Below are 54,579 nucleotides of genomic sequence, written 5' to 3' on the forward strand. Positions count from 1 at the left end.
CGCGCGAAAGGGTCATCAGAAGGGGCTCACCACCGAGAAGAAGCGGCTCAGCCAGCCCTGGCGGCTTGCGCGCGCCACGTCGCCCTTGCCGGTATAGGCGATCTGCGCGTCGGCGACGCGCGTCGAGGGGATGCGGTTGTTCGCGTCGATATCGGCCGAGCGGACCAGACCCTTGATCTGGACGAACTCGTCGCCGCGGTTGAGCGTGACCCGCTTCTGTCCCTGGACGAGCATCGTGCCGTTCGCCAGCACCTTGCTGACGGTGACGCTGACTTCGCCCGACAGGCTGTTCGACTGGTCGGCGGCGCCGCTGCCATTGAAATTGCGCGATCCGCTCATCGACACGTCGGTGCCCTGGAACAGCGCGAGCCGGCCGGTGGTCGGCGGAATGAGGCTGAACCCGCCGTTCGAGCCGAGCTTCGACGTGGCCGACTTCGACGCGGCGGTCGCCTCGACCAGCACGATCGTCAGCGGGTCGCCGACGCGGCGCGCACGGCTGCCTTCGTAGAGCGCGGCATAGCCGGTGCTCGCCTGGAAGATCGAGCCGTTCGCGACCAGGGGCGCCTCGGGCTCGGCCGACGGGAGCACGGCGGTAAAATCGACCGGTGGCTTCTTCTTGCCGCCGAACAGATTTGCCTGCGCGCTGGCGGGCGCAAGGACGAGCGTGAGGACGCAGGCGATTCGGAAGGGAGCGGATTTCATGACGTTAACCATCACAGATTTTGGTTAACATATTTCAGCATCTCGTCGGTCGCGGTGATCATTTTCGAATTCACCTCGTACGCGCGCTGCGTTTCGATCATATCGACGAGCTCCTCGACGACATTGACGTTCGATCCTTCGAGCTGCCCCTGGCGGATGTTGCCGCGGCCTTCCTGGCCCGCGATGCCGAGATTGGCCGCGCCCGACGCCGAAGTCTCGGCGAGGTAATTGTCGCCCTTCGACAGCAGGCCCGCCGCGTTGGGGAAGCTCGCCACCTGGATCTGGCCGAGCTGGGTCGAGGCCGACTGGCCGGGAACGGTCGCCGACACGGTGCCGTCGGTGCCGACGGTGATCGCGGTCGCGCCCTCGGGGATCGTGATGCCGGGCTGGACCTGATAGCCCTCGCTCGTCACCAGCAGCCCTTCGGGGCTGCGCGAGAAATTGCCCGCGCGGGTATAGCCGAGCGTGCCGCCGGGGAGCTGCACCTGGAAATAGCCGTCGCCGTCGAGCGCCATGTCGAGGCTGTTGTTGGTCTGCTGGAACGACCCTTGCGTGTCGATCCGGGCGGTGCCCTGGATCTTGACGCCGGTGCCGAGGTTGAGCCCGGTCGCGTATTTCGATTCCGAAGAGCTCGGCGCGCCCGGCGCGGTCACCGTCTGGTAGGCGAGCGTCTCGAACGCCGCGCGGTCCTTCTTGTACGCCGTGGTGTTCACGTTCGCGAGGTTGTTCGAGATGACGCGCATCCGCATGTCCTGGGCATCGATCCCAGTCCGCGCGATCTGCATGGCTGCACTACCCATGGTCTATTCCTTCTTCAGCTTGGCAGCCGCATCAGCGATGCGCTGGATTCATCCATGTCCTTGGCCGACTTCATCAGATTGGCCTGGACCTCGTAGCTGCGCTGGTTCTCGATCATGTCGACCAGTGCCTGGGTCATGTTGACGTTCGAGCCCTCGAGCGCGCCGCTCTCGATCTTCGCGTCGACGTCGGCGGGCAGCACGCCGCCGCCGCGCACGTAGAGCAGATTGTCGGTACCCTTGACGGTGTCCGACCCCTTGGCGCTGGCGATCTTGAGCGTGTCGATCACCTGCGGGTTCTTGATGTCGCCGCCGATCGGGATGATCGAGATCTCGCCGGTCTGCGAGATGCTGACGCTTTGCGCGGGCGGGATGGTGATCGGGCCCCCCGACCCGATCACCGGGAAGCCGTCGCCGGTCTGGAGCACCCCCGAGGGGGCGATCTCCAGGTCCCCGCGGCGGGTATAGGCTTCGGTCCCATCGGTCGCCTGGACGGTCAGCCAGCTGTCGCTCGCTACCGCGACGTCGAGCGGACGCCCGGTCTGCTGGATCGTCCCGGCCTTGCGATCGGCATCTATCACCTCGGCCGATGCCGGGGTGCGTGTTTCGAAATCGGAGCCTTGCAAGGACAGCCGGTCGAACACCACGCGGTCGGCGCGAAAGCCGATCGTCGAGGCGTTCGCCATATTGTTGGCGATCGCGGCCTGCGACGCGAGATGCGCCTTGAGCCCCGAGGCCGCGGTATAGACCAGCTTGTCCATGCGTTACTCCGATCGCTTCCGGCTCAGCCCTGCATCTGGATGATCGTCTGCGAGATCTGGCTGGCGGTATCGAGCGCCTTGGCATTGGCCTGGAAGTTGCGCTGCGCCGCGATCAGCGAGACCAGTTCCTCGGTGATATCGACGTTCGACCCCTCGAGCGTTCCTGACAGCAGCGAGCCGAAGCCGTTCTCGTTGGCGGCGCCGAGCGTCGCCTGGCCCGATACGCCGCTCGCCGACCAATAGCTGTCGCCTATCTGGCGCAGCCCGGTCGGGTTGGCGAAATTGGCGAGCGCGAACTTGCCGAGCGACACCGTGTCGCCGTTCGAATAGCTCGCCGAAACGATGCCCTCGTTATCGACCGACACGCCGGAGAGTTCGCCGACCGATGCGCCGTCGACGTTGCGCGACGTGACGGCGAAGGCGCTCGATGCCTGGGTCGAACCGGTCAGGTCGAGGCTGAGCGTCTGCGCGAGCCCGCCGGTGCTCGGCGAGAAGCTGTCATACTGGACCGGGCTGGCCGGCGCGGTGAGTTTGCCGGCCGCATCGAAGGTCACCGCGGTCCCGGCGGTCGATCCGCCGACCGACAGCTCCTTGTCGCCGGCGAAGCTGTGGACCGTCCAGGCATTGTCGCCGGTCTTCACATAGTAATTGGTGAGCGTGCTGGCCTTGCCCGACGAATCGTAAATCGCAGACGTCGTCGTGCTGTTGTAGCTCGACGCGTCGGCCGGGTTGAACGCCTTGGTCGGCGTCGCGGCCGCGGCGTAGAGATTGACGCCGAGCGCGATCTTGCCGGTCGCCTGGGGCGTGCCGCTGGTCTGCGGCAGATTGAGCGCGATCAGGCCATCGGCGCCGGTCGCGGTGGCGTTGCCCTTGCTATCGACCGGATAGCCCATCAGCGACGACCCCTGCGCATCGACGATGTTGTGCGTCGTCGGATCGACTTGGAAGGCGCCGTTGCGCGTGTAGGCGGTCGAGGGGTTGAGACCCGAGGTCTTGACCGTGAAGAAGCCGTCGCCCTTGATCGTAAGATCGAGCGCGCCGCCGGTGGTCTTGAGATTGCCCTCGGTGAACTGCTGCTGGTTCGCCTTGACGACCACGCCCGAACCGACGGTCTTGGTCGGGTCGCTGGTGAAGCTCGAGGCGATCACGTCGGAGAAATTGGTGCGGCTCTTCTTGAAGCCGTCGGTCGAGACGTTGGCGAGATTGTGGCTGACGGTCGAGAGTTCGGTCTGCGCGGCCTGCAGGCCGCTGAGCGAGGTGTAGAAGGACATAGCGGTGCTCCTTGGAATGAAGAGAGAGGGACGTTGAGTTCAGCCGACCTGGCGGACGGCGGTGAGGGCGACTTGGCCGACGCCGGGAACGGTGAGTGTCGGGCTGCCGGTGGCGGGGACCGCGACGGCGGAAACGGGCGCCCACACCAGATTGCGGCTGGCCACGCTGCCGCTCGTGCCGGTCGCGCTGACCGAGACGGTGAAGGGACCGGTGCCGGCGTCGGTGCCGCTCGCGGTCTTGCCGTTCCAGTCGTAGCTGATATCGCCTGCCTTCTGCGCGCCGAGGTCGATCGTGTTGAGCAGCTGGCCGTTGGCGTCCTTGATCGACACGCTGACGTCGCTCGCATCGCCGTCGATCTCGGCCGCGCCGGCGATCCCGCCGCTGGTCCGGCCGTAGGCGGTGCTGCCTTCGGTCAGGATGGTCTTGCCGACATAGGACAGCGCATCGGCGGTGCTGGGGCCGTTGAGCTTGGTCTGGATCGCCTTCAAGGTCGTGCTCATGTCGGCAATGCCCGAAGTGCTGGTGATCTGCGCGAGCTGCGCGACCATCTGGCTGTTGTCGGTCGGTGAAAAGGGATCCTGGTTCTGCAGCTGCGCGGTGAGCAGCTTGAGGAAGTCCGAGGTGCCGAGCGTCGTCGACGAACTGTTCACCGCGGCATTCGCTGTGGTCGATGCCGTCGAACTGATGCCCAGGCTGGAGAGCGTGGAATCGAAGGTGCTGGCCATTTTTTAGCGTCCCATCTTGAGGGTATCGAGGATCAGGGATTTCGCGGTCTGCATGACCTCGACATTGTTCTGGTAGGTGCGCGAGGTCTCCATCATGTCGACCAGCTCGCGCGTCTCATCGACCGCCGATTCCCAGACGTTGCCGTCCTTGTCGGCGAGCGGGTGCGACGGGTCGTAATGCTTCGACGGCGTCTCGCCCGCGGTGACGATGCTCTCGACGTTGACCGTCGCGAGGCCAGAGGCCTTGTCGTACTGCGTGCGGAAGATCGGCTTGATCGTGCGGTAGGCGGTGTCGGCGCTGCCGGTGACCGAACCGGCATTGGCGAGGTTCGACGCGGTGGTGTTCATCCGCACCAGCTGGGCGGACATCGCGCGCCCGGCGACCTGGAAGATCGTGAGGGGATCGGCCATGCTATTCGCCCTTCAATGCGCGGGTGATCTGGCTGATCCGCCCGTTGAGGAAGGAAAGCGTCGTCTGATAGGCGACGGCGTTCTCGGCAAAGGCGGTCTGCTCGGTCGCGAGCTCGACGGTGTTACCGTCGAGCGAGGGCTGCGAGGGGACGCGATATTGCAGCGCGCCGGTGATGCTGGCGCCGCCGCCAGTGCTTTCGACCGCGGCGAGCGCTTTGTGGAAATCGACGTCCTGCGCCTTGAACCCCGGGGTCGAGGCGTTGGCGATGTTCGATGCGAGCACGCCCATGCGCTGCGAACGCACTTCGAGGGCGGCACCATGTACTCCGAACAGACTGTCGTTGGGCATCGCCCGTCTCCAGCGCCTTATTGCGCGATGGGGTACCAGCAAAGGGCGTGCCAAATGCGCGGAGGGGGCGAAAAGCGGTGTGGGGCGGGAGCGGGCGGCAAAGGCTTGCCGGACGGCGGCAAAGCGGTTGCCGTTCGTCGCCCCGGCGCAGGCCGGGGCCGCTCCGATGCTGGCGAGCGGGCGCCGCGCATGCGCGACGTCGTGCGCGACACCATAGCGGCCCCGGCCTTCGCCGGGGCGACGCGGGGGTGAAACTGGCCCGCGGCTTGCAGTGCATACCGCGATGACAGCGCTCCTTGCCCCCTTTCTCGATCCGCTCGCCTTTGCCATCGTCGGCGGGGGGACGCTCGCCGCGATGGTGCTGCGCACGCCGGCGCGTGACCTGGCAGGCGGGTTCGCCGCGCTCGGGTCGCTGATTCGGGCGCGCTTCGCCGCCGATCCGTTGCTCGACCAGATCGCCGCCTTCGGCCGAATCGCCAAGCGCCACGGCGTGATGGCGCTCGACCGTTCGGTGATCGCCGATCCCGACATAGCGGCCGCGATCGCCGCGATCGTCGACGGCGCGACGCCCGAAGACGTTGCCGAACTGCTTCATCAGCGCCGCCGTGCGCGCACCGAACGCGCTGTTGCCGCCGCCGAACTGTGGAGCGGCGCCGCCGAGACGGCACCCGCGATGGGGATGGTCGGCACGCTGATCGGCTTGGTCGGCATGTTCGTGAAGATGCAGGACCCTTCGGCGATCGGCGCCGCCATGGCGGTCGCGTTGCTCGCCACGCTCTACGGCGCGCTGCTCGCCAATCTCGTGTTCGCGCCGATCGCCGCGCGGCTGCGCCGCCAGGCGCGCGACGAGGCGGTGGAGCGGTTGCGGCTCGATCCGCCGCTGATCGCGCTCGCCGCGCGCGAGCGACCGCGCGGCGCCGCGCTCAAGGAAGTCGCATGACCGCCGCGCTGATCGAGGACGATCTGCCCGAGCTCGCCTCGGGCCGGCCGGTGTGGCTGATGACGCTCGCCGATCTTGCGCTGCTGCTCGTCGGTTTCTTCGTGTTTCTCCAGGCGAGCCAACATCTCGACCGCCATGCGCTGGCGCGCGGCCTACGCGAGGGCTTCGGCGTTCGCGAGAAACTTCGCGCCGATCCGGCCGAGCCGATCGCGGTGTCGGTCGCCGCGCTGCACGGGTTCGCGCCAGGGTCCGCGGTGCCGACGGCATCGACCGACGCTTTGGTCACATGGGCGCGTGAAGCGACGCGCGACCGGCGCGTGGCGTTGCGGATCGCAGGTGCCGTCGACGGCTCGCCCGGCGATGTCGATCCCGTCACCGGCAGCGGCGCGATGCTCGCCGCCGACCGCGCGCGCGCGGTCGCGACGCTCCTGCTCGTCGCGCACGCCGTTCCGGCCGATCGCCTCGTCATTGTTTCCGCCGTGCGACCGAATGGCCGCTCGGTCACCGTTTCCACCGGTTTTGCCGGCCCCGGCACGGCATTGCCGCCCGGCAACCCCATCTTGCCGCTTCAAAGGACTTCGCGATGATCCGTCATCTTCCCTTGCTCTTGCTCGTCGTCGCCACGCCGCTCGCCGCGACCGCGCCGCGAAGCTTTCAGGACACCACCGCGCTCGACCGCGCGGTGAGCGCCTTTGCCGGGCACGGCGTCGGCGACGAGGGCGGCGCGCGCACGCCGATCGACAGTCGGTTGAAGCTTGCCGCCTGCCCGATGGTGTCGATGGCGTGGCGGTCCGAGGCGCATGACGCCGTCGTCGTCACCTGCACCGGGCCCGAATGGCGGATGTATGTGCCGATAAAGTTGCCTGCGACTGCGCCCAAGGGGGCTGCGCCGCTGGTGTTGACGCAAAGCGACGTTGCCGTGGCGCGCCCGGTCTATGTGATCAAGCGCGGCGATCCCGTGACGATCAGTGCGGGCTCGCCGGGCTTCTCGATCACGCGCGACGGGATCGCGGCCGGCGACGCAGTTGCGGGTGGGCGTTTCCTCGTCAAGATCGACGCCGCCAAGGCGCCGATCCAGGCGATCGCGATCGACAGCGGCCGTGCGACGCTGCCGGGCTGGACCGAATGACCGGCATTTCCGAAAAGCGCGAAATCCTTTCTTAAGCTCCGCGCGCGCCGGTCGTTCTATTCTATGTCAGCGGAAACCGCGAAGGTGCAGACATGGTAGAAGCGATCGGATCAAAGGCAGGCACGTCGCACGATCGATTGGTCGTGCCGGTTGCCGCAGCAGCGAAACCGGCAACGGTGGCCGATCGGCCGAGCGATGCGGTGGTGCAACAACGCGACCTGTCCGCCATCGCGTTCGACTTTGGCGCGCCTACCCCGGCACAGCAAGCCAGGGTCGAGGAAGTGCGTCGCGCCGTGCGCAACGGGACCTACCCGATCACGCCCGAAACGATCGCCGACCGGATGCTCGCCCTGAAATTGTACTGGAACCCGAAAAGATGAGCTTCGCCACGCGGCGCGACGCGCTGATCGGCGTGATCGAAACGCTTCACGCCGAGATCGCTGCATTGAAGGTCAACGATGTCGCGGCGCTCGAGCACGCGACCGCCGACAAGCTCGCCGCGATCGAAGCGGTCGCGGCATTCGGGCAGGCGCCCGCTGGCGACGAGCTGCGCGCGCTCGCCGAGGAAGCGCATCGCCTCAACGAGACCTGCCGCATCTACGTCAATCTGATGGCGGCAAATGTTCGCCGTCGCCTGCAAACCCTGACCGGCTCTGCCGGTGTCGCGGTCGGATCGGCGCCGGGGACGGTGTATCGCCCCGGCATGGGAATCGCGGCTTACGCATAATTAAGCATCTTGGCACGACCCTTGCTGAGCTTGACGTAAGTCCGCGCAAGCACCTGGGGTCCGATGCCTTTCAATCCACTTTCCATTCTGAACGGGGCGGTCGATGCGACTGGCGCTGGCGGTGCGATCCGCAACGCCATCGCCAATGCCAGTCAGAAGACCGGCATCGATTTCAACTATCTGCTGGGGCAGGCCAAGCTCGAGAGCGGGCTCAACGCCAACGCCAAGGCGGGCACGTCGAGTGCGGCCGGGCTGTATCAGTTCGTCGACCAGAGCTGGTTGCGTGTCGTCAAGGCGCATGGCGCGGAGAATGGCCTCGCCTGGGCGGCGAATGCCATTTCGACCGGCGCGAATGGCCGCGCGACCGTCGCCGACCCGATCATGAAGCGTGCGATCCTCGCGCTGCGCAACGATCCGTCGGCCGCGTCGCTGATGGCCGCCGAGCATGCCAGCGACAATAAGGACGCGCTCGAAAGCGCGACCGGCCGCACCGCGACCGGCACCGACCTCTATATCGCGCATTTCCTTGGGCTGGGCGGCGCAAGGTCGTTCCTGACCGCGATGCAGGCCAATCCCGATAAGAGCGGCGCGGCGATGTTCCCCGCTGCCGCACGCGCCAATCGCGGCGTGTTCTTCAACGGCGACGGCAGCGCGCGCTCGCTGTCGGCGATTTACAGCCGCTTCGCCGCCAAGCTCGATCAGAGCGCGGAAGGGGCGAGCGCGCCGGCGACTTCGGGGCTGGCCGCGACGCGGCTCGGGCAATGGGGCGCCGACGTCATTCCCGGCAATGCCGAGGACTCGACGTCGGATGCCGCGATGTGGGCGCAATCGACGCTCCAGCGGCTGAACGGCACGAGCGCCACGCAAATGGCGTCGAACAGCCTGTTGCGACCGACCCCGGCGAACGCGCGGCTGGCCTATATGATGCTCGCGCAGATGGGGGCGTAAGACGTGGCGCTTGCTCTAACAGCCCCCGCCGGCAAGCCGGGCGGGATCCTGCCGCTGCTGCGCTCGGCAGCGCTTCCGGTCGCGATCCTGTTGCTGGTCGTGCTGATGGTCGTGCCGATCCCGGCGGCGATGCTCGACGTGTTCTTCATCATGAACATCACGATCAGCCTCGCCGTGCTGATGGTCAGCCTCAACGCGCAGAAGCCGCTCGATTTCTCGGCCTTTCCGACGGTGCTGCTATTCGCGACGCTGTTCCGCCTCAGCCTCAACGTCGCATCGACCCGCGTCGTGCTGGTCCACGGCCATGAGGGCGAGAGCGCCGCCGGCCATGTGATCGAGGCGTTCGGCACCTTCCTGATCGGCGGCGACTATGTCGTCGGCCTGTTCGTCTTCGCGATCCTCGTGATCATCAACATGATCGTCGTCACCAAGGGCGCGGGCCGCGTGTCCGAAGTGTCGGCGCGTTTCACGCTCGATGCGTTGCCCGGCAAGCAGATGGCGATCGACGCCGATCTCAACGCCGGCCTGATCACCCCCGACGAAGCCAAGCTGCGCCGCGTCGAAGTCGCGACCGAGGCCGATTTCTACGGCTCGATGGACGGTTCGTCGAAGTTCGTGAAGGGCGACGCGGTCGCCGGCCTGCTCATCCTCGCCGCCAATATCGTCGGTGGGTTGATCCTGGGGCCGGTCAGCCACGGCATGACGATCGCGGCGGCGGCGCACAATTACGTGCTGCTCGCGATCGGCGATGCGCTCGTCGCGCAGATCCCGTCGCTGATGCTGTCGATCGCCGCAGCCGCGATCGTCACCCGCGTCCAGTCGACGATGGATCTTGCCGGCCAGATCGGCAGCCAGTTCGGCTCGGCGCGGACCTGGACCCCGGTCGCGATCATTCTCGGCCTGCTCGGCGTGATGCCGGGGATGCCGCACCTCATCATCCTGCCCGCAGCGGGCCTCGCCGGCTTCGCCGCATGGAAGATGCGTCAGGCCGCGCGCCGCCCCGCGCCGGTCGAGACCGCGCCGGCCGAGCCGATCGACTATTCGAAGATCGGCTGGGACGAAGTCGCCGATACGATGCAGGTCAATCTCGACATCGGCTATGGGCTGGTGCCGCTGGTCGACGAGCGTCGCGGTGCGCCGTTGATGGGGCGGATCACCGGCGTGCGGCGCCAGCTGTCGAAGGACATGGGCTTCGTCATCCCGCAGGTGCGCGTGCGCGACGACATCAACCTCGCGCCGTTCGCCTATCGCATCATCGTCGGCGGCGTCGTCGTCGGCGAGGACAGCGTGTCGCCCGACGAGATGCTCGCGCTCGATACCGGACAGGCGGTCGGCGGGCTGATGGGCAAGCGCGCCAAGGACCCGACCTTCGGGCTCGACGCGGTGTGGATCGCGCCGAGCGACGCCGATGCGGCGACGGGCGCGGGCTATCTCGTGGTCGATCCCGGCACGGTGATGGCGACGCACCTCAACCACCAGCTCGGCACGCATGCCTCCGAACTGCTCGGCCCCGACGAAGTCCAGGCGTTGCTCGACGGGCTCAAGGAACGCGCGGCGAACCTCGTCGCGTCGCTCTCGCCCAACCCGCTGCCGCTCACCACGCTGACCCAGGTGCTGCGCGGGTTGCTGGCGGAGAACGTGCCGCTCAAGGAATTCCGCCGGATTGCGGCCGCGATCGCGGTGGCTGCGCAGAAGACGCTCGACGCCGACGAGATCATCGAGCTGATCCGCCCGGCGCTCGGCGGGCTGATCATCGGCAAGCTGTGCGGCGTGCGCGAGCCGCTGCGCGTGATGACGCTCGAGGGGCAGCTCGAGGGGCTGCTCGGCCAGGCGATGCGCAGCGATCCGTCGAAGCGCCACACGATCGAGCCCGATCTCGGCCGCCGCATCGTCGACGCGCTGCAGAACGCCGCGCAGCCGCTGATCAACGAGGCCAAGCCGTTCGCGCTCGTCGTCCAGCCCGCGATCCGCGTCGCGATCCGCAAACTCGTCAGGACTTGCCTGCCCGATATCCCGGTGATGAGCTTCTTCGAAGTGCCCGAGGACAAATCGGTCGAAGTCGTCGCCGTGATCGGCGCAGCCGGAGCGCTCCCAGCATGACCGCACAGCCCAACCCCGCGCTTTTTGCCGACGCGCAGCCGCTGGTCTATGGCCGCACCGCCGCGCCTGATCTCAACGTGCTGGCGCGCAAGCATCTGCCGCTCGTGCGGCGTATCGCGCGGCATATCCATGGCAGCATGTCGTCGGTGGTCGAGGTCGAGGATCTTGTCCAGATTGGCATGGTCGCCTTGGTCGAGGCCGCGGCCGCGTTCGAGGAACGCGGGCAAGTGACCTTCGAACAATATCTCGCGACGCGCGTGCGTGGTTCGATGATCGACGCGCTGCGGCGGAGCGCGACGATCACACGCGGCGCGATGCAAAGGAAACGCCTTTATGCCGAGACCGTCGCTGTGTTGACGACAGAACTCGGCCATGCGCCCGATGCGGCTTTGGTCGCCGCCAGGATTGGGGTTACGCCCGAAAAGCTCCGGCTCGACTACGCCAATGCCCAGCCGGTCCGGATGGAGCCGATCGATGATGTCTATTCGGACGAAGGCCCGTGGTTTGCGAGCGAGGAGCCAGACGCGTTCGAACACCTCTCCGACGAGCAGGAGCGCGACACGCTGATCGCGGCGATCGCGAGCCTGCCCGAACGCGAGGCGCTGGTTATCCAGCTCTATTATGTCGAGGAGTTCAACCTCGAGGAGATCGGCTCGGTGATCGGCGTCGGCGCGGCGCGGGTGTGCCAGATCAAGGCGTCTGCCCACGCCCGGCTCAAGAAGGCGATGCTGCGCCGCTAGGCGGGATCGCGCAGCAGCGCATCGGCAGAACTTTCGGGCGCGGCATCGCTGCGCGCCGCGACGATGAGCGTCACCGCCAGATCGAAGATCACGTTGCCGAGCGTGCGGAACATGTCGGGGATCGTCTCGACCGCAACGAGCAGCCCGAGCGGCGCGACCGGCACGCCGAGCGTCACCGCGATCGGCGCGATCGCGCCGATGAAGCTGACTTGCCCAGGCAGGCTCACCGACCCGAGCGAGGTCAGCATCGCGATCGCGGTCGCCGCGACCAGCGTCGCGAAGCTGATCGGGATGCCGAACCAGCTCGCGACATAGATCGCCACCGCCAGGTTCATCGCCGGGCCGGTCGCGCGCAGCATCGCGACGCACAGCGGCAGGACGACGCCCGAGGTTGCGACGGGAACGCCGAACTCCTCGCTGCTGCGCAGCATCGCGGGCAGGCTGGCGAGCGAGGATTGCGTGCTGAGCGCGACCGCAAGCACCGGCGCGGCGCCGCGCAGGAAGCGCCCCAGCGCGATCCGCCCGCCGAGCACCGCGAGCGGCAGCGCGAACAGGCTGACCACCACGCCGACCGACGAGACGGTGACGATGTAATGGACCAGCGCGCCGACCGCTGCCGTGCCGGTCTTCGCGGCGACGGTCAGCGCGAGCGCGAACACGCCGATCGGTGCGATCCAGATGATCCAGCCGATCATGACGAGCATCGTGTCGCGGATCGCGGAGAAGAAGCCGATGAGCTGATCGCGGCCGCGCGGATCGATCCGGGTGAGCGCGAAGGCGAAGAGCAAGGCGAACAGGATCAGCGAGAGGAAGGCGCCGTTGGTCGCCGCGGCGACGATATTGTTGGGCACGATCCCGGCGAGAAAAGCGCCGAGCGGCGGGACGTCTCCGGCGGGCGCGGCCCCTGCCAGCGCGTGCCGCAGCGCGACGGCCGAGGCGGCCGGCATCGGCACGAGGCGGAGGAACAGCGGAGTGAGCACGGCCGCAGCGACCGCGCTCGCCGTCATCACCGCGAGGATCAGCACGATCGAGCGCGCCGCGATCCGGCCGCTGCGCGCCGCCTCGGCGGTGCTGGCGATGCCGGTGACGAGCAGTGAAAAGACCAAGGGAATCACGGTCATCTGCAGCCCGTTGATCCAGGCGGTGCCGATCGGTTGCGTCACGGCGACGGTACCCGGCACCGCCGCGGGCAGCCAGTGCGCCAGCACCACGCCGAGCAGCAGCCCTGCGACGAGCGACAGCAAAATCCGGGTCGATGGGGTATTCAGCTTGGCCGACATGCTCGCCCTTATGATTGCGGAACGCTATTGAACGCACCAGAAGAAGATCCGGCATAACCGAATGGATGCGCGCGTATGGCAAGAAAATATTTCGGCACCGATGGGATCCGCGGGCTGACCAACAAAAACCCGATGACCGCGGCGATGGCGATGAAGGTCGGCATGGCGGCGGGCGCGCACTTCCGGCGCGGCGATCACCGCCACCGCGTCGTGATCGGCAAGGATACGCGGCTGTCGGGCTATATGCTCGAATCGGCGATGGTCGCTGGGTTCACTTCGGTCGGGATGGACGTGGTGCTGCTCGGGCCGATGCCGACCCCGGCCGTCGCGATGCTGACGCAGTCGATGCGCGCCGATCTCGGCGTGATGATCTCGGCGAGCCACAACCCCTATTTCGACAATGGCATCAAGCTGTTCGGGCCCGACGGCTACAAATTGTCCGACGCCGACGAGCTGGCGATCGAGGCGCTGATCGAGGGCGACATCGAGCTCTCGCCCGCGCCCGAGATCGGGCGCGCTCGCCGTGTCGACGATGCGCAGGGGCGCTATATCCATTTCGCCAAGTCGACCTTTCCCGAGAATATGCGGCTCGACGGGATGAAGATCGTCGTCGATTGCGCCAATGGCGCGGCGTACCGTGTCGCGCCGACCGCGCTGTGGGAGCTGGGTGCCGAAGTCGTCGCTATCGGCGTCACCCCCAATGGCAAGAACATCAATGACGGGGTCGGCTCGACCGCGCCGACGCTGCTGTGCGAAACCGTCGTCGCTTCGGGCGCGCATCTGGGTATCGCGCTCGACGGCGACGCCGACCGGCTGATCGTGGTCGACGAGAAGGGCCATGTCGTCGATGGCGACCAGTTGATGGCGACGATCGCGAGCGGTTGGGCGCGCAGCGGGCGGTTGAAGAATGGCGGGCTGGTCGCGACGGTGATGTCGAACCTCGGGCTCGAGCGGCATCTCGCGGCGCAGGGGATCGGGCTGGTGCGGACCAGCGTCGGCGATCGCCACGTGCTCGAGGCGATGCGCGCGCAGGGGTATAATGTCGGCGGCGAGCAGTCGGGGCACATCATCCTGTCGGATTATGCGACGACGGGCGACGGCTTGGTGGCGGCGCTGCAGATCCTGGCCGAGCTTGCCTGGGCGGGTGCGCCAGCGAGCGAATTGCTCCATCGCTTCGAGCCGCTGCCGCAATTGCTCAAGAACGTGCGCTTCGCCGGCGGCAAGCCGCTCGAGGATGAGGCGGTGAAGGCGGTGATCGCCGGGGCCGAGGTCGAATTGAAGGGCAGGGGGCGGCTGGTGATCCGGCCGTCTGGCACCGAGCCGGTGATCCGCGTGATGGCCGAGGGCGACGACCCCGCGCAGGTCGAGGCGGTGGTGGATCGCATCTGCGACGCGGTGCGGGTGGCGGCGGGGTGATTCTTGCCGCTGCTTCTTCTTGCTCCCCTCCCGCTTGCGGGAGGGGCCGGGGGGAGGGCAGTGCGACAAGCGATGCTGCCTCGATTACAGGACAGCCCCTCCCCTAGCCCCTCCCGCAAGCGGGAGGGGGATAAGGCAGAAGATGCGGAGGGGAATAAGGAAACGCCCATGCTCGAAATGCGCCCCGATTGCGAACGCTGCGGCACCGATCTCCCCGCCGACGAGGCCGGCGCCTTCATCTGCTCGTTCGAATGCACCTTCTGCGCGGAATGCGCCGACCGGCTCGATGATCGTTGCCCCAATTGCGGCGGCGAGCTGATGGACCGCCCGGCGCGGGTCGACGATCTGCTGGCGCGGCATCCTGCCTCGACCGTGCGGCGCTTCAAGCGGCCACAGTGAGCATCACATCGCGCATCCTGATCATCGCCGGCTCGGATTCGGGCGGCGGCGCGGGGATCCAGGCCGACATCAAGACGGTTACGATGCTCGGCGGCCACGCGATGACCGCGATCACTGCGATTACTGCGCAGAATACGCTCGGCGTGCAGGCGGTGATGCCGGTTCCGGTGGAGATGGTGCTCTCGCAGATCGATGCGTGCCTGTCGGACATCGGCGTCGATGCGGTGAAGATCGGGATGCTGGGATCGGCGGCGACCGCGCACGGCGTGGCGGATGTGCTCGAGACGCTCGCGGTGCCGATCGTGTTCGATCCGGTAATGGTCGCGACGAGCGGCGCGGTGCTGGCGGATGCCGATACGGTCGCGGCGTTCGCGCGGCTGATGCGGATCGCCACCGTGACGACGCCGAACCTGCCCGAACTCCGGGCGCTCGAACACTCTCTCGCCCGGCGGGAGAGGGGGGCAGCCGCGCAGCCGCGGAAGGGTAAGGGCGACGCGGACGCCCGGCCTGTGGACGACCCCGACCCTTTCGGCACTTTCCCTCTGCCGTTGGGAGAGGGACATTTGCTGATCAAAGGCGGGCACGGCGAGGGCGATGCGATTATCGATCGCTTGATCGGACCGGCGGGCGAAATTGCCTCCTGGTCCGCCGCGCGGATCGAGACGACCAGCACGCACGGGACGGGCTGCACGCTCGCCTCGGCGATCGCGACCTTCCTAGCGCAGGGGCGCTCGCTCGAAGCTTCGGTCGCGGGGGCTCGCCAGTTCGTACGGGCAGCGCTGCGGGCGGCGCCGGGGCTGGGCGGGGGGCATGGGCCGATGGGGCAGCAACACGTGCGGGCTGGCGACATCTCCTAAATCGCGTTCGCGCGGGCGCTTGGGGCACGGAGGGAGAAGAAGGTTTTGTTCGCGCGGAGGCGCGGAGGACGCGGAGGGGGCGCGCTCGCTGCAGCGTATCCCGACCTGCGAAGCGGGCTGCAAAAGGCGCTTGCGCGGTCCTTGTGAACTCTCTCTCTCTCTCTGTCTCCGCGTCCTCTGCGCCTCTGCGCGAACCAAATCTTCTTCTCCTCCGCGTCTCCGCGTCTCCGCGCGAAATCATCCTCTTGAACGACGCCGCCCCGCCCGATCGCCGCTGCAGTCCGTCGCGACCCATCTGGCAAGTCGGCGCGCGATCCGGCATGGCTCGACCCGATGCCTAGCCTCAAACACGAAAAGCTCTGCCTGGCGCCCGTAGCAGGCGTGGATGAAGCGGGCCGCGGTCCGCTCGCCGGCCCAGTCGTCGCCGCCGCCGTGATCCTGCCCGCGAAGGGCGTTCCGCGCGGTATCAAGGATTCGAAGACGCTCCCGCCGCTTGAGCGAGAGCGGCTGCACGACCGGTTGCGGGCGTGTGCGATCGTCGGGATCGGGATCGTCGAGGCGGACGAGATCGACACGCTCAACATCTATTGGGCAACGATGAAGGCGATGACGCTCGCGGTCGAAGCGCTCGGCTGCGCGCCGGGGCATGTCCTGGTCGACGGCAACCGGCTCCCCAAATGGGGCTTCGCCGCGACGCCGATCGTCAAGGGCGATGCGATCAGCCTGTCGATCGCCGCTGCTTCGATCATCGCCAAGCATACCCGCGACACGATCATGCTCGCGCATGCCGAGGCGCATCCGCATTACGGATGGCATAGCAATCAGGGCTATGGCGCGCCCGATCACCTCCGCGCGTTGCGCGAACATGGGCCGTGCGCGCTCCATCGGCGCAGTTTTCGCCCCGTTGCCGAAGCTTATTTGGTGAACGAGTCTTCGCAGCCACACACCAGCGCTTGAGCCTGTGGATAAGTCGGGACTCAATATCTGGGTCGTTTCCCGAAATGTTCCGCAAAATTGACGGAATCTCAAGGTTTTTCGTTAACCAATGTTCGCTTGACGCGAATCCCTTTGCTGGCAGGGATGCGCTCCACACACGAAGGGGCGATTGACGATGGGGGTTTTGGAAAAGATCAGGACGGTGGCGCCGCGCGCGGTCGAGACGCCGGTGCAGCTGCCGCTCGACCAGATCCTGCGCGGCGATTGCATCGCGGCGATGCGCGCGCTGCCCGCCAAGTCGGTCGATCTGATCTTCGCCGACCCGCCCTACAACCTCCAGCTCGGCGGCGACCTGTCGCGCCCGGACGGCAGCCATGTCGATGCGGTGACCGACGAATGGGACAAGTTCGATTCGCTCAGCGCCTATGACAAGTTCACGCGCGAATGGCTCGCCGAGGCCAAGCGCATCCTCAAGGACAATGGCGCGATCTGGGTGATCGGATCGTACCACAATATCTACAAGGTCGGCGCGGCGATCCAGGATCTGGGCTATTGGATCCTCAATGACATCGTCTGGCGCAAGACCAACCCGATGCCCAATTTCAAGGGCACGCGCTTCACCAACGCGCACGAGACGCTGATCTGGGCGTCGATGAGCGAGAAGTCGCGCTACACCTTCAACTATCGCAGCATGAAGACGCTCAATGACGAGCTGCAGATGCGCTCGGACTGGGAATTCCCGACCTGTGGCGGGCAGGAGCGGCTGAAGCGCGACGGCGTCAAGGTGCATCCGACGCAGAAGCCCGAGGCTTTGATCTATCGCATCCTGCTCGCCTGCACCAAGCCTGGCGACGTGGTGCTCGATCCGTTCTTCGGCACCGGCACGACGGGCGCGGTTGCCAAGCGACTGGGACGGCACTGGATCGGGATCGAGCGCGAGAGCGACTATATCGCGGCGGCGGAAGAGCGGATCGCCGCTGCGCTGCCGCTCGATGAATCGGCATTGAAGACGATGCAGAGCCCCAAGGCCGCGCCGCGCGTCGCGTTCGGGACGATCGTCGAGAATGGCATGCTGGTCGCCGGCGCGGTACTGACCGATGCCAAGCGGCGCTACAGCGTGACGGTGCGGGCGGATGGCTCGGTGATCAGCGGCGACCAGACCGGGTCGATCCACAAGCTCGGCTCGGTGCTGCAGGGCGCGCCCGCGTGCAATGGCTGGACCTTCTGGCATTATGAGACGCCCGAGGGTCTCAAGCCGATCGACACGCTGCGGCAGACCTATCTGCTCGCGACGCAGATCTAGGCGTCACCCCGGCGGAGGCCGGGGCCGCCAGCCAGTTGTGCGCGACAGAGGTTTCGCGTCAAACGCAGCGGCCCCGGCCTCCGCCGGGGCGACGGGATGATCCATGAGCAGCCTTCACCTCCGCCCGATCCAGTTCGTCGATACGCCGATCGACCGCGACGGCGAGGTCGCGCGGTTGGCGGGCGGGATGCTGTGGTTCTCGGCCTATGAGGTGATCGAAGACGGGCGGCGCCGCACCGTGCCGATCACCGCGCTCGATGCGCTGCTGAGCGATGAACGCGCCGCGCGACTCCATGCGGCGATCACGGCGCCCCGTGCGCCTTTGACGCTCGGCGAACGCACACTGCGCTTCGATCAACCGTCGGTGTGCGGCATCCTCAACGTCACGCCCGACAGCTTCTCCGATGGCGGCGCGCAGCATGACGATCCCGCAGCGGCGGCGAGCGCGGGTGTCGCGATGGCGGCGGCGGGGGCGGCGCTGATCGATATCGGCGGTGAATCGACGCGACCGGGGGCGGCGACGGTGTGGGAAGGCGACGAGATCGCGCGCGTCGTTCCAGTCGTCGAACGGCTCGCGCGGGCGGGAACGCTGGTTTCGATCGACACGCGCAAGGCAGCGGTAATGGAGGCTGCGCTCGCGGCGGGCGCGGCGATCGTCAACGACGTCGCCGCGCTGCTATGGGACGATCGCGCGCTCGACGTGGTCGCCAAGGCCGGGTGTCCGGTCGTCCTGATGCATTCGCCGGACCCCATGAAAGGACCGCACGGCGGTACTGGCTATGGCGACGTCGTGCTCGATGTGTTCGATTGGCTGGAGACGCGGATCGCGGCGGTTGTCGCGGGCGGGGTCGCGCGCGCGCGGATCATCGTCGATCCGGGGATCGGCTTCGGCAAATCGCTCGCCGACAATCTGGCGCTGATGAACGGGTTGGCCATCTTTCACGGCCTGGGATGCCCGATCCTGCTGGGCGCGAGCCGCAAACGCATGATCGGTGCGCTGTCGAACGAGGCACCCGCGAGCGAGCGGCTCGGCGGGTCGATCGGGCTGGCGCTGACGGGGATCATGGCCGGCGCACAACTGCTGCGTGTTCATGACGTGCCTGAAACGGCTCAGGCGGTACGGGTATGGCGCGGTCTACGCGACCGCGCCTTGGTCGGGCGGTAGCCTACGCTACCGCCCGATTTCGATCAGCACCCGTTCTTGCGGTTCTGCGCAGCGTCATGGCGTTTGTCGAGCGTCTTGCCGAGCAGTGCCCCACCGACACCACCGGCGACCGTGCCGAGCAGGCCGCCGCCGAGGACGTTGCCCGCAACCGCGCCACCGACACCACCCGCGACCGCGCCGGTCGTGCCGCTGCTGCGCTTGCACGGATAATAGCGGCCGTCTTGGCCGCGATAGGTGCGCTCGTCACGACGGTCGTCCCGACGATCATCGCGCCGATCATCGTCACGACGATCGTAGCGGCGATCGTCATAGCTCTGCGCCGACACGGCGGTCGGCGCTACGGTTGGGACGAGGGTGAAGGCGGTCAGCGCCGCGAGGATCATCTTGTTACGCATGGGAATACATACTCCTTTCCCGACACAACCCCTGGCGGCGCGGGTGTGTCCGTAGCGGGACGAAATTTGCGACGAACCGTTGTGCCGCAGTGGCGCCGATCAGGCGGCGGCGTTGTCGATGCCAAGCTCGCCGAGCTTGCGGTAGAGCGTCGAACGCCCGATCCCGAGCCGCCGCGCGACTTCGGTCATCCGGCCGCGATAATGGCCGATCGCGAGCCGGATGACGTCGGCCTCGATCTCCTCGAGTGCGCGCAGATTGCCGTCGGCGTGGAACAGCGTCACACCGCCGCTCGTCGCCAGCGGGATCGGCGTCGGGGTCGTGTGCCGCTGCCCGCCGAGCGCCGCAATCTGCGGGAAGTCGCCGCGCGTCAGCGCCGCGCCGTCGCAGAGCACCGCCGCGCGGAACAGGGCGTTTTGCAGCTGACGGACATTCCCCGGCCAGTCGTAGCGGCCGAGCAAGGCGAGCGCATCGTCGGTGATGCCGAGCGGGCGCAACCCCGGCTGTTCGGCAATTCGCGCGAGCAGATGGCGCGCCAAGGCCGGGATGTCGCCGGCGCGTTCGCGAAGCGGCGGGATCGTCACCTGGACGACGTTGAGGCGGTAATAGAGATCCTCGCGAAAGCGGCCGGCCTCGACCTCCTCGATCAACCGCTTGTTGGTTGCGGCGATGACGCGGACGTCGACCTCGCGCGTATGGCGCGCGCCGATCGGCTGGATCTCGCCCGATTGCAGCACGCGGAGCAGTTTGACCTGCGCCTCGAGCGGCATTTCGCCGATTTCGTCGAGGAACAGCGTGCCGCCATCAGCCTCCTGAAAGCGCCCGATCTTGCGTTCGAACGCGCCGGTGAACGCGCCTTTCTCGTGCCCAAACAGCTCGGACTCGATCAGGTTCGGTGGCAGCGCGCCGCAATTGACCGCGACCATCGCCTTTTTGCCGCGGGGGGAGGCGGCGTGGATCGCTTCGGCGACGACTTCCTTGCCGACGCCGCTTTCGCCCTCGACGAGCACGGGAACGCGCGCGCGGGCGGCCTTGGCGGCGATGGCGAGCGCTGCGCGGAAATCGGGGGCGGAGCCGACGATCTCGTCGAACGCGAGCAGCGCGGGGATCTTCTCGGTGAGCGGACGCAGTTCCCCCGCCGCCTTGCCCGCAACCGCCGCGTCGAGCGCGGCGAGCAGCCGCTCGGGCGCGAGCGGCTTGACGAGGAAATCGGTCGCGCCGCTGCGCATCGCGGCGACCGCATCGGCGACCGAGCCGTTGGCGGTGAGCAGCAGCAGTGGCAGCGCCGGGCGACGGCGGCGGATCTCGTCGATCAGCGCAGTCGGATCGGCCTCCGGCGCCCATTGGTCGAGCAGGATCGCGTCGAGCTGCATGCCGTCCTGCGTGCCGAGCATCGAGATCGCCATCTCGCCGTCGGCCGCGAATACCGCCCGCCAGCCGCGCCGCGCTGCGATCGCCGCGACAAGCCGGCGTTGCGCGGGCTCGTCGTCGATCAACATCAGCAGCCGCTGTCCGTTACGCGTCATGCGTTCATCCCATTCGTGTCGAATCCCAGCGCCACCATGTACCGACAAGGTGTGAAAACCGGCTTAAACGCCCCGCCATGGGACGCGCGGGACAGCGCATCGCCATTTCGCGCGGTAAAAGCGCGGGGGTTGAGGCCGAGGCGTGCGCGAGCTAAGCAGTTGGCTGAACCGGGGGACTACCCCGTCTTGCAGGGGATGGAACGATGGCTGCCGACAACGACATGCAGGTCCACCGCGCGACATACGACAAGGTCATGAACGTCATGAAATATGGCGCCGTCGCGGTCTTTATCATCGCCTTCGTGGTGGTGTGGCTGGTCTCGGGCAAGTAGGCGTGAAGATCGCCGTCCTCCGCGAAACCGTAGAGGGCGAGCGCCGCGTTGCCGCGACCCCGGAGACGGTCAAGAAGTTCATTGCGCTCGGTGCGAGCGTCGCGGTCGAGGCCGGGGCGGGCGAGACTGCGTCGATTGCCGACGCCGATTATGCCGCTGCGGGCGCGACCGTCGCCGATCGCGCGGCGACGTTCGCGGGGGCCGAGATCGTGCTGGGCGTGCAGGGCCCGTCGGCCGACGCGCTGGCGGGCGTCGCGCCCGGCGCCTGGCTGGTCGCGGGGCTAAACCCGTTTGCGGATCGCGCACGGATCGACGGCTATGCCGCTGCCGGACTCGAGGCCCTGGCGATGGAGTTCATGCCACGCATCACGCGTGCGCAGTCGATGGATATCCTGTCGTCGCAGTCGAACCTCGCCGGTTACAAGGCGGTGCTCGATGCCGCGGGCGTTTATGGCCGCGCTTTCCCGATGATGATGACCGCGGCGGGCACCGTTTCGGCGGCGCGCGTGTTCGTGATGGGCGTCGGCGTCGCGGGGCTGCAGGCGATCGCCACCGCGCGGCGCCTGGGCGCGCAGGTCTCGGCGACCGACGTGCGCTCGGCGACCAAGGAGCAGATCCAGTCGCTCGGCGCCAAACCAATCTTCGTCGAAAATGTCGCGGGGATCGAGGGCGAAGGCTCGGGCGGCTATGCCGGCGAGATGAGCCCCGAATATCAGGCGGCGCAGGCCGAGCTCGTCTCGGGGCATATCGCCAAGCAGGACATCGTCATCACGACCGCGCTGATCCCGGGGCGTCCGGCGCCGCGGCTGATATCGGCGGCGCAGGTCGCGAGCATGAAGCCGGGCTCGGTGATCGTCGATCTCGCGGTCGAGGCTGGCGGTAATGTCGAGGGTGCGGTCGCGGGTGAAGTCGTGGTCGTCAACGGCGTGTCGATCGTCGGCTATCGCAACGTGGCCTCGCGGCTTGCGGCCGATGCGTCGGCGCTGTTCTCGCGCAACCTGTACAATTTCCTCAACGCCTTCTGGGACAAAGAGGCCGGCAAGCCGGTGCTCGATGCCGAGATCGGCGATGCGATCCGGCTGACGCAGGGCGGCAAGGTCGTCAATGCGCGGTTGTTGGGGTGATTGAGCCGAGCCCTGGTCCTCCCCGGAACGGGGAGGGGGACCCTGAGCATTCAGCGAAGGGTGGAGGGGGCGGGCCGCGCGCGCTTCGCCCCGAGGTCGCAATCGCGCGCAGATTGCGGCGCGATCTGAGCTTGCCCGAGGCGCTGCTGTGGCAGCGACTGCGCGGCAAACACGCCGGTCTCAAATTCCGCCGCCAGCATCCCGTCGGTCCGTACGTCGTCGATTACTATTGTCCCGCGATGAAGACGGTGATCGAAATTGACGGCGAAGGCCATAATCGCGCTGATCGGCCGATGCGGGATGCTGTGCGAGACGCATTCATTTCGGAAAACGGGTTCCGCGTCGTTCACGTCTCGGCGCAGCGTATCTTGAATGATCTGGACGCTGCGGCGGACGCGATCGTTGCGTACGGTGCCCGCCCCCTCCACCATTCGCCGGAAGTGGCGAATGGTCCCCCTCCCCGTGCCGGGGAGGATTAAGGAAAGACCATGGACTTCATTTCGATTCTCTCGATCTTCGTCATGGCCTGCTTCGTCGGCTATTACGTCGTCTGGTCGGTCACGCCGGCGCTGCACACGCCGCTGATGGCGGTGACCAATGCGATTTCGAGCGTGATCATCGTCGGGGCGCTACGTCGAAATGGCTCGGGCTGCTCGCGGTGGTGCTGGCGAGCGTCAACATCTTCGGCGGCTTCGCGGTCACCGCGCGGATGCTGGCGATGTACAAGAAGAAGGCGCCGGCGGCGGCGAAGCACTGACCGTCACCCCAGCGAAAGCTGGGGTCTCGTGCGGCTCCGGGCGCACGCGAGCGACGGAGAGATGCCAGCTTTCGCTGGCATGACGGAAACGGAATGGGGACGGGTTGAGCGCTATGGAACATCTGACGGTCAATCCCTGGGCATCGCTCGCCTATCTCGTCGCGGGGGTGTGCTTCATCCTCGCGCTACGCGGCCTGTCGAGCCCGGCGACCTCGCAGCGCGGCAACCGCATGGGCATCATCGGCATGACCATCGCGGTGGTGACGACGCTCGTCACCCATGCGCCGACGATCCAGACGCTCGCGGTCGGGACGACCGACACCGGCTTCGATTATGTCGCGCTGCTGTCGCATATCGACGGCGTGACCATCGCCGAGATCCTCGTCGCGATCGGGATCGGTGCGGTGATCGGGGTTACTACGGCGCGGCGGATCGCGATGACCGACATGCCACAGCTCGTCGCGGCCTTTCACTCGCTGGTGGGGCTTGCCGCAGTGCTCGTCGCATGCGCCGCCTATCTCAATCCGGGCGCCTTCGGCATCGCGCAGATGCTTGTCTCCGACACCGGCACGCCGCTTGCCTATATCTTCCCCGTGAGCAGGATCGAGATGGGTCTCGGCGTCGCGATCGGCGCGATCACCTTCTCGGGCTCGGTCATCGCCTTCCTCAAGCTCAACGGCAATATGGGCGGCAAGCCGATCATGCTGCCGGGGCGCCACGTCATCAATCTCGGCGTGCTCGCCGCGATCCTCGGCCTGATCGCCTATTTCACGCAGGACCAGAGCCCGTGGATCTTCTGGACGATCACGGTGCTGAGCTTCGTGATCGGCTTCCTGCTGATCATTCCGATCGGCGGCGCCGACATGCCGGTCGTGGTGTCGATGCTCAATTCCTATTCGGGCTGGGCGGCGGCGGCGATGGGCTTCACGCTGCACAACACGGCGATGATCATCACCGGCGCTCTGGTGGGATCGTCGGGCGCGATCCTCAGCTACATCATGTGCAAGGCGATGAACCGCAGCTTCATCTCGGTGATCGCGGGCGGTTTCGGCGGCGACAGCGCGGGCGGCACGGCGGCGGCGGCGACCGACCGGCCGTGGAAGCGCGGGTCGGCCGAGGACGCCGCCTTCCTGCTCGGCCAGGCCGAACAGGTCATCATCGTCCCCGGCTACGGCATGGCGGTGAGCCAGGCGCAGCACGTGCTGCGCGAGATGGGCGACAAGTTGAAGGAACACGGCGTCCGCGTGAAATACGCGATCCACCCCGTCGCGGGGCGCATGCCGGGCCACATGAACGTGCTGCTCGCCGAGGCCAATGTGCCGTATGACGATGTGTTCGAGCTCGAAGACATCAATTCCGAATTCGCGCAGACCGACGTCGCCTTCGTGATCGGCGCCAACGACGTCACCAACCCGGCGGCCAAGACCGACAAGAGCTCGCCGATCTACGGCATGCCCGTGCTCGACGTCGAAAAGGCCAAGACCGTGCTGTTCATCAAGCGTTCGATGGGCGGGGTCGGCTATGCCGGGGTCGATAACGACGTCTTCTACATGGACAACACGATGATGCTGCTCGGCGACGCCAAGAAGATGGTCGAGGAGATCGTCAAGGCGATCGAATAGCCGGCGCGCGCGCTTCGAACCCGCCGCCACATCGGAGCGATGCGCCGCTCGCCGCTCGGTTCGATCGCGTCCATTTCGGCGACGATTGCGGAGTTCAAGCGGGACCGTTGCGAAAGTCACCCCGAATCGGCGGGACTTGCGCTACCCCATTTCGGAGGAATGCGTACTTTGCGGATTGCGTCACGGCATCCGCCGGACGGTCGGGGGGCAGGCGGAGATGACGGCAACGCAGCTAGCGGCGAAATGGAACGATCATGGCGCTGCCGCTGCCGGTGTCCTGGTCATCGCCGACGCGGCGACGGCGCCGACCGCCGCCGAAGCCGTTGCCGCAGCGCACGGACGGTTGCTCGCACGCGTCGGCTGGGATGAGGCGCGCGCGCGCTTCGACCAGCAAGGCACCGTCGCGATCGTCCTCGCCGAAGCCGCGGGGGTGGACGATGCCTTGCTCGATCCCGTGCTGCCGCTGCTCGATCGCCTCGCGCGAAACAATGACATCCGCATCGTCGCGGCGTTCGACCCGAACCAGATCGATGTGATCGCGGGGGTGCTGACCGCACCCGGCGTCGATCTGCTGTGCGCGCCGACGCAGGCCGACCGGGTCGTCGCCTTGTGCCTTGCCGGCTGCCGGCATGACGACAGCGTACAGGACGTGGTGCGCGAAAACGAGGCGACACGCCTGCGCCGTTTCCACGAAGAAGTCGCGCGCATCGCCGAGACGCTCGCCCGGCTGACTCGCGACGGCGCCGCACCGCAAATCGAGCAGGGCTTTGGTCCGGGCGTCGAAGAGCCGACGATGGCGTATCGCGCCACGCCGGCCGATCTCGGGCGAGTCGAGTTCGCCGCGCGCGATATCCGTCAGGCGATTCGCGCACGGCGCTTGCGCGACCAGCATTTCGGCGCCGGGCTGTTCGAGGATCCGGCGTGGGACATGTTGCTCGATCTGTTTGCCGCCGAACTGGAGCGAGCGCAGGTCTCGGTCTCGAGCCTGTGCATCGCCGCGGCGGTCGCACCGACAACCGCGCTGCGCTGGATCGCGCGGATGACCGAGGCGGGCTTGTTCGAGCGCCGCCCCGATCCGTTCGACCGCCGCCGCGCCTTCATGGGGCTGTCGCGCCGCGCGAGCACAGGCATGCGCGCCTATTTCGCGATGCTGCGCGCGGCGGGGATGGCGATCGCCTAGCGGGTTGGCTAACGTCACCGCTTGCCATCCGCCGCGATGAATGGCAGGCGCGCAGGACCGGCGCGAAAAATGCGGTCGGGGCGATTAGCTCAGTTGGTAGAGCGTCTCGTTTACACGGCGCGCCGTCGCGACCGGCCATCCTATTTAAATCATTACGCTTTTCGTGCGTGGATAGGCCGGGCTTCGGGGATAGTCCGGGACTCGCTGGCATCCAATGCTTGGCGGATGTCGTCGTCGCTGGCGTGGGCGTAGCGCAGCGTGGTTTTGATCGAGCGGTGCTTAAGCGCCTCCTTCGCGGCGACAAGATTACCGGTTGCGCGCAAGATCCTCGTGCCGCGCGTATGGCGGAGATCGTGAAAGCGGAAATTCTCGACGCCGGCGGCAAGCTTCGCCGCCTTCCACGGCTTGGCGAGCACGCCCTCGGTCATCGGGTAGCGGTGCCCTTTCAGGCGCACTGGATGAATGCGCCCGAGCTTGTCTGTTAGTCGCGGCTTCGTCCGGACGGCAACGTACGTGAAGACGTTCGGAATGAGGTCGACGCGCGGCTGGTTGGCAATGATGATCACCATTTCCTGCGTCAGTGGGCGCTTGACGAAATCGCCGCCCTTGATCCGCGTCACGGCCGATGCGTTTGCCATGTCGAGGTCGGTCCAGCGCAGCCCGATCACCTCGCTCAACCGCCATCCGGTTTTCAGCGCGAACTGACAGAAGTCGAACAGGTCCTTCCGGATCTCGCCGAACAGCGCGACTTCCTCGCTGGCGCTCAGCTCGCGCGGATCGGTGCGGTTGACCTTCAGCATCAGCGCACCCCAGTCCGGCATGTCGCCGACGTCGTACCGAGCCTTGCTTGCCCACCGCCACACAGCCCGCCACACCTCAATCTCGCGGTTGACCGAGGAATTAACGCGGCCGGCGCGGCGCTTCGCGACCAAGGCAAGCAGGTCGCGCTGCGTAATTTCCGACAGCAGATGCATTCCGCCGAGGCCTGCGATCAGCGCTTTCATCATGCGCTCGGTATCAACCCAGCTGGGCTGCTCTTCGACCTTGTCCTGATAGAGACCGCAGGCTTCATCAAGCGTGATCGGCGGATGAAGGTTTCCGCCGTTTCGAGCCTTCGCACGTTCGATCTCTTCGTGCGCTACCGCCGCGCGCTTGCTTTTGCAGCCTGTCGAGCCGTGAAAGCGACGACCTTTCCAGACGAAGTCGAAGTGGAAGTACGGCGAGTTTTTCGGCTTGTAGACGGACATTCTGGGGCCTTCCGAACCCGGCCTTCGATGAACTCGTCGCAGTCCTCAGGCCGGTACCGAATCACACGATCGGTGATGGCGACGTAGCGTATGTGACCTTCGCGCCGCAGCTGGCGCAAGGTCTTCGTGCAAACGTGGATGCGCTCGGCCGCTTCCTCAGGGGTGAGCAACGTCATAGCGGGTCGAACCCATGATCGTACCGCAGGATCATGAACGCCGCCCATTCCATGCGTTCGTCTTTCCGATCCTCGTCCCGGTAGCGCTGCACCAAGGCGTTGTATTGCGACGAAGCCCGCTTGCCGGCCGCGCGCGCTTCGGGCGTTCCGCGAGTGCCATTGCGCGTGATGCGGGCGACCATTGCCAGCGGCGTCAGCACACGGCCGCGTTTGGTGGCGCGGTTGTTCCAGTCTGCGTTGTGCGCCGGGCTGCAGAAGAGCTGGTTGGACACCTTGGGCTCAAAGAGCCGCATGCACTCTGGGCAGTGCCGAGGCGGCCAGTCGCCGGCCTGCTGACCCGGCATGCGGTTGTGGCCCTTCTCAGAGCAGCCTTGTAACAAGGCTGCTGCGGGCGTCGGATCAGGCTGCTTGCGCATGGACGCTCCAGCAAGCGCGCTCGGCGGCGAGGGCGGTCTCGGCGTGCCAAAGCAGTGCCGCGACCGCCGCGGCGCGATCGGCCTTTCGTGTATCGTCGGGCGCGTTCGCTGCAATCTGAGCGGTGCGCGAGCTCGCGGCGATCAGCGTATCCCGCTGTTCGCGATAGCTAGCGCCGCCGCAGCATGCGCAGCGGTCTGGCGCGGGCGTGCCGTCGACCATGGCACGCCACTGCTCGGCAACGGCGCGCATAGTGCGGGTGCCGGTGTCGGCGTCCGCTTGAGACATTTTCCCCGCCGCCACCATCGCGGGATATTTCGCTTCGCGCTCGCCAAGCAGATGAGCGGCAGCATCTGCGAGCAGCTGCAGCTCGTCCGCCAGGCGCGGTCTCATGCCGCAGCCGCCAAAACGGCCGAGCCGAGGCAGTTCGCGCGAGCAAGTGCTTCGCTCATCACGGGGCAGACGCTGTTGCCGATCTTCGCGATCTGATGCGACTTCGGCAGCGGTCCATACTTGCGCTGGCCGTTCGGGTATTTTTTGCTCGGATCGGTCTGGTACCAGCAGACCGGCGCGAGGATGTAATCGGCCGGGAAGCCCTGCGCGTTCGCCAGCTCGCGCGGCTCGAGCATGCGCATGCCGATGTCGACGAGCACGAAGGTGACCGCGTCGATCGTCACCGTCACGACGGCGAAGCGCGCCTTCACGGTGATCGTGTCCATCGGCCGATCGACCGACTGGACCTGCGCCGCTTCGTTCTCGCCGTCGGTGCCGTAGTATTTCACGAGGAATGCGGCGGTGCGCACGGCGCGCTCCATCATCTCGGCCGGGAGCGCGTCGGCTTCGATCAGCGTCGTCTCGATCAGGCGTTGCGTGCAGCCCTTGCCGACGATCGTCGAGAGCGGCTCGCGCATGTCATGACCGACCATGCCGGTGTTGGCCTGCTCGAGATGCGCGCTGGTGATGGCGAGTGGTGGCGCGCCACCCCCGCGCTTGACGAAGCTGTTCGCGGTGACGGTAGGCATCGGGTCATCGGCCGGTGCGCCGTCGCTGTTGGGGCGGTACTTGTGGAGGAACGCGGCGACGGATGCATGTCCGCCTCCCGCCGTGGTCACGGTGCGCAGCGGATCCTCAACGTCAAACGAGCGGCTGGCACGGGTCGATGTGTTGTCGACGCTGATCATGGTCGCCGCGGCGATGCCGTGGTGCAGCCCGCCAGACGTGACGGTGCCGAGCGGCGCGGCGGGATCTTCGCCGTCGCTGTGATTGCGCAGCTTGACCAAGCTCGCCGCGGCAATCGCGCCATCGGCTTTTGTCGTGATTGTGGGGTGTGGGACGTCGACGCCGATCGGCGCGCTCTGACCGCGCCGACCGCCAACGCCGACCAGCGTGGTCGCGACCAACGCCTTGCGGCAGCCCGTCGCCACCACTGTGTGCATGGGCTCGTCGGCGCCGGTGAAGGGCTTGTCCCGATTGGCGAGCGTGGCGATGTGCGGCACCGCGACCGCCAGCTCGCCGCGCTTCGCCGTCGTGATCGTGCGTAGCGGGTCGTCGACCGAGTGCACCCGAACGCCGCCGGTGTGCGTGATCGGCACGATGAACGGCCGCGCGCTGTTGACGACGTAGCGCATCACGCCCGCCGCGATCCGGCGGCACGTCGCGGGTTTCAGGTCGCGCTTGCGGTCGAAGATCGAGGGGCAGGGAATCGACCAGTCGATGCACTCCGCGGCGGTGCGCCATGGCAGGCGCGTGCCAGCGAGGACCTCGGGCGAGCCCGGCTTGCCGTGCGTCGGCTCGGGCCAGACGATCGGCATGCCGTCGCGCCGCGCGTTCAGGAACAGGCGCTTGCGGCTGGTCGGCGCGCCATAGTCGCACGCGCGCAGCTCGCGCCACTCGACCTTGTAGCCCTGGCGCTTGATGCGCGCGACCCAGAGCTTGAACTCTTCACCGCGGCGTTCCTTGATCGGCATGCCGTCGGCGTCGAGCGGACCCCATTGGCGGAATTCCTCGACGTTCTCGAGCATGATGACGAGCGGCGCGCCGCGCCCGCCTGGCGTTGCCTTCTTGAGGCGCTCGAGCCAGTGCGGGACGATCGTCGCGAGGTCGCGGATGTTCTTGTCGCGCGGCTTGCCGCCCTTCGCCTTGCTGTGGTGCTTGCAGTCGGGTGAAAACCAGACGAGCAGCACGGGCTTACCCTCGGTCGCGTCGAGTGGGTCGATCGACATGATCGACTGGCACAGGTGCCGCGTCGTCGGATGGTTCGCGGCGTGCACCGCGATGGCTGCTTCGTCGTGGTTGATCGCCACGTCGACCGGGCGGCCGAATGCGGCCTCGAGGCCGGTCGATGCACCGCCGCCGCCCGCGAAATTGTCGATGATGAGGCCGTTCATCGGATCGCTCCGATGCCGATTTCGATCATCAGGCCGAGCCACTGGATGACCAGTGTCCGCCCTTCGACCTCGTCCTCTCTCGAGCAGTCGTCGCGGGTCAGCGCGGCGCCGATCCAGCCGCCGATAGCGATGTGGGGGATAAGATGACGGATCACAGCGCCCACTCCAGATCGCTGACCACCATGCTGCCCGTCAGGACCGAGAATCGGTGCAGCCATCGCTCGCTGCCCTCGATCGTCGACCAGTGGCGAAACTCGATGGTCGGAACAGGGATATTCGCGCGCATCGTCCACTCGCCGCCTGTAGCTGGCATCAAAGCCTTTTGCTCGGCGGCGAGCATCTGCATGTCGGCATGCTTCACGACCGGATCATCGCAGTCGCGGCCCAACTTGAAGCGCTCGGCAATCACGGCTTCGATGCGCTTCTCGATTACGCGATATTCGGGAAGGAGCTGCTTGAGCGGCCGGGTCACGTCACCGATGAACGCCTCGGCGGCATCATGCATGAGGGCAGCGAGCTGGAGCCGCTCGGGCACAAGGAAGCTGGCATGCCACGAATGCTCGGCGACAGAGTAGAAGCGCCGGCACTGCCCGGTAAACCGGCATGTGTTGGCGAGGCCCTGCGCGATATCGCCCAGCGTGAAGCGGCTCGAAGCCGGATCGAGCAAATCGAAATAGTGGCCGCTGTGAAGAAGGATCGTCGAACCCTTCGCAGTCTTGATGCGGGGATCGCTCACAGCCGACCGCCGATCCACGCGCCCGCGAACTGCAGCACCATCCACAGGACGAGCAGGACGATGACGCCAAGCGTCGCGCGATCCATCCAGTGAAAGATCGGGTCATGCTCGACCGTGACGAGCGGCGCGGTCGGCGCGGGAAGGTCGAACGGGGGGAGCGGCTTCGGTCCGACCGTCCGCATCAAGGTGCGGTCATTCGCCGCGGTCGCCCAGAGCGGTGGCGTGTAGTGGGCCGGTGTGGCCAATGGGGAACGCGCGTGATCGGTGGTTTGCATGATCGCCTCCGCCCCGTCTCGCACCACGCGAGCGACCAGGGAAAAGGCGATGTACGTTCACGACGTACGTTCATCAAATTATATCGTACGCTGTTGGCGTACTACCGCACGCCGTTGTGCTCACGCCGCGGTATGACGCGATGGATAGCCTTGATTCGTCGCAGTTCCAGCGTGAAGGTTAGACGGGGGTTGTATTGCTCCAATTCGACGAAGGTCGCGCTGCGCCGAACTAAGCGTTTCACCAGCACCGCTTCGGGTTCATGATCGTCGTCGAGGGTCCGCATCAGATAGACGACAACATCGTCGCCGATTTGGGGCGCTCGTTTGGGGTCCACATATAGAGGATCACCTTCGTCAAGCCTCGGCTCCATGGACGATCCGGTTACGTAGAGACCGTAGATGCCTTCGCGGTTCGCGTAAGCCGGCAGGCGGTTGAACCAGTCGATTGTCTCGCTGGGGTCCACAAAGGCCTGTTCTATCTCAGGATTGTTTTCATCGTCGCGGTAGGTGCCCATTGCGGTGCCATAGACAGGAACGTCGCGGGGCAGGTCAAGATAGCGAGGCGCTAACGCTGGGTTCGGCGCGACCTCGAACAGATTTGGAAGCCCAGCGAGTGCGGTGATTTCCGCTCTTTCGATCGGCGGCGTTCCTAAGCCTTCCAAGGCATCGGCCAGCCTGAAAGCATCCTCCGCGGAGAGCTTATCCAAATGTGGCACGAATAAGCGTTGCACGCTCGATCGGCCGCTCAGGCCCATAGCGATCGCGATCTTTTCCAGGCTGAGGCCCGAGCGAGCCTTAAAGGCAACCAGCTTGGTGCCGACCGTTTCATTTTCCATGTCCACAGTATCGCAGACAGGCCGTACGTTTTCACCGTTGACGGACGTACGTTGTGAACGTACGTCCGGGTTATGGAAACCCACGCGCAAATAATCCGACGCATCGGCGGCATTCGCCCGCTTGCCGCGGCGCTTAAGCATCCCAGCCATACCACCGTGCAGGGGTGGCATGATCGTGACCGCGTGCCGGTCTCCCATTGGGCTGGCGTAATTCAAGCTGCCTCCGATCTGGGCGTATCTCTAACCGCCGCTGACTTCGTCCCGATCGAGGTGCGCGAGCCGGGCATAGCAGCAGATAGTGCCGAGCTTGCTGACGCGTCATCCGGAAAGATCGGCGAAATTTCCGCCCCGGCGGTGACGCTGTGAAGCCCGAACGCATCGCCATCAAGATCGCAACGGCCGAGATGATCAAGGGCTGCGGCGGGCTGGAAACGTCGGCCATGTTCTGCCGGGTCAGCAAGACGGTGCTGAGCGAGAACCAGTCGCTGGGTTGCCCCTCCACGTTCGTTGCGATCGACGTCGTGCAGGATCTGGAACCCCTCGCGCGCGACCGCGATGGCTGGCCGCACGTCACCCGCGCGCTGGCGGCAGGCTTGGGCTTCGCCTTGGTACGTCTGCCCGAATCGCTGCCGAGCGATACCGACCTGCTGCTGTTGCTCGCCAAGCTGACCAAGGAAGGCGGCGACATCGCCAGCGCGATCTGCGCGGCGCTCGCCGACCACGTCGTGACGCCGACCGAGGCGCGCGAGACGCGCAAGCAGGTGCGCGAACAGATCGAAGTCGCGGTGCAGCTCGACGCCGTGCTCGCAGCAATCGAAGCGGAGGGTGGACGATGATGAAGATGCACCTCGTGGCGTGCGTTCCGAACGAAGGCGCGCGCCGGTTGGCCAATTGGGTCGGGCGCGAGTGTCGCGGCGATCTCCATGTTGCCGCTTGGCGGTTGCATGTGGAGGCAATCCAGCTTTCCCGGCTGCTCGACGGCTCGATGCTGCCCGGCGAAATCCTGTTGACCGATCTCGTGTGGCGGACCGAGCGCGCGATGACGCCGCTCGACTGGTATCGCAAGGCGGCGGGCGGGTGGTTCGATGCCATCGCCGAGCGCTCGGCCGGGATGGCCGATGCCGCATGATCTCCAAGGTTTCCCAGTCAGCAAGCGCGCGGGCCGTCACCCGGCAGTCCGCGCGTGCCGACGCGACGTGTTCCCCCCGCGCGTCGCGTCGGCCGCTGTGCATTGCGGCAGGCCGGTGATGGGGCAGGAGGCCTATCACCAGCATCGTCCGTTCGATGGCGCGCAGTGTCTGATATCGACGGCCGGGCCGTTCGCCGCATCGGCTGACGGCTTGAGCAGTTGGGTCGAGCAGGCGCTACCCGATCGCATGTGCGTCTATGCACGTGGTCAATCGGTCCCGCGCGGTGTCGGTGCGCGCGCGATGACGCTCATGGCGCAAGGGCTGATCCATCTGCGCCGCACGCGTCACGCGCCGGGCGATCCGTTATTCGATTACGCCGCGCGCCGGACGACGCTGCCGTTCGACAAGGCGCGGCTCGTGCCGATCAGCACGACCCTGCCGCCTGAAACGCGGCTGCTGTTCGAGGTGCTCGCCCGCATGGCCGACGATGGCGCGCGGTGCCCGAGCAACGAGCATCTCGCGGCGCTGATCGGGGTGCGGGGCGGCAAGGCAGCCTCGAAGCATATCGCGAAGCTCACCGAGGCCAACATGATCGCCGTCGCCTGGCACGAGGACTTCGCCCTTCGGCAGATCGAGATCCTCGAAAGCGGCGCCAAGACGGGAGTTGGGTTGTGAGCGATATCGATCCCCGGCCGACCGGCCCGATGCTGTATTCGGAGGTTCGCTCCTATTGCGTGCGGGTTGGGTGCAGCCAAGCACAATTCGCGCGCTCGAGCGGCATTACCGAGCAAACGCTGCTGTCGATCCAACATGCCGCCCACCCGCTGGAGCGCACCGTCAAGCGGGTGCGGGGTTTCATCGAAGCGAACCCCAGCCGGTGTCCCGGTGCAGCCAAGCCGGGCGGCGGCTGGCTTGCGCCGTCCGCGCCGAAAGAGGCCGCGGCGTTGATGGCCAGAGGATACGCCGGAGCCGCAGCGCTGCAGCAGGCGCGGGCAGCCAGCATTGCCCCCGCAAGGCCCTCGTCCGCGGCGATCGCTGCAGCCGAGGCAGAGGCGGCGGTGAAGCGTAGATCGACCGCGCGCATGGGGTCGCATCGCATGCCGGTTCCACATGCGCTTCCGGTCGACGCCGCACCGGCCGAGGTCCTCGCGACCGGATTGGTGGAGACGCCGGGTGACCTGATCGCGCGCGTTCGCTCGGCATGGCCGGAGCTGTGGGCGGCGGTGGTGAAGGCTTCGCGCGCCAGCGGTGAACCGGCTGGCGCAACGCTGATGCGCGCGATCTCGCGCGGGCTCGAGGAGATTTCGGCATGACGGATCGGCTGGGGGGGGGCGCTTCGGTGCGCGTTGCGAGCGCCATATCGGGCTCGCCTGGGCGCGCGAGTGGCGGGAGCGTCGCCGCGCTGAATTCGATGCGCTGTTCGGCGTCGAGCGCTGCTGCCCCGAATGCCATTCGCCGCGGCGGGCTTCGTAATGCCGGATGAACTCACCCCCGCCGAGGTCGAGCGCGCGACGGTCATCTTCGAAACCGAGCGCGAGACGATCGTCGCCGAGCGCGCGGGCGTGCTGGCGTTGGCACGCAGCTACGCCAGCGCGATCGACGCGTGGGTGTCGAAGGGCCGGATCGACGTGGGGGAAGCGACCGCCTTGAAGGGTTGGGCGAAGGCCTTTGCCGACATGATCGCGATCGGGCTGCACCGTGAGGACTCGGACCCGGTCGGCGTGCGCGCAGCCCTTCTGGAAATCATGAAGGGAGACGCCTGATGGCTCCGGCACGATTCGCTTGGCACGGCCAGCCCCTCACTGGCGCAACTCGCCATAGGGTTTCGCTTTTCGGAAAGCTGATCCTTCAGGTGGAGGAGCAACCGCGGGCATCTCCGGGTGTGTTCAAGCCCACCCGATGGCGCGACGCCGTCGAGCGCGACATGACCGATCTGCAGTCATTTGGCGCGCGCGACCGCGAGGGGCGTGCGTGATGAAGACCCCGCCCGAAGCCGCGCCGATGAGCGAGGATGTGATGCAGGTGCAGGACGCGCGGCGTGCTGCGTTGATCGAGCGCCTCGGCACCGTTGCCGATTTAGCGTGCGCTAACCCGTTGCCGACCGATCTGGGCGACGTGGTCTATGATCTGCTGCGGCAGTCGGCGGCGCAGATCGCAAGCGACCGGAAGCGCCTCGCTCACACCGCCCGCTTCGACGCCGCTGAGAGCTATACGACCGCGTTCTACGAGATCGCCGACCTTCTTGGCATCACCGCGCGCGCGGCATCGCCAGCCGTGGTGTGGCGCGACGAGTTGCGGCCGAAACTGGAGACGCTGATCGAGATCAAGAGATCGATGGCGTACCGCACCAGCCTGATCGGGCGTGAAACCGCGCTCGCGGACGCTGCGGAAGCCGCACTTGCCGCTATGTGCGAGGGGGCAGTCCAGGGGATGGTGGAGTCCCCCGATAATGCCGGTCTGGCGGATGCCGTTGCCAAGATCCTGCCAATTGGAAACGACCGGTTACCAGGTGATCGCGTTGTCCCAATTTATGTTCGCATGGAGGAACTGCGAGCGCTGCATGCCCTCACCGCCCTTTCGCGGAAGCATGTGGGTATGCCGACATGACTCGAGCATGGCCTTTCGGATCGCTGCCGATGTTCCGGCACAACGTGATCCTCGCCGATCCGCCATGGGGCTTTGAGAATTGGTCGGAAGCCGGGGAGGGGCGCAACCCGAACCAGCATTACGACACCATTACGGCCGACGAGATCATCGCCATGCCGGTCGGCGATCTCGCCGCGCCGGACTGCGCGATCTTCCTGTGGTGTGTCGATCCGCTGCTCGATCGTGGCTTCGAGGCGCTGCGGCGCTGGGGCTTCCGATATGTCACCGTCGCGTTCGAATGGGCGAAGCTCAACAAGAGCGGGCAGGGCTATTTCATGGGCACGGGCTACTGGACCCGCGCCAACCCAGAGATCTGCCTGCTCGGCATGATGGGCCGGATGGAACGCGCCAGCTGCGCGGTCCGCCAGCTTATCGTCGAACCGATCCGCGAGCACAGCCGCAAGCCCGATCGCGTCCGCACCGACATCGAGCAGCTGCTCGGCGGGCCCGAGCGCGGCGTGGCCGAGCGCTGCGAACTGTTTGCCCGCAGCTCGCGGCCGGGCTGGACCGCGTGGGGCAACGAATCGTCCAAGTTTGACGGGGAGGATGCGGCGTGACCGACGTGACCTATTACTATCTCGAAGACTATTCCGACGAGATCATACCCTGCGACCCCACGCTCGACAGCTGGGCCAAATGGCTGTCGAAGCCCGATCACGAATGGCACCGGCCGCAGTCAGCTGCGGACGGTGCGAGCTTCAAGGCATCGGTGCTGCGGATGTCCGCGACCGACCTCGTCGCCACTCGAACCGACGACGGCTGGGCGTTTGATCGCGATATCACGCCCGACTTCATCGCCGTGCGCTGGGGACGGGGAATGGGCTGGGATGCTGACAGCATCGTTGGGGACATGGACGAGCTGCGTACCTGGCTCGACGAAAATTCGGACGGCGACAACCGCGTCGAGAATATCGCGTTCGGCTGGAATGAACCGGACGTGCTGGTGATCTTCCACGCGGATGGCCCGCGCTGCACGGTCGAGTCGGTGCAGTGATGATGAAGAGTCGCACCTTTCCTTGCCCGGTGTCAGGCTGCGGGAACGCCCGAGACCGCTGGCACGCAGTGTGCCAGTCGTGCTGGGATCGCCTGCCCGGTGATCTGCGCAACCGCATCAACACAGCCCGCGCGCAGCGCTCGGTACGTCTCGAGGCAAACGCGTCGATCGATGCGTCGAACTGGCTGACCGAGCATCCGCCTGGCTGGAATGTCGTCCGCGTGACGGGCGAAGCGGGCGCCGCGCCGCCGTGAACCTTGGCAGGCGCGATTGATCTAAAGCAATTTTCGGGGGTGCTACGTTGTCTTCCAGTTCCAACCTGTCGAACGACGCTTTGCGGCGTCGCGTCGATGCCGTCCGCGATCAGATCGCCATGGCGGATGTCGTCGGACGCGTGGTGCCTTTGGGGCGGGGCGCGAACCCTCGCGGCAAATGTCCGTTCCACGGTTCGAAGTCGGATAGCTTCACGGTCTATCCGGCGCGCGCGCAATGTTGGGGCTGCAGTTGGGGCGGCGACGCACTCAAGTTCGTCCAGGACTTCTTCCAGCTTAGTTTCATGGAAGCGTTGCAGCGGCTCGAAAGCGAGCATGGTCTGGACGGGCTGTCCCCTAAGCCGGTGAAGCGCGAAAAGGTGGAACGTCGCCGTCCGGAACGGGCGATGGTCGACTCCGTCACGATGGGTCGGCACATATGGCGCAAGGCTCGCCCGGATCATGACGCGATCCGCGTGTATTTCCGATCCCGCGGCGTGCCGGAAGCGATGCTAACAGACGCGCGCTTTGCCGATATTCGGTTTTTGGGATCTGCACCGATCTCCGCATGGGAAGAGACCCGCAAGCCCGACAGCGTGCCGAACGCGCCCGCGATGGCCGCGCTGATCCGTCATGCCCCCGATTGGACGCCGATCGGGGTGCACGTCACGTTCCTCGCGCCCGACCTGAGCGGTAAGATGGTGCGAGCCCGCCAGGACGGCTCGGCGTATCCCGATCGTAAGATGCTCGGCACAGCGGCCGGCGGGTGCATCGTCCTCGGTCGCTACGATGTCGATGTGCCTTTGTTCGTCGGCGAAGGGCTGGAGACTGTGCTGTCCGGTATGTCGCTCGGCAGTGCCGAGGCTTTGGCGTGCGGCTTGGCGGTTTTGTCGCTCGACAATCTGCAGGGCCACGCACGCCTGATCAAAGGCGCCCTGCCGCTGTTCGATCCGCAGCCAGATCCCGACCGCGGCGCTGCGGTCGCGTTCCCGCATCGCGGCCCTGTCGTCGGCCTGATCGACGCCGATATGAAACCGCTTCGCGGGCCGCGCGACCGGCGCACTGGTGCTTGGCTCGGTGTGCCGGTGATCGAGCAGCGGCGCGGGCCTGTCGTGCGGCGATCAATCTCGACAGGCGAGCGCGCCGCCTTGTGCGCGGCGCTGCTCGTGCACGCATGGCGCGCTGCCGGTTGCCGCGTGCGGGCGGTGCGGCCGCCGATGGGGCGAGATTTCAACGATGCCGTCCGGGAGGGCGCGAAGTGATCGTGGTGAAAGTGGAGCTGTGGTCTGCGGTCGACGGTCGAAAGACAGAGCTGGCGCGCATGACGATCGACAACATTGGCGGCACCGCGAACCGCGGGGATTACCGCATCCGGACCTTGCGTGGCCGGTCAGCTCAAGCGCTCGATCGCGCGCTGAAGGCAAATACTGTCCAGCGTGAAGGGCGGGTAACGGGCCATGCGCGGCTCGCGCTGCATGTTTGGCATCTTGTCGCGAAGGGTTTGCTGGCAGCGGGTTACGGTGCCGAAAAATGAACGACGAAGGCCAATCCAAAACGCTGCTTAAGGCGTTCATCGACCGCGTGAAGGTGCTCGCCGACGAGATCGGGGAGTTGCAGTCCGATATCAGCGAGGTTTGCAAGGAAGCGAAGGCTGCGGGCTTCGAGCCGACGAAGATCCGTGAGGTCGTCGCCTGGCTGCGCAAGATCGACAAGCACGGCCGCGACAAGGTCGACGATGCCGAGACGATCTTCGATCTCTACCGCGGCGTCGTCGATGCCAAGGCGGCGTCATTCGACGAAATGATGGACAGTGCGCGCGATCGTGCGCTGCTCGCCGTCTTCGCACCGAACGATCAGCTCGAGGCCAACCTCTCCCGCAAGCGCAAGGGCGCGCGCACGGCAGTCGCGATGGCGAAAGCCGCGAAGGCGGCGCGCGAATCATGACGGCACAGATGATCCCGATGACCATTCCCGACCCGCTCAAGACAGCGTGGCTCGACACCTCCGATTTCGGCAATGGCAAACGCCTGGTCGAGATCGCCGGCGGCAAGCTGCTGTGGATCGAAGAGACGCAGGCATATGCGCATTACGATGGCCGGCGGTGGTCACTCGAGCGGGGCAATATCGAAGCGCAGCGGCTCGCGCATCGCGTGATTGAGCATATCGACGCCGAGGCGGAGGCGCTAGGCGAGATCGCCGAGGATACCGTTGCATTGCGCGAGCGCCTTGGCGCCTGGTGTTCGACCGAAATCGCGATGAAACGGGTCGAAACCCTCCGTGGACACGCCGTGCGATCGGGCAGCGCCGGCATGACGTCGGGCATGCTCAAGCAGGCGCGATCGTTCCTCTCGGCGACGATCGACGATTTCGACCGTGACCCGTTGGTGTTCAACACGCTCAACTGGACGCTCCGGTTCGTCCAGGGCGAAAAGGGCTGGGAGGTTCGCGCGACACCGCACGATCCGACCGACATGCTGATGCAGCTCGCCAACGTCGAATACGAGCCGGGAGCGAAAGCACCGTTCCACGAAGAACGACTGGCCATGCTGACGCCCGATCCCGAGCAGCTCGCCGCGTTCAAGCTGCTCTACGGCTATGGGCTGACCGGGCTCGTGTCCGATCAGGCGTTCTACGTCCATCAGGGCAAGGGCGGCGACGGTAAGTCGATGACGCATGAAGCCTTCGCGGATCTGTTCGGCGACTATTACAAGCATGCCGGCGTTAAGACGTTCCTGCAGGGCAAGGATGGCGGCGGTGCAGAGCATCGCTCCGATCTCGTGCGCTTGAAGGGCGATATCCGCTTCGTCACCTGCGACGAGCCCAAAGCCCGATCGGTGTGGGATGGCGAGATCATCAAGCAGGTGACGGGCAGCAAGATCACCGCGCGCGGCGCGAACGAACGCACCGAAGTGACCTTTGGCCCGCGCTTCAAGATGCATGTCGAATGCAACATCATCCCGCGCGCGCCGAGCGACGATCGCGGTTTCCGCCGAAGGTTCAAGCTGTATCAGTGGAAGGTCTCGCTCGGCGATACGCCAGCCGGCGAGCTGCCGCCCGACGTGGTGCTGTACCGCTTGGCGCAGGAAAAGCCGGGCATCCTCAATTGGCTGATCGAAGGAGCGTGCGAGTGGCTCGCCACGCGCAATATCCCGCAGCCGAGCGCCATGAACGACGTGCTCGCCGACTTCTGGGCGGACTCGAGCCCGTTGCTCGATTGGATGGGGGAGTGGTGTGACACGAGCGACCCGAACGCGAAGGAGTCGGCCAAGGCTCTGTACGACAACTTCAAGGCTTGGTGCGAGGCGCGCGGCGTCGATCCGATCATGACGCCGACCGCGTTCGGCCGAGCGCTGCGCGACAAGCAACACGCCGTCGTGAAGGACTCCCGCGGCACGCGCTGGCGCAAGGGCATCACCCTGCGTTCCAGAGGCCTGTTCGGCGCCGACGACGCGCCCGAGACGGCCTCTGCCGCTCATGTCGCAGCCGCTGGCTTTTCGCCGCCCGAAGGCGCGTCTTTAGAACAACCCGCCGTTCGTCCGATATTCGACTTGGACGATGATGATGGGATGCCAGCGTGATGCGCGTCGGCACGCGATCGAGCGGACACAACATGTCGTCAACGGCGGGTTACGGACAGTTGCTGCAAACCCGCCGTAAAGCACCAGCGAACGCGCCGTTGGCTCGACCGGTTGGCGCTCGGCGGTGTGGCTACGGCGGGTTTAGGCGATGGCGGCGGCGGGAATACGGCGGGTTGAGGCTGCGATAAAGTCTAGGTTTTCTGCGGTGTACGGCGGGTTACGGCGGGTTCGGCGGGTTGTTTGTGGTTCATTGGCTATGTGCGCTGGGCGCGGGCGCGCAAGACACCAACCTTATCCCTCCAACTATCCGTTAATTGAAAGATACAAGATGTTGATAGAAGAAAAGGGCGACCCCAGAATGCAGCGCCAGCGCGGCGAGCTGCTCTCATTCGGCGATGTCGAAGAGCGCTTGGTCGAGGCGATGCTTGTGTGCTGGCGCAACCCCGATCGCGAGCGCGGGTGGATGCGCATCCGGTCGGCATGGCCCGACGTGGTCGCGGAGCCGGGTGACTATGATGCGCGCGGCGGTGACCAGACCAGCTCGGACGTGGAGATCCGGCCCGCGTCGCTGACCCGTCTCGAAGTGGACGAGATGGAAGAGGCGTTCGGCTGGGTCGATTGCCTCAAGCCGATCGACCGCAAGCTGGTCGGTTTGGTGATCAGCCAGCTCGCGCGTGGTGCCAAGCAGGTGCCATGGATGAAGCTGCGCGGTCCTATGGGGCTGACGCGCGGCGCGGATGGCCTGCGGATGCGGTATGAGCGTGCGATAGGTGAGGTATGCCGACGCGTGAATGGCGGATTTCTGCCGTCCCCTCTCGTCAAGCCGGTAAATCAGCAATGACGCAAATATCGTTTGTTCACATCGCAGGCCTTTTACGCGTATTTCACGTCACACTGGGTCGGGCCTTCGGGTGCGGCGCAGCATCCTCTCCCAACCTCGGAACGACCGGCGTGCTTCGCGGCGCGATCCGGTCGTTCCACGTTTTGGGCGCGCCGCGGCATGCCGACTTGATCGCTGCCCGATCGGGGGCCACCCCCCAACGGGTCCTTTCCGGGGGGCCGGCGGCATTGCGGTGTGGCGAGGTGCATGGTTTCGGTGTTCAAGGGCAATTTGCCATTTTGAACTTGGTGAACTGAACTGGTTCATGGCGATGAACGGGGTGTTCAAATGACGCTGATGACGAAGGGTGATTTCGCCCGGCATCGCGGCGTCGGCAAATCGGCGGTGTCGAATTGGGCCAAGAAGGGCCTGCTCGTGATGGGCGAGTGCCCGACCAGCGGTGCGCTCAAGGTCGATGTCGAACGCACCGAGGCAAGGATCAACACGCGGATCGATCCGATGCGTGGCCGGCCGAGCGCCGGGGCACCATCGGCTCCCACCCCAGCATCGGAAGGAGGTGATTTTGTTTCCGGCGGGCGGACTGGCGCGCACGTTCGCGTCGAGTTGGCCGAAGAGCAACTGGTCAGCAAGCGCCTGGCCAACGCCGAACGCGCCGGCGAGTTAGGCGTGCAGATCGAACTGGAACGACGCGCGGGCGAGCTGGGCCGCATCATGCGCGAGCGGATACACTCTATGTTCCGCTCGATCGCCGAGCGCCTAGCTGCGGAGCGCGACGTCCGCACGATCATGTCGATCGGCGCGGCCGAGATCGACGGCGTGTTTGCTCAGATGGCGAACGATGCCGAGAATGGCGCCCTCGCGGACGCCGACGACGGCGTCGAAGACGCTGCCCTTGAGAACGATTTGGCGGAAGCGCTCGCGGAGGTGTGATGGCGTTCGACTATGACCGCTTCGGCGTTACCGCCGGCACGGTATTACGGTCGAACGCCGCCCGCCTCGACAAGGTCATTGCGAGCGGGCTTCGCCCGCCCCGCAAGATGAAGGTTTCCGCCTGGGCGGTTCGGTTCCGCAAGTTCGGCGACGACGATCCCATCCCCGGCTGGTGGGACAAGCGCACCGCTCCAGAACTCGACGAGATCATGGACGCGATGACGCCGGACGATCCTTGCGAGGAAGCCGACGTCATCAAGTGCGCCCAGTCGGGCGGATCGGCATCGGCTGAAAACTTCATCGGCTTCGTGTCGGATCAGGCACCGGGACCGGTGCTCTTCGTCCAGGCGACCTTGACCGCCGCGCTTGCATGGGCTTCGGAGAAGTTTTGGCCGATGGTCGAGAACTCGCCGCGGTTAAATCCGGAGCGGGGCGGGACGATCCGCGCCCTCGGGACGCCGGACGGGGACGGCTCGACCAAAGGCAAGATCCGGTTCAGCCGGTCCAACGGCTTCGTGCTGCTAGCGGGCGCTAGCTCCGCCGCGTCGCTTCGCCAACGCACCGTTCGCTACGCCGTCGAGGACGATCTCGATCAGTGGCCGGACGATCTGGATGGGCAGGGCTCGCCCGAGGCGATGGTCGACCAGCGTCTGAAGGTGTGGCGCAGCAAGGGGTTGTCGAAGCGGATCAAGATCTCGACGCCCACCATCAAGGGCACCAGCAAGATCGGCCGCGCCTATGCGACGTCCGATCGGCGCCGCTACTACCTGAAATGCCCGGAGTGCGGCAGCCGGTTCGTTCCCGAGTGGAACGACATCAAGTGGCCCGACGGCAAGCCGGCGGAAGCGCACCTGATCCCGCCATGCTGCGGGTTCGATCATATCGCGCATTGGCAAAAACGCGACATGAAGCTGTCCGACGGGTGGCTCTCGATGGAGCTGGAAGGCCAGCCCGTCGCCCGTGTCATGACCGAAGCGGAATTCCAGGCTGCCCGTGGGCGGATGCCGGCCAGTGTGAAGCGTGGCTTTCACCTGACCGGCATCATATCGACCTTTCAGAGCTGGGCGGACATGGCGGTCGCCTTCATCGGCGCGCAAGGCGATCTGAACCGGCTCAAGACGTGGACCAACCTAGTGCACGGTTTCGAGTTCGAGCTGAAGGGCGGCACGCCGGATTACGAGAAGCTGCGCGAGCTGCGCGAGCAGGGCTGGGGTCCGCGTCAGTTGGCGCAGATGCCGGTCGGGCCGATCGCGGTCACGATGGGTGTCGACGTTCAGGGCGACGGTCTCTACCTCGAGAAGGTCGCCTGGGCCGAGAACGCGGAGAGCTGGACGCTCGATGCGCGGTTCCTGCCGGGCTCGACCGACGTGAAGGGCGAGGGCGCTTGGGCCGATCTCGACGCCTATGCGCGCCGCAAGGTCCTGTATCCGGGCGGGCGCGAGTTCGCGGTCGACCAAATCTGTGTCGATGCCGGCTACAATACCGAGGCGGCAGAAGCCTTTTGTCGCGCGCATCCGAACCGGCTCGCGGTGTTCGGCCGCGCCGGTTGGACGCTCCCGATCCTCGGGCGCGGCGAGAACCTGCGCTACGAGCAGCAGGGCCGCAAGGCCGGGCAGGCGTCGAAGCGGGCGGAAGACAAAGCGTACATCGTCGGCACGTTCGGCGTGAAGCTCGCCTGGTACGGCTTCCTGCGGTCGACGATCGCTGCGGCAGCGGGCGAGCGGGAGGGCGTGGAATCTCTTTCGCGAGGCCGCGCACACTTCAACATGGATTTGCCCGACGACTATTTCGAGCAGATCACGGCCGAGACGATCGTCACCGAGACGGTCAACAATCTGCCGCGCCGGGTGTGGAAGCCGCTCGCCGGCCGGCCGAACCACTGGCTCGATTGCCGGGTCTACAACACCGCAGCGGCCGAAAAGCTGATGCTCGATACGCTTACCGTGCAGGACTGGGCGGCGCTTCGTGCCGAACGGTACGCGCCGCGCGACGATGCGCAGGGCGATCTGCTCGGCATGACCTTGGTTCCGACGGCGCCGAGTGCGCCGAAACCAGCCGCGGCGCCGACTAGCAGCGCCGCTGATACCTTCATTGACGCAGGGAGCGACTATCTGTGACCGACTTGCCCACCAAGATTGCGGCGCTGGAAGAGGCGGCAGCCTCGGGGGTGCTGACGATCGAGTCGGACGGCGATCGTCAGACCTTCCAGCGCATGCCCGATCTGCTATCGGCGCTCGCCTACTTCAAGGCGCAGCAGGCCGCAGCATTGCCCGCCAGCGTTGCGGCGCGGCCCGCTTCCACGGTCGTTGTGTTCGATCCGCGCTGACATGGCGATCTCGGACTTCATCGACAACGCAATCGCATCGGTTGCGCCGTCCTGGGCTGCAGGGCGCGTCGCGGCGCGCGCGCGTTTCGAGGTCGCAGTTTCAGCGCGCGACGGCATCCGCCAGTTCGACGCCGCAACGCGCGACCGCCGCACGCACGGTTGGAACCGCAACCCCAGTTCGGCCGATGGCGAGAATGCCAATGCGCGCCAAATGCTCGCCTGGGCGGGGCACGATCTGGTGCGCAACAACAAATATGCCGCGGCAGGGGTGCGCCAACAGGTCGCCACGATCTGGGGAGATGGCATATCGGTCCAGATCACGCACCCGGTGAAGCTGGTACGCAATCGGGCGCAGGCCGCGTGGGACCGCTGGGCGGAAAGCAAGGTCGACGGCTTCGGCGACTGGTACGGCCACGGCAAGCTGGCGGTGCGCGAGATGATCGTGGGCGGTGAGTCTATCACGACGTGGCTTCCCGACGCGTCGGGACCGAGCGGGCTGGTCGCGGGCCTCGAGGGCGCGCAGCTCGACATGTCGCGCAACTATCCGCTGAACGATGGTGGCAAGGTCGTGCAGGGCGTCCAGTTCGACAAGAGCGGGCTGCGCACTGGCTATTGGCTCTTCCCGGATCACCCGAACGATCCGATTCGCACCACGGCCAGTTCGCAGTCGAAGTTCGTCCCGATCGACCATGTCGACCACATGTTCGAGCGGCTGCGCTACCGCCAGACGCGCGGCGTCTCCTGGCTTGGCGCGGTCGCCATGACGCTGCGCGATATCGCTGATATCGAAGACGCCAAGCGGTTGCAGGAAAAGGTTCAGGCCTGTCTCGCGCTGATCGTCCAGCCCGGCGAAGGCCAGTCGGGCTCGCCGCTTGGTCAGCAGCAGCCTGGTCACGATGACCGCCCCGGCAAGCCCCTTGAGGAAACGTTGCGGCCTGGTATGATTGCGCGGCTGAAGTCGGGGGAGACCGCGTCCACCATCAACCCGTCGCCGTCGCAAAGCACGGTGGAGTTCATCCGGCAGCAGCTTGGGGCGGTATCGGCCAACATGGTGCCGTACCATTTGATGACCGGGGACGTCAGCCAGGCCAATTATTCCGGGCTGCGCGCGGCGATGAACGGCAGCTACGCGCTGGTCGACGACTGGCAGCAGAACGAAGTCATCCCGCTGTTATGCAAGCCGGCCGTCATGCGTCGCATGCAACGGCTGATGCTGGAGACCGGCGATCCGCGCTTCCTGCAGATCGGCATGACGTTCGCCTTGCCGATCCGACGGATGGTCGACCCGGTCAAGGATTTGATGGGCGAGGTTCTGGAGATTCGCGCTGGGCTCAAGCTGATCGAAACCGGTCTCGCCGAGCGCGGGATCAATCCCGACGAGCATATGCGCAAGATCCGGGCGATGAACGACACGATCGATAGTCTCGGCTTGGCGCTTGATACCGATCCGCGCCGGCTAACCGATGCCGGCGTGCTGCAGGTTGCGACCGGCTTCCTGGCACCCAAGGAGTAGCAAGATGACGAGGTTAAACGTTGCCGTCCCGCACGTGCTGCGGGCCGGGCACCTGCACGCTTGCGCCGATGGCGCGCGGTCGGCCGCGTTGGCCGTGGCGCCCGCCGCGCCGCACGATGGTCAACGCCTGGCGGTTGCCAGCAGCTACGACGTTTCGGCGCGCACAGTCGAGCTGATCACTGCGACCGAGACGGCCATTCTGATGCCGGCATGGCTCGTCGGCATCTATGATGTCGATTATTACTACGAGATCCTCGATTGTTCGCCCGAAGCGGTCGATCTCAGCCAAGTGAATGCCGGCAACGCGCCGTTGCTCGATACGCACGATCGCTTCGAACTGGCGAGCAGGCTGGGCGTCGTGCGGTCCGCGCAAATCGTCGATCAGCAGGTGTTGACGCTCTGCGCGTTCGGCCAGTCGCAGCAGGCGCGCGACGCCGAGGCCGAATTCGCAGCGGGCACGCCGCCCAAGGTCAGCGTCGGTTACCGGCGCAACCAGATGATCCTTGTCGGCATCCAAGACGACATCCCGATCTACCGCGTCACCAGCTGGACGCTCACCGAAACCTCGCTCGTCTCGATTGCGGCCGATCCCAATGCGGGGGTCCGATCGGCGCACCCTGTTCAGACCCCCTCCAACAGCACGGAGCATACCATGTCGCTTTTCTCGTCCCCTCGCCGCACCCTTCCTGCACCTCCGATCGGGGTACATGCCGACGCCGGTCGCAGCTTTCCCGAAGTAATCGGGACGCGCGGGCCGGCGCCCGCGCCGGCCCCGGCTCCCGCTCCGGCGCCCGCGCCCGCACCCGCTCCGGCGCCCGAGCCTGCGCCTGCACCGGCGCCTGCACCCGCAGCGGGGGGTGAAGGCGAGCGCACCGTTCAGCAGCCGAGCGTCACCCGCTTCACCGCTTCGACCGCGCTTTCGCTGGTCGATATGGCGCGCTCGTTTGGCGACACCGTCGTCACGCGCGCGCAGGAACTGATCGCGCAGAACGAAGCCGGGACGATCAGCACCGACGGCGCGCGCGCCGCGCTGATGACCGCGATGGGCGACGCGCAGCGTTCGTCGGTCGGAGGCGTGACCGTCGGCGGTCGCGCGATCGAGATCACAGCGGACGAACGCGACCGGTTCCGTCGCGGTGCCGAGAACTCGATCATCCAGCGTGTTGGCCTGACGCAGCTGCTGACCGATGGCGCTCGCATCCGCGGGGAGACGGTCGATCTCAGCCCCGGCGAGTTCCGCGGTATCCGCAACGCCGAGCTGGCGCGCATGTCGCTCGAGCGCGCGGGGCAGCGCGTCGATACCTATGATCGCGATGCGATCGTCGGCCAGGCTATGGCGCTCCGCATGGGGCCGATGGGCGCTACGACCGACTTCCCGGTCATCCTCGAGGGTGTGGTCAATCGTGTCCTACAGGCGGCGTACGCTACCCAGCCCGACACCTGGCGCCAGTTCTGCGGAATCGGTTCGGTCGGCGACTTCCGTCCGACCTACAACCTGCTGCGCGGTACCTTCGGAGCGCTCGACACGGTCAACGAGGACGGCGAGGTCAAGAACAAGCCGATCCCCGATGGCGCGAAGGAATCGATCCGTGCCGGCACCAAGGGCAACATCATCGGCCTGACCCGCCAGGCGATCGTCAACGACGATCTCGGCGCGTTCAACGACCTCGCGGTCGAGCTGGGCCGCGCCGGCAAGCTGTCGATCGAGGTCGACGTCTACAAGCTGCTCGCCCTCAACGCGGGGCTCGGGCCGCTCATGGCGGATGGCAAGACGCTGTTCCATACCGATCACGGCAACATCGTCACGCCGGGCGGGCCGCTCACGATCAACCAGTTCGAGCAGATGGACCTTCTGTTCGCCGCGCAAAAGGATTTGTCGGGCAACGACTTCCTCGATCTGATGCTCAGCGTTCTGCTAGTGCCGCGCGGCCAGCGCGGGGATGCCAACGTCATCAACGCGAGCGAGTTCGACACCGACACCGCGGGCAAGTTCCAGAAGCCGAACAAGGTCCGCGGGCTGTTCTCGACCATCGTCGGCTCGCCGCGTCTCGCAGGCACGCGTCGCTATGGCTTCGCCGACCCAAACGTCGCCCCGACGATCAAGGTCGTCTTCCTGAACGGCAATCAGGAACCGCGCGTCGAGAGCAAGGATGGCTGGCGCATCGACGGCACCGAATGGCGCGTGCTGTTCGATTACGGTGTCGGCGCCATCAACTGGCGCTCCGGCGTCACCGACGCGGGCGCGTAAGCCCGCATTTCCGTCAGCGCCGCGGCGGTCAACGCCGCGGCGAGCAGGAGTTTGACCGATGAATAATTTCGTACAGCCCGGTAAAATGCTCGATCTGATCGCTCCGGCCGGGGGCGTCGTCGGCGGCAAGACCGTCAAGATCAACAGCATCATCGCCATTCCCGCCAAGAACGCGCTCGAAACCTACCCTTTTTCGGGTGCCGTTGAAGGCGTTTTCGACCTCGACGCCAAGACCGCGCAGGCGTGGGCCGCGGGCGTCACCTTGTATTGGGACGATACCGCAAAGGTCTATACGACCACCGCTGGCGGCAATACCAAGGCCGGATACGCCGTCGCCGACAAGGACGCAGCCGCAGCGATCGGCCGCGTCAAGTTGATCCCGTCGATCTAAGATGACGGGCTTTGTCGAACGCAAGGCGGCGTTGATCGACGCCGCCTTTGTCGCGTTCGGCGAGGATGCGATGTGGACCGGCATTGAAGCGCCGGTCCGCATCCGCTTTGGTACCAGCGACGAAGAGGGCAAGTTTTCCGAAAGCGGCTTCATCTCGCGTGGTGACCGGATGCGGGTCCGCCAGAGCGAGGTTCCGGCACCGAACGAAGGCGACATAGTCAGCGTCGCGACCGGGTTGAATGCCGGCACCTATCGCTTGGTCGGCGAGCCCATCCTCGGTTCGAAGCGGGTCTGGGACTGCGATGTCACGGTGGTGCGCTGATGCGGATCACAGCGACGCTCGAAGGTCTCGACGTAACGCTTTCGGCAATCAGCGCAGAGATCGCCGGCGTCGTGACGGCGGCGATGCGTGAGGGTACGGCCGGTCTGAAGGATGAACTGCGCGAACAGGTGCGGGGCGCGGGCTTGGGCGCGCGGCTTGCCACGACATGGCAAGCCAATAATTATCCGGCGACAGGCGAAAGTATCGAGCCTGCTGGCTATGTATTTTCGCGAGCTCCGACCATCATCTCGGCCTATGCCGAGGGGGCGACGATCGTCCCACTAGCAGGGCATCGCTATCTGGCGATCCCGACGAAGAATGTCCCGCGCGGGAGAGGTCGTCGCAAGCCGCGTATGACCGTCTTTGAGGTTGAAACCAGCTTCAATCAGGATTTGATCCTGCGACCGGGCAAGCGCGGTACTCTGCTTGGGTTCATCGACGCAGTGCGCGCCAAATCGATCAAGCGGCCAGGGGTGCGCAACGCGACGAAGGGGCGGCTCGCGCAGGGGCGCAAGCGCGAGCTGATTCTGATGTTCGTATTCGTCAAGTCGATCCGCGTGGCCAAGGTTCTCGACGTAGAGGGCGCTGCCAACCGGTGGGCCGCGAATATCGCCGCATCGGTTTCCGCGCAGCTGGGGAAAGGTTGATATGTCCAAGCGGCGCGACGTGATCATGGCGGTAAAGGCGTTGGCTACAGCCGCGCTTCCCAACGCGAAGATCCGCGGCTTCGATGGCGACACCGCTCGCCCGACGAACGTCACGGGTGGCGGCGTCGTCATCGGTCACCCCGGCGATCCGGGAGAACCAGCGGTCGACCTGTCGCCGCTCACCTACAATTACGATCATCCAATCACGCTCGAGTTTGCGCCAGGCGGCAGTGACCAGGCGGGCGGACTCGACGCGATGATGGGGGTATTCGGCGCGGCCATCGAAGCCGACCGGACGCTCGGCGGCCTGTGCAGCTGGATCGAAGCACAAGCGCCGGATGAGGACGATACCCCGTCCGGCACCGGATCGCAGCGCTGGGCGATGCTCGACGTGATTGCGTCCTATTCTACCCCCAACCCGCTCACCTGAGAGGAAATCACTATGTCCCGTGCACGCGGCGCGAACGCGAAGGCGTTCGGCATCTTCGAAGCCACGCCCGGCGTTACCCCGGCTCCCGGCGCGAGCTGGTTCGGCATCCCGTTCGTCAGCCACACGCTCGGCGAGGAACGCCCGTTGATCCCGTCCGACTTGCTCGGGCAGGGACGGGAGATGCAAGACCCGACGCCGGATGTCGCCACCAACGATGGTGATATGATCGTGCCTGTCGACGTGCGGAATTTCGGCCACTGGCTGAAGCTGTTCTTCGGCAACCCCGTTTCCACGGCCGGTGCCGCGTCCGAAGAGACGCATGTCTTCACGTCGGGTGTGGCTACGTTGCCGAGCATGTCCTTGGAGATCGGCGCGCCCGAAATCCCGGCCTACAGCACGCACTACGGCCTGCGCGGCAACCAGTTGAAGATTTCGCAGGCACGCTCCGGCCTGCTCAACGCGACGTGCAGCTTGGTCGGTATCGGCGAGAGCCCGACAGCGGCGGTCACCGCGGCTGGCGCGGGCGCAACGGCCTCGCTCCCGATCACCCGCTTCCCGCAGGCATCGGGCTACGTGAAAAAGGATGGTCAGCAGCTCGGCAGCGTGGTCAGCGCCGACTTCACCTACAGCAACGCGCTCGAGAAGATCGAAACGATCAAGGCGGACGGTCGAATCGAGGACAGCGATCCCGGCATGGTGAGCATGTCAGGATCGGTTGGCGTCCGGTTTCGGGACACCACCCTTCTGCTCGCCGCGACCAACGGCACTCCAATCGAACTCGACTTCGGCTGGGCGAGCGGGGTTCACGGCTTGGTGTTTGCAGTGCCGCGCGTCTTCCTGCCGGCGGTCAAACGGCCGATCGCGGGACCGAACGGCATCCTGGCGACCTTCAACTGGCAGGCCAGTGGCGCGAACGCCCCGAGCGTCACCGTCACGCTGACCAACGATGTCCCCACCTATGCTTAAGCTGGGCGAGGTCGATCCGGTCTGGAAGGAACTGTTTCCCGCAAACGGCGATACGCCGGCGGTGCGGGTGCAGTTCAAGCCGATCGGCATCAAGGCACTCCGCGCTGCGCGCCGCGCCATCGCCGCGGCGCTCGGGGTCGATCCCGACGATATCGAGAATGCGGGTGATGAATTGTCGCGGGAGTTGATCCGCGCCGGTCTGATCGCCTGGGAAGGTATCGGCGATCTCGACGATAATGTGATCGAGGTGACGCCCGAGACCATTGAGATGTTCATCGCCGATCCGCGCACGTTCGAAGCGGCCGATCGCGTCTATGTCACGCCGTGGGTCATGCAGGATCTGGAAAAAAACGGCTCATCCGCCTCGCCAGTTGGCACTGGGGTGGCGGAGACGCCGGCGAAGGATACTGCCGGCTCGTCTGCGCCTCGCGCGAAAAAGGCCGCTGCGACGAGTGCGCGTACACCAAAGATGAGCCGCAAACCGAAGCCGGCGCCGGCGTCTGGGAGCTGATCGAGGGCGCCGGATCGCAACTCCGACTTGCCACGATCCCAATTCCCGGTGGGGGCGTCGTATCGCGGCCGATCGGCCTAGATTTCGGCGCGGTGCTTGCGATGGGCACCGCTCTCGACGTCGACCAGAAGTTGCTCGCAAGCATCCTGCCCGGTGTCGAGGCGGCGATCATCGCTTCGTTTTCTGATGAACCCACTGTGATTGATGAAGGAGAATAGCATGGCCGACCGGTCAGTTGCGATCCGCCTCGCCACGGCGGGTAAGGCGACCGTCGTGCGCGACATCACCGATATCGGTGACGCACAGGAAGCCCAGGCACAGCGCTGGCAGAAGGCGTACGAGAAAGCGGGCGACGATGTCACCGTGTCGCTGCGTCGCCAAGCTCAGGCGGCGGCGAAGATCGCCGCGATCATGCCACAGACGAACGTCCAGTTTGCTGCGCAAACCGCTGCCGGTACTAACTATCAGGGGGCTAGCGCTCGCGACTCTGCGGCGGCATTTCGAGAGTTACTCGCTGCTGAGGATGCGCTTGACGCCAAATCGCGGGCGCTGCTCGCGATTTTGGAACCGGTACGCGTTGCGCAAGAGCGCTATAACGCCGAGGTCGCGGACGCCGCAAAGCTTCACGACGCGAACCGGATCAGCCTCGATCAGTTCATCGCAGCCGAAGCGCGTGCCGCGGCTGCGCTCGAGCGGACGACCGGCGCTAGCCGCACGTCGGGCCAGGCCGAGACCGCAGCGACTAAATATTCGATTTCGCCTGACACGGCTATCGTCGGGAAATCCGCTGCAGAGTCCGCTTCGGCGCTTAGCGAGCTGCTCACCCTGCAGGAACAGCAGGAGGCGCGCGCGACATCGCTGCGGGCAAAGCTCGATCCGCTCTACGTCGCGCAGCAAAAGTACGACGCCGAGATCAAGAGCGCAGGTGAATTGCTAGCGGCGGGTGCGATCTCGCAGGATCTGCATTCCACGGCAGTCGCCAGCAGCGAAAAGGCACTGGCCGCTGCCAAGCGCGAGGTCGAGGGCCATAGCTCGGCGCTCAACCTCAACCGCACGCAGATGATCATCGGCCAGTCGGCCGTGATGCGCTTTACCGACTCGCTGATTGCGGGGCAGTCGCCAATCCGCGCGTTCGCGCTCGAGGCGCACAAGCTTGGGGAAGTCATATCGTTCGATGACGGCGGCGTCGCAGGCGGGATGGCGAAGCTCACCGCGCTGCTCAACCCGCTGACGATTGGCTTGGGCGCGATAGCCGTGGCAGCGATTGCAGCGGCCGTGGCGGGCGAGGAATATGCGGCGGCCGAAGCGAAACTCAGTGCCATCTCTGAGGGGACGGGGCGGCTTCTTGGTCAGAGCGGCGAGCAGCTCGAAGCCAGTGCGGAGGCAGCGGCCCGCGCCGGCAACATCACGATTTCTGCGGCGCGCGATATCGAGACTGGCTATCTCAAAGTTGCGAAAGCTGGGGATGTCCTGATCGGACTTACGGCGATCACGAAGGATTTCGCGGCAGCGACCGGGACCGACATGAAGGCCGCACAGGCTGCATTGGGCGCGGCCTTCGCCGACCCAATCAAAGGCGCGCAGGATCTTACCGAGCAGTACGGCGTGCTCACGCAGGCGCAAATCGAGCATATCTCGAAACTCGTGGAGGAGGGCAACGCGGCCGGTGCGCAGCGTGCGCTTGTCGCAGATCTGAAGGATGCGTTCGATGGAGCGTCCGAACACGCCACAGGTTTGGCGCTTGCATGGGAACGGATCACGCATGGGACGCAGGATGCGTGGAATTGGCTCGGCAAATATTCCGATCTGTTGGTCACCACAGCGCTAAAGGACAATTTCCTTACATCGTGGTTGGTCACGCCCAACGCCGTCCAGAAGAGGTCAACGGGGCCGAGCGCTGCAGATCTGGCAGCACAACAGCGAGCATCGTCCGTCGCCGATGATTACACCGGTGCCAACCAACTCGAGGCGTATCGCAAGAACGCAGGTGCGCTTCGGCAGGGTTTGAACACGCCCGGACTATCGGCCGACCAGCGAAGCTCGATGACGACCGCGCTCGATGCCTATTCGCATGCGCTCGATACCTTCATTCCGAAGCAGGACAAGGCCAACCAGCTCGCCGCCCTCGATGCCAAGATCGCCGCGACCAAGGTGCCGGCTGCAAAGGCAGCGCTCGCGGCGCAGCGGGAGCAGGTAGCCTCGGCGGGGGAGGTTGTGACAAGCGCAGATGTCCTAGCGCGTGCGCACTCAAAGGCAGATGCTGCGGCTGCGCGTGCGACGCACACCAATGGCGCGCACGCGGCATCGCTGGCGCGGCAGGCGGAATCGATGGAGGCGGCGGCTAAGTCCTCGCTCGATCTCGCAGACGCATATCTGAAGGGTGACAGCGCCGCGATCGAAGCTGAGGCGCGCCGCAAGGCGGTTACCGATGCGACCCGAAAGGGGATTGATGTCGAAGCTCAGGTGCGACGACAGCTGAACCTGAATGTAGCCGAAGCCGTCGCGACCGGGGCGAAGTCGGTTGCGCAGCTGCGCGATGAGACCAGCGCGCGGACTGATGCTAATGCCAAGGTGGACGCGGGGAAACTCAAGACAGCGGACCTCGCGCGGGCACTTTCGGACGAGGCGGCGCTCCGCCCGTTATTGCGGTTGCAGACCGTCGCGCAGGGTTCCGCCCTTACCGCGCTGACCAAGGTGATCGACGCATACCGGGAGGCGCTTGACAAAGCGCATACGGCCGAATCTGACACGGCTGCTAACGCCTCGGTTGCAGCATCCCAGCGCCGGATCGATGACACGAAGGCCGCGATTGCAGACCTGTCGAAGTCGCCCCGTGATCAGGCAATCGCTGCCGCCTACCGGGCTGGAAACAACGAAGCCGATGACGGCCACT

The 54,579-nt window shown here is 66.1% G+C and carries 66 protein-coding genes and 1 pseudogene (1 of these 67 cut by a window edge); 48 read left to right on the forward strand and 19 right to left on the reverse strand.

The window, feature by feature from the left end; translation table 11 throughout:
• Positions 1-15 precede the first annotated feature (15 nt).
• Genes RH90_RS06850 through RH90_RS06880 form a run of 7 tightly spaced genes read right to left on the reverse strand, consistent with a single transcriptional unit; the run spans position 16 to position 5,017 of the window.
• A complete protein-coding gene (locus tag RH90_RS06850; RefSeq protein ID WP_010184706.1) occupies positions 16-702 on the reverse strand; it encodes a flagellar basal body L-ring protein FlgH in 687 nt (228 codons plus the stop codon).
• A gap of 11 nt (positions 703-713) precedes the next feature.
• Positions 714-1,502 (reverse strand): flagellar basal-body rod protein FlgG, encoded by a 789-nt coding sequence (gene flgG / locus RH90_RS06855; protein WP_010184707.1) that lies wholly within the window; start codon positions 1,500-1,502, stop codon positions 714-716.
• Positions 1,503-1,516: 14 nt separating this feature from the next.
• Positions 1,517-2,260 (reverse strand): flagellar basal body rod protein FlgF, encoded by a 744-nt coding sequence (locus RH90_RS06860; protein ID WP_010184708.1) that lies wholly within the window; start codon positions 2,258-2,260, stop codon positions 1,517-1,519.
• Between the two features lie 23 nt (positions 2,261-2,283).
• Complete coding sequence (locus tag RH90_RS06865) at positions 2,284-3,531, reverse strand: flagellar hook protein FlgE (RefSeq protein ID WP_010184709.1); 1,248 nt, start codon at positions 3,529-3,531, stop codon at positions 2,284-2,286.
• A 39-nt stretch (positions 3,532-3,570) separates the two neighbouring features.
• On the reverse strand, positions 3,571-4,257 hold the full coding sequence (locus RH90_RS06870) for a flagellar hook assembly protein FlgD (protein WP_010184710.1): 687 nt from the start codon (positions 4,255-4,257) through the stop codon (positions 3,571-3,573).
• 3 nt (positions 4,258-4,260) lie between these two features.
• Positions 4,261-4,668, reverse strand: coding sequence for a flagellar basal body rod protein FlgC (gene flgC / locus RH90_RS06875; protein WP_010184711.1), 408 nt, complete (start codon positions 4,666-4,668; stop codon positions 4,261-4,263).
• 1 nt (position 4,669) lies between these two features.
• Positions 4,670-5,017, reverse strand: coding sequence for a flagellar basal body rod protein FlgB (locus RH90_RS06880; protein ID WP_010184712.1), 348 nt, complete (start codon positions 5,015-5,017; stop codon positions 4,670-4,672).
• A gap of 283 nt (positions 5,018-5,300) precedes the next feature.
• On the opposite strand from RH90_RS06880, the gene RH90_RS06885 reads away from it, so the two are divergent.
• From RH90_RS06885 to RH90_RS06920, 8 genes are all read left to right on the forward strand, one after another.
• Complete coding sequence (locus RH90_RS06885) at positions 5,301-5,957, forward strand: motility protein A (protein ID WP_037493170.1); 657 nt, start codon at positions 5,301-5,303, stop codon at positions 5,955-5,957.
• Positions 5,954-6,544: a flagellar motor protein MotB gene (locus RH90_RS06890; RefSeq protein WP_010184714.1), complete on the forward strand. Its 591-nt coding sequence runs from the start codon at positions 5,954-5,956 to the stop codon at positions 6,542-6,544. The genes RH90_RS06885 and RH90_RS06890 overlap by 4 nt, the downstream gene beginning before the upstream one ends.
• Positions 6,541-7,086 (forward strand): flagella basal body P-ring formation protein FlgA, encoded by a 546-nt coding sequence (locus tag RH90_RS06895; protein ID WP_010184715.1) that lies wholly within the window; start codon positions 6,541-6,543, stop codon positions 7,084-7,086. Before RH90_RS06890 ends, RH90_RS06895 begins: the two co-directional genes overlap by 4 nt.
• A 92-nt stretch (positions 7,087-7,178) precedes the next feature.
• Entirely contained in the window at positions 7,179-7,466 is a 288-nt protein-coding gene (locus RH90_RS06900; protein WP_010184717.1) for a flagellar biosynthesis anti-sigma factor FlgM, read from the forward strand.
• The gene (locus tag RH90_RS06905; RefSeq protein ID WP_010184719.1) at positions 7,463-7,813 is read left to right on the forward strand and encodes a flagellar protein FlgN; all 351 of its coding nucleotides are present in this window, start codon (positions 7,463-7,465) and stop codon (positions 7,811-7,813) included. The genes RH90_RS06900 and RH90_RS06905 overlap by 4 nt, the downstream gene beginning before the upstream one ends.
• Positions 7,814-7,876: 63 nt before the next feature.
• Positions 7,877-8,761, forward strand: coding sequence for a hypothetical protein (locus RH90_RS06910; protein WP_010184720.1), 885 nt, complete (start codon positions 7,877-7,879; stop codon positions 8,759-8,761).
• A 48-nt stretch (positions 8,762-8,809) separates the two neighbouring features.
• Positions 8,810-10,861 (forward strand): flagellar biosynthesis protein FlhA, encoded by a 2,052-nt coding sequence (gene flhA / locus RH90_RS06915; RefSeq protein ID WP_029625099.1) that lies wholly within the window; start codon positions 8,810-8,812, stop codon positions 10,859-10,861.
• A complete protein-coding gene (locus RH90_RS06920; RefSeq protein ID WP_010184722.1) occupies positions 10,858-11,601 on the forward strand; it encodes a sigma-70 family RNA polymerase sigma factor in 744 nt (247 codons plus the stop codon). The genes flhA and RH90_RS06920 overlap by 4 nt, the downstream gene beginning before the upstream one ends.
• Here the strand turns inward: RH90_RS06920 and RH90_RS06925 are convergent.
• Positions 11,598-12,881 (reverse strand): dicarboxylate/amino acid:cation symporter, encoded by a 1,284-nt coding sequence (locus tag RH90_RS06925; RefSeq protein WP_010184723.1) that lies wholly within the window; start codon positions 12,879-12,881, stop codon positions 11,598-11,600. The genes RH90_RS06920 and RH90_RS06925 overlap by 4 nt on opposite strands.
• 75 nt (positions 12,882-12,956) lie before the next feature.
• Here RH90_RS06925 and glmM point away from each other — a divergent pair, with 75 nt between their 5' ends.
• The 6 genes from glmM (at position 12,957) to folP (ending at position 18,957) form a co-directional block, all read left to right on the forward strand.
• Complete coding sequence (gene glmM / locus RH90_RS06930; protein WP_010184724.1) at positions 12,957-14,297, forward strand: phosphoglucosamine mutase; 1,341 nt, start codon at positions 12,957-12,959, stop codon at positions 14,295-14,297.
• A 168-nt stretch (positions 14,298-14,465) separates the two neighbouring features.
• Positions 14,466-14,696: a DUF1272 domain-containing protein gene (locus RH90_RS06935; RefSeq protein WP_010184725.1), complete on the forward strand. Its 231-nt coding sequence runs from the start codon at positions 14,466-14,468 to the stop codon at positions 14,694-14,696.
• A 2-nt stretch (positions 14,697-14,698) separates the two neighbouring features.
• Positions 14,699-15,553, forward strand: a complete 855-nt coding sequence (gene thiD / locus RH90_RS06940; RefSeq protein ID WP_198283440.1) for a hydroxymethylpyrimidine/phosphomethylpyrimidine kinase family protein — start codon at positions 14,699-14,701, stop codon at positions 15,551-15,553.
• A 333-nt stretch (positions 15,554-15,886) separates the two neighbouring features.
• The gene (locus RH90_RS06945) at positions 15,887-16,510 is read left to right on the forward strand and encodes a ribonuclease HII (protein ID WP_029625100.1); all 624 of its coding nucleotides are present in this window, start codon (positions 15,887-15,889) and stop codon (positions 16,508-16,510) included.
• Between the two features lie 154 nt (positions 16,511-16,664).
• A complete protein-coding gene (locus tag RH90_RS06950) occupies positions 16,665-17,792 on the forward strand; it encodes a site-specific DNA-methyltransferase (protein ID WP_029625101.1) in 1,128 nt (375 codons plus the stop codon).
• 103 nt (positions 17,793-17,895) lie between these two features.
• On the forward strand, positions 17,896-18,957 hold the full coding sequence (gene folP / locus RH90_RS06955) for a dihydropteroate synthase (protein ID WP_010184731.1): 1,062 nt from the start codon (positions 17,896-17,898) through the stop codon (positions 18,955-18,957).
• Positions 18,958-18,980: 23 nt separating this feature from the next.
• Here the strand turns inward: folP and RH90_RS06960 are convergent, their stop codons facing one another.
• Both RH90_RS06960 and RH90_RS06965 read right to left on the reverse strand, forming a co-directional pair.
• Positions 18,981-19,352 carry a hypothetical protein gene (locus tag RH90_RS06960; RefSeq protein WP_010184732.1) on the reverse strand — a complete coding sequence of 124 codons (372 nt, stop codon included), beginning with the start codon at positions 19,350-19,352 and terminating at the stop codon, positions 18,981-18,983.
• A 99-nt stretch (positions 19,353-19,451) separates the two neighbouring features.
• On the reverse strand, positions 19,452-20,876 hold the full coding sequence (locus RH90_RS06965; protein WP_010184733.1) for a sigma-54-dependent transcriptional regulator: 1,425 nt from the start codon (positions 20,874-20,876) through the stop codon (positions 19,452-19,454).
• Between the two features lie 203 nt (positions 20,877-21,079).
• Between RH90_RS06965 and RH90_RS22505 the strand changes: the two genes are divergently transcribed.
• The 6 genes and pseudogenes from RH90_RS22505 to RH90_RS06990 all read left to right on the forward strand — a co-directional run bounded on the left by RH90_RS22505 (position 21,080) and on the right by RH90_RS06990 (position 25,891).
• Complete coding sequence (locus tag RH90_RS22505) at positions 21,080-21,208, forward strand: aa3-type cytochrome c oxidase subunit IV (protein WP_081476884.1); 129 nt, start codon at positions 21,080-21,082, stop codon at positions 21,206-21,208.
• A 2-nt stretch (positions 21,209-21,210) separates the two neighbouring features.
• Positions 21,211-22,332 carry an NAD(P) transhydrogenase subunit alpha gene (locus RH90_RS06970; RefSeq protein ID WP_010184734.1) on the forward strand — a complete coding sequence of 374 codons (1,122 nt, stop codon included), beginning with the start codon at positions 21,211-21,213 and terminating at the stop codon, positions 22,330-22,332.
• 101 nt (positions 22,333-22,433) lie between these two features.
• On the forward strand, positions 22,434-22,811 hold the full coding sequence (locus tag RH90_RS22510; RefSeq protein ID WP_037493174.1) for an endonuclease domain-containing protein: 378 nt from the start codon (positions 22,434-22,436) through the stop codon (positions 22,809-22,811).
• 9 nt (positions 22,812-22,820) lie between these two features.
• A pseudogene (locus tag RH90_RS06980) lies at positions 22,821-23,089 on the forward strand (proton-translocating transhydrogenase family protein).
• Between the two features lie 113 nt (positions 23,090-23,202).
• On the forward strand, positions 23,203-24,711 hold the full coding sequence (locus RH90_RS06985) for an NAD(P)(+) transhydrogenase (Re/Si-specific) subunit beta (protein ID WP_010184737.1): 1,509 nt from the start codon (positions 23,203-23,205) through the stop codon (positions 24,709-24,711).
• A 217-nt stretch (positions 24,712-24,928) separates the two neighbouring features.
• Positions 24,929-25,891 carry a hypothetical protein gene (locus RH90_RS06990; RefSeq protein WP_157134532.1) on the forward strand — a complete coding sequence of 321 codons (963 nt, stop codon included), beginning with the start codon at positions 24,929-24,931 and terminating at the stop codon, positions 25,889-25,891.
• 152 nt (positions 25,892-26,043) lie between these two features.
• Here the strand turns inward: RH90_RS06990 and RH90_RS06995 are convergent, their stop codons facing one another.
• The 9 genes from RH90_RS06995 to RH90_RS22025 form a co-directional block, all read right to left on the reverse strand.
• Positions 26,044-27,138: a tyrosine-type recombinase/integrase gene (locus RH90_RS06995; protein WP_010184740.1), complete on the reverse strand. Its 1,095-nt coding sequence runs from the start codon at positions 27,136-27,138 to the stop codon at positions 26,044-26,046.
• Entirely contained in the window at positions 27,030-27,362 is a 333-nt protein-coding gene (locus RH90_RS24740) for a helix-turn-helix domain-containing protein (protein ID WP_081476885.1), read from the reverse strand. The genes RH90_RS06995 and RH90_RS24740 overlap by 109 nt, the downstream gene beginning before the upstream one ends.
• Positions 27,311-27,730, reverse strand: a complete 420-nt coding sequence (locus tag RH90_RS07000; RefSeq protein WP_232280323.1) for a hypothetical protein — start codon at positions 27,728-27,730, stop codon at positions 27,311-27,313. Before RH90_RS07000 ends, RH90_RS24740 begins: the two co-directional genes overlap by 52 nt.
• Entirely contained in the window at positions 27,714-28,121 is a 408-nt protein-coding gene (locus RH90_RS07005; RefSeq protein ID WP_010184742.1) for a hypothetical protein, read from the reverse strand. Before RH90_RS07005 ends, RH90_RS07000 begins: the two co-directional genes overlap by 17 nt.
• Complete coding sequence (locus RH90_RS07010; RefSeq protein WP_010184743.1) at positions 28,118-30,115, reverse strand: DNA cytosine methyltransferase; 1,998 nt, start codon at positions 30,113-30,115, stop codon at positions 28,118-28,120. The genes RH90_RS07005 and RH90_RS07010 overlap by 4 nt, the downstream gene beginning before the upstream one ends.
• Positions 30,112-30,270, reverse strand: a complete 159-nt coding sequence (locus RH90_RS23350; RefSeq protein WP_157134534.1) for a hypothetical protein — start codon at positions 30,268-30,270, stop codon at positions 30,112-30,114. The genes RH90_RS07010 and RH90_RS23350 overlap by 4 nt, the downstream gene beginning before the upstream one ends.
• On the reverse strand, positions 30,267-30,851 hold the full coding sequence (locus RH90_RS07015; protein WP_010184744.1) for a hypothetical protein: 585 nt from the start codon (positions 30,849-30,851) through the stop codon (positions 30,267-30,269). Before RH90_RS07015 ends, RH90_RS23350 begins: the two co-directional genes overlap by 4 nt.
• Positions 30,848-31,126 carry a hypothetical protein gene (locus tag RH90_RS07020; protein ID WP_157134535.1) on the reverse strand — a complete coding sequence of 93 codons (279 nt, stop codon included), beginning with the start codon at positions 31,124-31,126 and terminating at the stop codon, positions 30,848-30,850. Before RH90_RS07020 ends, RH90_RS07015 begins: the two co-directional genes overlap by 4 nt.
• 101 nt (positions 31,127-31,227) lie before the next feature.
• The gene (locus tag RH90_RS22025; protein ID WP_157134536.1) at positions 31,228-32,178 is read right to left on the reverse strand and encodes a S24 family peptidase; all 951 of its coding nucleotides are present in this window, start codon (positions 32,176-32,178) and stop codon (positions 31,228-31,230) included.
• On the opposite strand from RH90_RS22025, the gene RH90_RS24745 reads away from it, so the two are divergent.
• The 28 genes from RH90_RS24745 to RH90_RS07160 form a co-directional block, all read left to right on the forward strand.
• On the forward strand, positions 32,074-32,328 hold the full coding sequence (locus RH90_RS24745; RefSeq protein WP_442852469.1) for a carph-isopro domain-containing protein: 255 nt from the start codon (positions 32,074-32,076) through the stop codon (positions 32,326-32,328). The genes RH90_RS22025 and RH90_RS24745 overlap by 105 nt on opposite strands.
• Positions 32,325-32,798 carry a phage regulatory CII family protein gene (locus RH90_RS07035; RefSeq protein WP_010184749.1) on the forward strand — a complete coding sequence of 158 codons (474 nt, stop codon included), beginning with the start codon at positions 32,325-32,327 and terminating at the stop codon, positions 32,796-32,798. Before RH90_RS24745 ends, RH90_RS07035 begins: the two co-directional genes overlap by 4 nt.
• Positions 32,795-33,091, forward strand: coding sequence for a hypothetical protein (locus RH90_RS07040; RefSeq protein WP_010184751.1), 297 nt, complete (start codon positions 32,795-32,797; stop codon positions 33,089-33,091). Before RH90_RS07035 ends, RH90_RS07040 begins: the two co-directional genes overlap by 4 nt.
• Positions 33,081-33,767, forward strand: a complete 687-nt coding sequence (locus RH90_RS07045; RefSeq protein WP_157134537.1) for a hypothetical protein — start codon at positions 33,081-33,083, stop codon at positions 33,765-33,767. The genes RH90_RS07040 and RH90_RS07045 overlap by 11 nt, the downstream gene beginning before the upstream one ends.
• Complete coding sequence (locus RH90_RS07050; protein ID WP_010184754.1) at positions 33,764-34,405, forward strand: hypothetical protein; 642 nt, start codon at positions 33,764-33,766, stop codon at positions 34,403-34,405. The genes RH90_RS07045 and RH90_RS07050 overlap by 4 nt, the downstream gene beginning before the upstream one ends.
• Positions 34,406-34,564: 159 nt before the next feature.
• Positions 34,565-34,855 carry a hypothetical protein gene (locus RH90_RS07055; protein WP_157134538.1) on the forward strand — a complete coding sequence of 97 codons (291 nt, stop codon included), beginning with the start codon at positions 34,565-34,567 and terminating at the stop codon, positions 34,853-34,855.
• 211 nt (positions 34,856-35,066) lie between these two features.
• Positions 35,067-35,699, forward strand: coding sequence for a hypothetical protein (locus tag RH90_RS07060; protein ID WP_010184757.1), 633 nt, complete (start codon positions 35,067-35,069; stop codon positions 35,697-35,699).
• Between the two features lie 29 nt (positions 35,700-35,728).
• Positions 35,729-36,295 carry an MT-A70 family methyltransferase gene (locus tag RH90_RS07065; protein ID WP_010184758.1) on the forward strand — a complete coding sequence of 189 codons (567 nt, stop codon included), beginning with the start codon at positions 35,729-35,731 and terminating at the stop codon, positions 36,293-36,295.
• Positions 36,292-36,732 (forward strand): hypothetical protein, encoded by a 441-nt coding sequence (locus RH90_RS07070; protein ID WP_010184759.1) that lies wholly within the window; start codon positions 36,292-36,294, stop codon positions 36,730-36,732. Before RH90_RS07065 ends, RH90_RS07070 begins: the two co-directional genes overlap by 4 nt.
• Positions 36,732-36,986, forward strand: a complete 255-nt coding sequence (locus RH90_RS07075) for a hypothetical protein (RefSeq protein ID WP_198283392.1) — start codon at positions 36,732-36,734, stop codon at positions 36,984-36,986. The genes RH90_RS07070 and RH90_RS07075 overlap by 1 nt, the downstream gene beginning before the upstream one ends.
• A gap of 80 nt (positions 36,987-37,066) precedes the next feature.
• Positions 37,067-38,245 carry a CHC2 zinc finger domain-containing protein gene (locus tag RH90_RS07080; protein ID WP_010184761.1) on the forward strand — a complete coding sequence of 393 codons (1,179 nt, stop codon included), beginning with the start codon at positions 37,067-37,069 and terminating at the stop codon, positions 38,243-38,245.
• The gene (locus RH90_RS07085) at positions 38,242-38,517 is read left to right on the forward strand and encodes a hypothetical protein (RefSeq protein ID WP_010184762.1); all 276 of its coding nucleotides are present in this window, start codon (positions 38,242-38,244) and stop codon (positions 38,515-38,517) included. The genes RH90_RS07080 and RH90_RS07085 overlap by 4 nt, the downstream gene beginning before the upstream one ends.
• Positions 38,514-38,927 (forward strand): GapR family DNA-binding domain-containing protein, encoded by a 414-nt coding sequence (locus RH90_RS07090; RefSeq protein ID WP_010184763.1) that lies wholly within the window; start codon positions 38,514-38,516, stop codon positions 38,925-38,927. The genes RH90_RS07085 and RH90_RS07090 overlap by 4 nt, the downstream gene beginning before the upstream one ends.
• Positions 38,928-38,944: 17 nt before the next feature.
• On the forward strand, positions 38,945-40,561 hold the full coding sequence (locus RH90_RS07095; protein WP_232280324.1) for a DNA primase family protein: 1,617 nt from the start codon (positions 38,945-38,947) through the stop codon (positions 40,559-40,561).
• A gap of 358 nt (positions 40,562-40,919) precedes the next feature.
• Positions 40,920-41,402 (forward strand): DUF6362 family protein, encoded by a 483-nt coding sequence (locus RH90_RS07100; protein ID WP_010184766.1) that lies wholly within the window; start codon positions 40,920-40,922, stop codon positions 41,400-41,402.
• Between the two features lie 327 nt (positions 41,403-41,729).
• Complete coding sequence (locus tag RH90_RS07105) at positions 41,730-42,332, forward strand: hypothetical protein (RefSeq protein WP_010184767.1); 603 nt, start codon at positions 41,730-41,732, stop codon at positions 42,330-42,332.
• Positions 42,332-44,449, forward strand: a complete 2,118-nt coding sequence (locus RH90_RS07110; RefSeq protein WP_010184768.1) for a terminase gpA endonuclease subunit — start codon at positions 42,332-42,334, stop codon at positions 44,447-44,449. The genes RH90_RS07105 and RH90_RS07110 overlap by 1 nt, the downstream gene beginning before the upstream one ends.
• Positions 44,446-44,658, forward strand: coding sequence for a phage head-tail joining protein (locus tag RH90_RS07115; RefSeq protein WP_010184769.1), 213 nt, complete (start codon positions 44,446-44,448; stop codon positions 44,656-44,658). The genes RH90_RS07110 and RH90_RS07115 overlap by 4 nt, the downstream gene beginning before the upstream one ends.
• A 1-nt stretch (position 44,659) precedes the next feature.
• A complete protein-coding gene (locus RH90_RS07120; RefSeq protein ID WP_010184771.1) occupies positions 44,660-46,171 on the forward strand; it encodes a phage portal protein in 1,512 nt (503 codons plus the stop codon).
• Between the two features lie 4 nt (positions 46,172-46,175).
• On the forward strand, positions 46,176-48,419 hold the full coding sequence (locus RH90_RS23355; RefSeq protein ID WP_157134540.1) for a phage major capsid protein: 2,244 nt from the start codon (positions 46,176-46,178) through the stop codon (positions 48,417-48,419).
• A 58-nt stretch (positions 48,420-48,477) separates the two neighbouring features.
• Entirely contained in the window at positions 48,478-48,810 is a 333-nt protein-coding gene (locus RH90_RS07130) for a DUF2190 family protein (protein WP_010184773.1), read from the forward strand.
• A 31-nt stretch (positions 48,811-48,841) separates the two neighbouring features.
• Positions 48,842-49,132 (forward strand): head-tail joining protein, encoded by a 291-nt coding sequence (locus RH90_RS07135; protein ID WP_157134541.1) that lies wholly within the window; start codon positions 48,842-48,844, stop codon positions 49,130-49,132.
• On the forward strand, positions 49,132-49,779 hold the full coding sequence (locus tag RH90_RS22035) for a DUF6441 family protein (RefSeq protein WP_010184775.1): 648 nt from the start codon (positions 49,132-49,134) through the stop codon (positions 49,777-49,779). Before RH90_RS07135 ends, RH90_RS22035 begins: the two co-directional genes overlap by 1 nt.
• A gap of 1 nt (position 49,780) precedes the next feature.
• On the forward strand, positions 49,781-50,209 hold the full coding sequence (locus RH90_RS07145; protein ID WP_010184776.1) for a hypothetical protein: 429 nt from the start codon (positions 49,781-49,783) through the stop codon (positions 50,207-50,209).
• A gap of 12 nt (positions 50,210-50,221) precedes the next feature.
• Complete coding sequence (locus tag RH90_RS07150; RefSeq protein WP_010184778.1) at positions 50,222-51,175, forward strand: phage tail tube protein; 954 nt, start codon at positions 50,222-50,224, stop codon at positions 51,173-51,175.
• Positions 51,168-51,686: a hypothetical protein gene (locus tag RH90_RS07155; RefSeq protein WP_010184779.1), complete on the forward strand. Its 519-nt coding sequence runs from the start codon at positions 51,168-51,170 to the stop codon at positions 51,684-51,686. Before RH90_RS07150 ends, RH90_RS07155 begins: the two co-directional genes overlap by 8 nt.
• 71 nt (positions 51,687-51,757) lie before the next feature.
• Positions 51,758-51,904 (forward strand): DUF7697 family protein, encoded by a 147-nt coding sequence (locus tag RH90_RS24750; protein ID WP_442852470.1) that lies wholly within the window; start codon positions 51,758-51,760, stop codon positions 51,902-51,904.
• A gap of 1 nt (position 51,905) precedes the next feature.
• Positions 51,906-54,579, forward strand: the 5' portion of a protein-coding gene (locus tag RH90_RS07160; protein ID WP_010184780.1) for a phage tail length tape measure family protein. It continues 878 nt past the right edge of the window; 2,674 of the gene's 3,552 nt are visible here — the first part of the coding sequence; its start codon is at positions 51,906-51,908; its stop codon lies beyond the right edge, outside the window.

Source organism: Sphingomonas sp. PAMC 26605, from assembly GCF_000241485.1.
Taxonomy (GTDB): domain Bacteria; phylum Pseudomonadota; class Alphaproteobacteria; order Sphingomonadales; family Sphingomonadaceae; genus Sphingomonas.

Excerpts from the sequence above, each read along its gene's own strand:
- RH90_RS06850 (WP_010184706.1), bottom strand. The coding sequence starts at position 702 with ATGAAATCCGCTCCCTTCCGAATCGCCTGCGTCCTCACGCTCGTCCTT.
- flgG (WP_010184707.1), bottom strand. The coding sequence starts at position 1,502 with ATGGGTAGTGCAGCCATGCAGATCGCGCGGACTGGGATCGATGCCCAG.
- RH90_RS06860 (WP_010184708.1), bottom strand. The coding sequence starts at position 2,260 with ATGGACAAGCTGGTCTATACCGCGGCCTCGGGGCTCAAGGCGCATCTC.
- RH90_RS06865 (WP_010184709.1), bottom strand. The coding sequence starts at position 3,531 with ATGTCCTTCTACACCTCGCTCAGCGGCCTGCAGGCCGCGCAGACCGAA.
- RH90_RS06870 (WP_010184710.1), bottom strand. The coding sequence starts at position 4,257 with ATGGCCAGCACCTTCGATTCCACGCTCTCCAGCCTGGGCATCAGTTCG.
- flgC (WP_010184711.1), bottom strand. The coding sequence starts at position 4,668 with ATGGCCGATCCCCTCACGATCTTCCAGGTCGCCGGGCGCGCGATGTCC.
- RH90_RS06880 (WP_010184712.1), bottom strand. The coding sequence starts at position 5,017 with ATGCCCAACGACAGTCTGTTCGGAGTACATGGTGCCGCCCTCGAAGTG.
- RH90_RS06885 (WP_037493170.1), top strand. The coding sequence starts at position 5,301 with ATGACAGCGCTCCTTGCCCCCTTTCTCGATCCGCTCGCCTTTGCCATC.
- RH90_RS06890 (WP_010184714.1), top strand. The coding sequence starts at position 5,954 with ATGACCGCCGCGCTGATCGAGGACGATCTGCCCGAGCTCGCCTCGGGC.
- RH90_RS06895 (WP_010184715.1), top strand. The coding sequence starts at position 6,541 with ATGATCCGTCATCTTCCCTTGCTCTTGCTCGTCGTCGCCACGCCGCTC.
- RH90_RS06900 (WP_010184717.1), top strand. The coding sequence starts at position 7,179 with ATGGTAGAAGCGATCGGATCAAAGGCAGGCACGTCGCACGATCGATTG.
- RH90_RS06905 (WP_010184719.1), top strand. The coding sequence starts at position 7,463 with ATGAGCTTCGCCACGCGGCGCGACGCGCTGATCGGCGTGATCGAAACG.
- RH90_RS06910 (WP_010184720.1), top strand. The coding sequence starts at position 7,877 with ATGCCTTTCAATCCACTTTCCATTCTGAACGGGGCGGTCGATGCGACT.
- RH90_RS06920 (WP_010184722.1), top strand. The coding sequence starts at position 10,858 with ATGACCGCACAGCCCAACCCCGCGCTTTTTGCCGACGCGCAGCCGCTG.
- RH90_RS06925 (WP_010184723.1), bottom strand. The coding sequence starts at position 12,881 with ATGTCGGCCAAGCTGAATACCCCATCGACCCGGATTTTGCTGTCGCTC.
- glmM (WP_010184724.1), top strand. The coding sequence starts at position 12,957 with ATGGCAAGAAAATATTTCGGCACCGATGGGATCCGCGGGCTGACCAAC.
- RH90_RS06935 (WP_010184725.1), top strand. The coding sequence starts at position 14,466 with ATGCTCGAAATGCGCCCCGATTGCGAACGCTGCGGCACCGATCTCCCC.
- RH90_RS06945 (WP_029625100.1), top strand. The coding sequence starts at position 15,887 with ATGCCTAGCCTCAAACACGAAAAGCTCTGCCTGGCGCCCGTAGCAGGC.
- RH90_RS06950 (WP_029625101.1), top strand. The coding sequence starts at position 16,665 with ATGGGGGTTTTGGAAAAGATCAGGACGGTGGCGCCGCGCGCGGTCGAG.
- folP (WP_010184731.1), top strand. The coding sequence starts at position 17,896 with ATGAGCAGCCTTCACCTCCGCCCGATCCAGTTCGTCGATACGCCGATC.
- RH90_RS06960 (WP_010184732.1), bottom strand. The coding sequence starts at position 19,352 with ATGCGTAACAAGATGATCCTCGCGGCGCTGACCGCCTTCACCCTCGTC.
- RH90_RS06965 (WP_010184733.1), bottom strand. The coding sequence starts at position 20,876 with ATGACGCGTAACGGACAGCGGCTGCTGATGTTGATCGACGACGAGCCC.
- RH90_RS22505 (WP_081476884.1), top strand. The coding sequence starts at position 21,080 with ATGGCTGCCGACAACGACATGCAGGTCCACCGCGCGACATACGACAAG.
- RH90_RS06985 (WP_010184737.1), top strand. The coding sequence starts at position 23,203 with ATGGAACATCTGACGGTCAATCCCTGGGCATCGCTCGCCTATCTCGTC.
- RH90_RS06990 (WP_157134532.1), top strand. The coding sequence starts at position 24,929 with ATGACGGCAACGCAGCTAGCGGCGAAATGGAACGATCATGGCGCTGCC.
- RH90_RS06995 (WP_010184740.1), bottom strand. The coding sequence starts at position 27,138 with ATGTCCGTCTACAAGCCGAAAAACTCGCCGTACTTCCACTTCGACTTC.
- RH90_RS24740 (WP_081476885.1), bottom strand. The coding sequence starts at position 27,362 with ATGGGCGGCGTTCATGATCCTGCGGTACGATCATGGGTTCGACCCGCT.
- RH90_RS07000 (WP_232280323.1), bottom strand. The coding sequence starts at position 27,730 with ATGCGCAAGCAGCCTGATCCGACGCCCGCAGCAGCCTTGTTACAAGGC.
- RH90_RS07005 (WP_010184742.1), bottom strand. The coding sequence starts at position 28,121 with ATGAGACCGCGCCTGGCGGACGAGCTGCAGCTGCTCGCAGATGCTGCC.
- RH90_RS07010 (WP_010184743.1), bottom strand. The coding sequence starts at position 30,115 with ATGAACGGCCTCATCATCGACAATTTCGCGGGCGGCGGCGGTGCATCG.
- RH90_RS07020 (WP_157134535.1), bottom strand. The coding sequence starts at position 31,126 with ATGCAAACCACCGATCACGCGCGTTCCCCATTGGCCACACCGGCCCAC.
- RH90_RS07040 (WP_010184751.1), top strand. The coding sequence starts at position 32,795 with ATGATGAAGATGCACCTCGTGGCGTGCGTTCCGAACGAAGGCGCGCGC.
- RH90_RS07045 (WP_157134537.1), top strand. The coding sequence starts at position 33,081 with ATGCCGCATGATCTCCAAGGTTTCCCAGTCAGCAAGCGCGCGGGCCGT.
- RH90_RS07055 (WP_157134538.1), top strand. The coding sequence starts at position 34,565 with ATGCCGGATGAACTCACCCCCGCCGAGGTCGAGCGCGCGACGGTCATC.
- RH90_RS07060 (WP_010184757.1), top strand. The coding sequence starts at position 35,067 with ATGAAGACCCCGCCCGAAGCCGCGCCGATGAGCGAGGATGTGATGCAG.
- RH90_RS07065 (WP_010184758.1), top strand. The coding sequence starts at position 35,729 with ATGTTCCGGCACAACGTGATCCTCGCCGATCCGCCATGGGGCTTTGAG.
- RH90_RS07075 (WP_198283392.1), top strand. The coding sequence starts at position 36,732 with ATGATGAAGAGTCGCACCTTTCCTTGCCCGGTGTCAGGCTGCGGGAAC.
- RH90_RS07090 (WP_010184763.1), top strand. The coding sequence starts at position 38,514 with ATGAACGACGAAGGCCAATCCAAAACGCTGCTTAAGGCGTTCATCGAC.
- RH90_RS07095 (WP_232280324.1), top strand. The coding sequence starts at position 38,945 with ATGACCATTCCCGACCCGCTCAAGACAGCGTGGCTCGACACCTCCGAT.
- RH90_RS07100 (WP_010184766.1), top strand. The coding sequence starts at position 40,920 with ATGCAGCGCCAGCGCGGCGAGCTGCTCTCATTCGGCGATGTCGAAGAG.
- RH90_RS07105 (WP_010184767.1), top strand. The coding sequence starts at position 41,730 with ATGACGCTGATGACGAAGGGTGATTTCGCCCGGCATCGCGGCGTCGGC.
- RH90_RS07110 (WP_010184768.1), top strand. The coding sequence starts at position 42,332 with ATGGCGTTCGACTATGACCGCTTCGGCGTTACCGCCGGCACGGTATTA.
- RH90_RS07120 (WP_010184771.1), top strand. The coding sequence starts at position 44,660 with ATGGCGATCTCGGACTTCATCGACAACGCAATCGCATCGGTTGCGCCG.
- RH90_RS23355 (WP_157134540.1), top strand. The coding sequence starts at position 46,176 with ATGACGAGGTTAAACGTTGCCGTCCCGCACGTGCTGCGGGCCGGGCAC.
- RH90_RS07130 (WP_010184773.1), top strand. The coding sequence starts at position 48,478 with ATGAATAATTTCGTACAGCCCGGTAAAATGCTCGATCTGATCGCTCCG.
- RH90_RS22035 (WP_010184775.1), top strand. The coding sequence starts at position 49,132 with ATGCGGATCACAGCGACGCTCGAAGGTCTCGACGTAACGCTTTCGGCA.
- RH90_RS07145 (WP_010184776.1), top strand. The coding sequence starts at position 49,781 with ATGTCCAAGCGGCGCGACGTGATCATGGCGGTAAAGGCGTTGGCTACA.
- RH90_RS07150 (WP_010184778.1), top strand. The coding sequence starts at position 50,222 with ATGTCCCGTGCACGCGGCGCGAACGCGAAGGCGTTCGGCATCTTCGAA.
- RH90_RS07155 (WP_010184779.1), top strand. The coding sequence starts at position 51,168 with ATGCTTAAGCTGGGCGAGGTCGATCCGGTCTGGAAGGAACTGTTTCCC.